Origin of the sequence: Chryseobacterium sp. 22532 (assembly GCF_052044665.1) — a bacterium.
GTDB classification, from domain to species: Bacteria; Bacteroidota; Bacteroidia; order Flavobacteriales; family Weeksellaceae; genus Chryseobacterium; species Chryseobacterium lathyri.
Genome location: NZ_JBQENJ010000003.1, coordinates 740893 through 791706, shown reverse-complemented (window position 1 = coordinate 791706; position 50814 = coordinate 740893). Strand labels below are relative to the sequence as shown.

At 37.0% G+C, this 50814-nt stretch carries 47 protein-coding genes and 1 tRNA gene (1 of these 48 only partly in view); 19 read left to right on the top strand and 29 right to left on the bottom strand.

All coding sequences use genetic code 11. The features are described from left to right. The 7 genes from ACTJIV_RS11470 to ACTJIV_RS11440 all read left to right on the top strand — a co-directional run. On the top strand, positions 1 to 1086 hold a 1086-nt coding region (locus tag ACTJIV_RS11470), incomplete at its 5' end, for a T9SS type A sorting domain-containing protein (protein ID WP_440627548.1). Between the two features lie 7 nt (positions 1087 to 1093). Then, positions 1094 to 4501 carry a hypothetical protein gene (locus ACTJIV_RS11465; protein WP_440627546.1) on the top strand — a complete coding sequence of 1136 codons (3408 nt, stop codon included), beginning with the start codon at positions 1094 to 1096 and terminating at the stop codon, positions 4499 to 4501. 6 nt (positions 4502 to 4507) lie between these two features. Next, positions 4508 to 8038 carry a DUF6443 domain-containing protein gene (locus tag ACTJIV_RS11460; RefSeq protein WP_440627544.1) on the top strand — a complete coding sequence of 1177 codons (3531 nt, stop codon included), beginning with the start codon at positions 4508 to 4510 and terminating at the stop codon, positions 8036 to 8038. Position 8039: 1 nt separating this feature from the next. Beyond that, positions 8040 to 8312 carry a hypothetical protein gene (locus ACTJIV_RS11455; RefSeq protein ID WP_440627542.1) on the top strand — a complete coding sequence of 91 codons (273 nt, stop codon included), beginning with the start codon at positions 8040 to 8042 and terminating at the stop codon, positions 8310 to 8312. 273 nt (positions 8313 to 8585) lie between these two features. Beyond that, positions 8586 to 8864: a tyrosine-type recombinase/integrase gene (locus tag ACTJIV_RS11450; protein ID WP_440627540.1), complete on the top strand. Its 279-nt coding sequence runs from the start codon at positions 8586 to 8588 to the stop codon at positions 8862 to 8864. A 230-nt stretch (positions 8865 to 9094) separates the two neighbouring features. After that, on the top strand, positions 9095 to 10627 hold the full coding sequence (locus ACTJIV_RS11445) for a M20/M25/M40 family metallo-hydrolase (RefSeq protein WP_440627538.1): 1533 nt from the start codon (positions 9095 to 9097) through the stop codon (positions 10625 to 10627). 317 nt (positions 10628 to 10944) lie between these two features. Beyond that, positions 10945 to 11643 (top strand): hypothetical protein, encoded by a 699-nt coding sequence (locus ACTJIV_RS11440; protein ID WP_440627536.1) that lies wholly within the window; start codon positions 10945 to 10947, stop codon positions 11641 to 11643. Between the two features lie 170 nt (positions 11644 to 11813). On the opposite strand, the gene ACTJIV_RS11435 is transcribed toward ACTJIV_RS11440, so the two are convergent. Beyond that, positions 11814 to 11900, bottom strand: a tRNA-Ser gene (locus ACTJIV_RS11435). A gap of 55 nt (positions 11901 to 11955) precedes the next feature. Beyond that, positions 11956 to 12972 carry an asparaginase gene (locus tag ACTJIV_RS11430; protein WP_223558439.1) on the bottom strand — a complete coding sequence of 339 codons (1017 nt, stop codon included), beginning with the start codon at positions 12970 to 12972 and terminating at the stop codon, positions 11956 to 11958. Positions 12973 to 13053: 81 nt separating this feature from the next. On the opposite strand from ACTJIV_RS11430, the gene ACTJIV_RS11425 reads away from it, so the two are divergent. Continuing rightward, on the top strand, positions 13054 to 13725 hold the full coding sequence (locus ACTJIV_RS11425; protein WP_440627534.1) for a TrmH family RNA methyltransferase: 672 nt from the start codon (positions 13054 to 13056) through the stop codon (positions 13723 to 13725). A 54-nt stretch (positions 13726 to 13779) separates the two neighbouring features. Here the strand turns inward: ACTJIV_RS11425 and ACTJIV_RS11420 are convergent, their stop codons facing one another. The 3 genes from ACTJIV_RS11420 to tsaD are packed head-to-tail and all read right to left on the bottom strand — an operon-like array spanning position 13780 to position 15955. Then, positions 13780 to 14481 carry an RsmE family RNA methyltransferase gene (locus ACTJIV_RS11420; RefSeq protein ID WP_440627532.1) on the bottom strand — a complete coding sequence of 234 codons (702 nt, stop codon included), beginning with the start codon at positions 14479 to 14481 and terminating at the stop codon, positions 13780 to 13782. 50 nt (positions 14482 to 14531) lie between these two features. Further along, the gene (locus ACTJIV_RS11415; RefSeq protein ID WP_111959241.1) at positions 14532 to 14942 is read right to left on the bottom strand and encodes a hypothetical protein; all 411 of its coding nucleotides are present in this window, start codon (positions 14940 to 14942) and stop codon (positions 14532 to 14534) included. After that, complete coding sequence (gene tsaD / locus ACTJIV_RS11410; protein WP_111959243.1) at positions 14939 to 15955, bottom strand: tRNA (adenosine(37)-N6)-threonylcarbamoyltransferase complex transferase subunit TsaD; 1017 nt, start codon at positions 15953 to 15955, stop codon at positions 14939 to 14941. The genes ACTJIV_RS11415 and tsaD overlap by 4 nt, the downstream gene beginning before the upstream one ends. A 4-nt stretch (positions 15956 to 15959) precedes the next feature. On the opposite strand from tsaD, the gene ACTJIV_RS11405 reads away from it, so the two are divergent. The 3 genes from ACTJIV_RS11405 (at position 15960) to ACTJIV_RS11395 (ending at position 21803) form a co-directional block, all read left to right on the top strand. Beyond that, complete coding sequence (locus ACTJIV_RS11405; RefSeq protein WP_440627530.1) at positions 15960 to 20750, top strand: translocation/assembly module TamB; 4791 nt, start codon at positions 15960 to 15962, stop codon at positions 20748 to 20750. Between the two features lie 134 nt (positions 20751 to 20884). Continuing rightward, complete coding sequence (locus tag ACTJIV_RS11400; RefSeq protein WP_034703315.1) at positions 20885 to 21355, top strand: Lrp/AsnC family transcriptional regulator; 471 nt, start codon at positions 20885 to 20887, stop codon at positions 21353 to 21355. A gap of 70 nt (positions 21356 to 21425) precedes the next feature. After that, positions 21426 to 21803, top strand: a complete 378-nt coding sequence (locus tag ACTJIV_RS11395; protein WP_111959246.1) for a hypothetical protein — start codon at positions 21426 to 21428, stop codon at positions 21801 to 21803. Here ACTJIV_RS11395 and gwsS read toward each other — a convergent pair. From gwsS to ACTJIV_RS11375, 4 genes are all read right to left on the bottom strand, one after another. Next, complete coding sequence (gene gwsS / locus ACTJIV_RS11390; RefSeq protein ID WP_440627527.1) at positions 21800 to 22891, bottom strand: grasp-with-spasm system SPASM domain peptide maturase; 1092 nt, start codon at positions 22889 to 22891, stop codon at positions 21800 to 21802. The two genes, ACTJIV_RS11395 and gwsS, sit on opposite strands and share 4 nt — an antisense overlap. A 172-nt stretch (positions 22892 to 23063) precedes the next feature. After that, positions 23064 to 23966, bottom strand: a complete 903-nt coding sequence (gene gwsG, locus ACTJIV_RS11385; protein ID WP_440627526.1) for a grasp-with-spasm system ATP-grasp peptide maturase — start codon at positions 23964 to 23966, stop codon at positions 23064 to 23066. Then, on the bottom strand, positions 23963 to 24859 hold the full coding sequence (locus ACTJIV_RS11380; RefSeq protein WP_440627524.1) for a hypothetical protein: 897 nt from the start codon (positions 24857 to 24859) through the stop codon (positions 23963 to 23965). Before ACTJIV_RS11380 ends, gwsG begins: the two co-directional genes overlap by 4 nt. 84 nt (positions 24860 to 24943) lie before the next feature. Continuing rightward, positions 24944 to 25153, bottom strand: coding sequence for a TIGR04139 family peptide modification target (locus ACTJIV_RS11375; RefSeq protein ID WP_440627522.1), 210 nt, complete (start codon positions 25151 to 25153; stop codon positions 24944 to 24946). Positions 25154 to 25635: 482 nt separating this feature from the next. On the opposite strand from ACTJIV_RS11375, the gene ACTJIV_RS11370 reads away from it, so the two are divergent. From ACTJIV_RS11370 to ACTJIV_RS11360, 3 genes are read left to right on the top strand one after another with little or no spacing between them, the layout of a single operon-like run. Beyond that, a complete protein-coding gene (locus tag ACTJIV_RS11370; RefSeq protein WP_440627520.1) occupies positions 25636 to 26163 on the top strand; it encodes a hypothetical protein in 528 nt (175 codons plus the stop codon). A gap of 29 nt (positions 26164 to 26192) precedes the next feature. Next, positions 26193 to 26657 (top strand): hypothetical protein, encoded by a 465-nt coding sequence (locus ACTJIV_RS11365; RefSeq protein WP_440627518.1) that lies wholly within the window; start codon positions 26193 to 26195, stop codon positions 26655 to 26657. Next, complete coding sequence (locus tag ACTJIV_RS11360) at positions 26654 to 27166, top strand: hypothetical protein (RefSeq protein WP_440627516.1); 513 nt, start codon at positions 26654 to 26656, stop codon at positions 27164 to 27166. The genes ACTJIV_RS11365 and ACTJIV_RS11360 overlap by 4 nt, the downstream gene beginning before the upstream one ends. A gap of 140 nt (positions 27167 to 27306) precedes the next feature. Here ACTJIV_RS11360 and ACTJIV_RS11355 read toward each other — a convergent pair whose 3' ends face one another. The 17 genes from ACTJIV_RS11355 to ACTJIV_RS11275 form a co-directional block, all read right to left on the bottom strand. After that, the gene (locus tag ACTJIV_RS11355) at positions 27307 to 28254 is read right to left on the bottom strand and encodes a transketolase family protein (protein WP_111959260.1); all 948 of its coding nucleotides are present in this window, start codon (positions 28252 to 28254) and stop codon (positions 27307 to 27309) included. An 86-nt stretch (positions 28255 to 28340) separates the two neighbouring features. Continuing rightward, complete coding sequence (locus ACTJIV_RS11350) at positions 28341 to 29195, bottom strand: transketolase (protein WP_262510838.1); 855 nt, start codon at positions 29193 to 29195, stop codon at positions 28341 to 28343. Positions 29196 to 29466: 271 nt separating this feature from the next. Continuing rightward, the gene (locus ACTJIV_RS11345; RefSeq protein ID WP_440627514.1) at positions 29467 to 30156 is read right to left on the bottom strand and encodes an SGNH/GDSL hydrolase family protein; all 690 of its coding nucleotides are present in this window, start codon (positions 30154 to 30156) and stop codon (positions 29467 to 29469) included. 48 nt (positions 30157 to 30204) lie between these two features. Continuing rightward, entirely contained in the window at positions 30205 to 31764 is a 1560-nt protein-coding gene (locus ACTJIV_RS11340) for a sodium:solute symporter (RefSeq protein ID WP_223558450.1), read from the bottom strand. 112 nt (positions 31765 to 31876) lie between these two features. Further along, a complete protein-coding gene (locus ACTJIV_RS11335; RefSeq protein WP_111959268.1) occupies positions 31877 to 32164 on the bottom strand; it encodes a GNAT family N-acetyltransferase in 288 nt (95 codons plus the stop codon). Position 32165: 1 nt separating this feature from the next. After that, a complete protein-coding gene (locus ACTJIV_RS11330) occupies positions 32166 to 32561 on the bottom strand; it encodes an OsmC family protein (protein WP_111959270.1) in 396 nt (131 codons plus the stop codon). After that, a complete protein-coding gene (locus tag ACTJIV_RS11325) occupies positions 32561 to 32779 on the bottom strand; it encodes a (4Fe-4S)-binding protein (protein WP_111959319.1) in 219 nt (72 codons plus the stop codon). The genes ACTJIV_RS11330 and ACTJIV_RS11325 overlap by 1 nt, the downstream gene beginning before the upstream one ends. A 2-nt stretch (positions 32780 to 32781) precedes the next feature. Then, entirely contained in the window at positions 32782 to 33360 is a 579-nt protein-coding gene (locus ACTJIV_RS11320; protein WP_336379707.1) for a TMEM175 family protein, read from the bottom strand. Beyond that, positions 33353 to 33892, bottom strand: a complete 540-nt coding sequence (locus tag ACTJIV_RS11315; RefSeq protein ID WP_223558453.1) for an NADPH-dependent FMN reductase — start codon at positions 33890 to 33892, stop codon at positions 33353 to 33355. Before ACTJIV_RS11315 ends, ACTJIV_RS11320 begins: the two co-directional genes overlap by 8 nt. A 23-nt stretch (positions 33893 to 33915) precedes the next feature. Further along, positions 33916 to 34815 carry a pirin family protein gene (locus tag ACTJIV_RS11310; RefSeq protein ID WP_223558454.1) on the bottom strand — a complete coding sequence of 300 codons (900 nt, stop codon included), beginning with the start codon at positions 34813 to 34815 and terminating at the stop codon, positions 33916 to 33918. A gap of 60 nt (positions 34816 to 34875) precedes the next feature. Beyond that, positions 34876 to 35187 carry a GNAT family N-acetyltransferase gene (locus ACTJIV_RS11305; RefSeq protein ID WP_440627510.1) on the bottom strand — a complete coding sequence of 104 codons (312 nt, stop codon included), beginning with the start codon at positions 35185 to 35187 and terminating at the stop codon, positions 34876 to 34878. A gap of 140 nt (positions 35188 to 35327) precedes the next feature. Continuing rightward, positions 35328 to 36203: a pirin family protein gene (locus ACTJIV_RS11300; protein WP_440627508.1), complete on the bottom strand. Its 876-nt coding sequence runs from the start codon at positions 36201 to 36203 to the stop codon at positions 35328 to 35330. Positions 36204 to 36299: 96 nt separating this feature from the next. Beyond that, positions 36300 to 37703, bottom strand: a complete 1404-nt coding sequence (locus ACTJIV_RS11295) for an MFS transporter (protein ID WP_223558456.1) — start codon at positions 37701 to 37703, stop codon at positions 36300 to 36302. A gap of 140 nt (positions 37704 to 37843) precedes the next feature. Continuing rightward, complete coding sequence (locus ACTJIV_RS11290; protein ID WP_111959286.1) at positions 37844 to 38656, bottom strand: hypothetical protein; 813 nt, start codon at positions 38654 to 38656, stop codon at positions 37844 to 37846. Between the two features lie 284 nt (positions 38657 to 38940). Next, on the bottom strand, positions 38941 to 40611 hold the full coding sequence (asnB, locus tag ACTJIV_RS11285; RefSeq protein ID WP_440627505.1) for an asparagine synthase B: 1671 nt from the start codon (positions 40609 to 40611) through the stop codon (positions 38941 to 38943). Between the two features lie 321 nt (positions 40612 to 40932). After that, positions 40933 to 42600, bottom strand: a complete 1668-nt coding sequence (locus tag ACTJIV_RS11280) for a GLPGLI family protein (protein ID WP_440627503.1) — start codon at positions 42598 to 42600, stop codon at positions 40933 to 40935. A gap of 195 nt (positions 42601 to 42795) precedes the next feature. Further along, a complete protein-coding gene (locus tag ACTJIV_RS11275) occupies positions 42796 to 44001 on the bottom strand; it encodes an RsmB/NOP family class I SAM-dependent RNA methyltransferase (protein WP_111955660.1) in 1206 nt (401 codons plus the stop codon). Positions 44002 to 44313: 312 nt separating this feature from the next. Here ACTJIV_RS11275 and ACTJIV_RS11270 point away from each other — a divergent pair, with 312 nt between their 5' ends. Next, positions 44314 to 44661, top strand: a complete 348-nt coding sequence (locus ACTJIV_RS11270; protein ID WP_111955662.1) for a zinc ribbon domain-containing protein YjdM — start codon at positions 44314 to 44316, stop codon at positions 44659 to 44661. Positions 44662 to 44963: 302 nt separating this feature from the next. On the opposite strand, the gene ACTJIV_RS11265 is transcribed toward ACTJIV_RS11270, so the two are convergent. Then, the gene (locus ACTJIV_RS11265; RefSeq protein WP_440627500.1) at positions 44964 to 45899 is read right to left on the bottom strand and encodes a sulfate/molybdate ABC transporter ATP-binding protein; all 936 of its coding nucleotides are present in this window, start codon (positions 45897 to 45899) and stop codon (positions 44964 to 44966) included. 75 nt (positions 45900 to 45974) lie between these two features. On the opposite strand from ACTJIV_RS11265, the gene ACTJIV_RS11260 reads away from it, so the two are divergent. Together ACTJIV_RS11260 and pheS are read left to right on the top strand one after the other, a co-directional pair. Beyond that, positions 45975 to 46634, top strand: coding sequence for a YceI family protein (locus ACTJIV_RS11260; protein ID WP_111955666.1), 660 nt, complete (start codon positions 45975 to 45977; stop codon positions 46632 to 46634). Between the two features lie 126 nt (positions 46635 to 46760). Beyond that, complete coding sequence (pheS, locus tag ACTJIV_RS11255; protein ID WP_111955668.1) at positions 46761 to 47771, top strand: phenylalanine--tRNA ligase subunit alpha; 1011 nt, start codon at positions 46761 to 46763, stop codon at positions 47769 to 47771. Positions 47772 to 48086: 315 nt separating this feature from the next. Here pheS and ACTJIV_RS11250 read toward each other — a convergent pair whose 3' ends face one another. Further along, positions 48087 to 48854 carry a DUF3108 domain-containing protein gene (locus ACTJIV_RS11250; protein ID WP_111955670.1) on the bottom strand — a complete coding sequence of 256 codons (768 nt, stop codon included), beginning with the start codon at positions 48852 to 48854 and terminating at the stop codon, positions 48087 to 48089. A gap of 154 nt (positions 48855 to 49008) precedes the next feature. Between ACTJIV_RS11250 and ACTJIV_RS11245 the strand changes: the two genes are divergently transcribed. Beyond that, the gene (locus tag ACTJIV_RS11245) at positions 49009 to 50064 is read left to right on the top strand and encodes an NAD(P)/FAD-dependent oxidoreductase (RefSeq protein WP_111955672.1); all 1056 of its coding nucleotides are present in this window, start codon (positions 49009 to 49011) and stop codon (positions 50062 to 50064) included. A gap of 12 nt (positions 50065 to 50076) precedes the next feature. Beyond that, on the top strand, positions 50077 to 50406 hold the full coding sequence (locus ACTJIV_RS11240) for a 2Fe-2S iron-sulfur cluster-binding protein (RefSeq protein ID WP_080778227.1): 330 nt from the start codon (positions 50077 to 50079) through the stop codon (positions 50404 to 50406). Between the two features lie 131 nt (positions 50407 to 50537). On the opposite strand, the gene ACTJIV_RS11235 is transcribed toward ACTJIV_RS11240, so the two are convergent. Then, a protein-coding gene (locus tag ACTJIV_RS11235; protein WP_440627497.1) for a TIGR00730 family Rossman fold protein crosses the window boundary here: on the bottom strand, positions 50538 to 50814 show its 3' end. Its footprint extends 305 nt past the window's final position; the window shows 277 of its 582 coding nt (coding positions 306-582); the start codon falls outside the window, past its right edge; the stop codon is at positions 50538 to 50540.

Below are 50814 nucleotides of genomic sequence, written 5' to 3'. Positions count from 1 at the left end.
GATGAAGAAGCAAGATCTGTTATTCAAACAACAGACTTAGGATTCTTTGTAGCTGGTAACGTTCAGAATTCAGCTAAGGGTTATGGTTCAAAAGATGTTTTGATTGTAAAACTCGATAAGGATGGAAAAGAACTCTCTCAGTCAGTTTTAGGAGGAAAAGGTTTAGATGAAGTAGAGAAAATGATTCCAACGAAAGACGGCGGAGCTTTGCTAGGAATCTATTCCAGAAGCACAACAGGTGGCTCAAAGAAAACCGAAAACTTTGGTGAAGGAGATTACTGGGTAATCAAGCTTAACAAGGATGGAAAGGTTGAATGGGAAAAGAATTTTGGTGGCAAAGCAGATGACCACATCAGAACCCTTGCCTTGACCTCAAACGGATATATTATTGGAGGAGAAAGCCGATCCGAACGATCAGGATCTAAGACAGTTGGAATAGAAGAAGGTACAGATTTATGGCTAATTTCTTTAAACGAAAGAGGTGAAGAGATCTGGCAGAAGTCTTACAATTTTGGAAACCGAGATATCCTGATGGGAACAAGCGTGCTTCATTCAGCAGATGATAAATCTTCCAAAGGAGTTCTTTTGGGAGGCTATACACAAGCAGAAGGAAGAATTGAGACTGATGATGAAACTTTCTGGATGCTGTATCTGAACCAGGATGGTAATGAGCAGTGGAGAAAACACGTAAAAGGAGAATCCAGAAAACGTGAGGAAAGATTGTCTGATATAAAACTCAACAGGGATGGCTCAATCATCCTTGCTGGCACCAGTGCAGAAGAACTTGGAAAAGAGAACTGGAAGATCGTGAAGTTGGGTGATAAACAGCTTGATCAGTTGATTGAAAAACAAGACATCAAAATTTATCCGAATCCTGTATCTGATTATGCTTATGTAGAAATAGGCTTTGACTTTAAAGAAGCTGATATTATGCTGTATGATATGGGCGGAAGACAGCTTCAGAACTTAAAGACTAAGAATAAGGTGACGAAGATTAATACCCAGAATTTGATACAGGGGGCTTATTTGATTACTATAAAAACGGATACAAATAAAACGGCTAATGCTAAATTGATAAAAAAATAAAACATTCATGAAAAAAATAATTAAAATAATTTCAATATTAATATACTCTGTTGCATATTCTCAAAAAGATGCGATTGTTAGTTTTTCGCCTAAATCTCCCGAAGTTGCCTCTTTAGGTAAATATTTAGACAAACCTATTTCATTATCTACAGGTACCGTTACTTTAGATATACCCTTATATAATCTTGAGGTAGATAAAGATTTATCCATACCAATTGGATTGAACTATAATACTGGAGGAGTACAGGTTAATGAAGTTCCTGGAATGGTTGGGTTAGGCTGGAACTTAATTGCTGCGGGTAATATCACTAGAAATATTAGAGGAAAAATAGATGTGGTAAATCAACCTTCCTATTTTCAGAGCACTGTTAATACTGCTATCAGTAAATTATCATCAGGAAATCTTATTGACATAAATAATTACATGGAACAATATGGAGAAAGTGACTTTGAGCCTGATGAATATAATATAATGCTTTTCAATAATAATTTTACATTTTATTATGATTACACTACCGATAAATTTGTAAGTGCACCAGTTAATGATTATAAGATAGAGCCTTTTATTTTTAATTCTGTAATAAGTGGATTCAAAATTATTGACCCAGCGGGAAACCAATATTTCTTTGGTAGTAATCAGGAAACGGGTAATGATTTATATTCATCCATAATATATGATTCAGGAGGAGCATTTTTTAATGAAGATTACGATTCGAGTAGTGCAGGACAAGCTCAGGTTCAATCATGGATGTTGGTAAAAATTGTTACAGCAAATAATAAAAAGGTCAGTTTATTTTATGAAAATGCTAATAATTACAGTCTTTCAAATGACGAAGTTATAAGAATTTCCCAATTTATGTATGTTCCTAAAACTACCGATTTTGATGGTCTTTCAAAATATGATATCGTTGTATGGGAAAACAATAATCCTGTAGTGGTTGGAAACTATTATCCCATTACTAAATCTCTTTTTGATACAAACAAAACAGGAAAAATATTAAATAATTTTCTTACACCTAATATTGATGATCAGCAGCTTAAAAAAATTATATGTGATGATATTTCAATAGAGTTTAAAAAAAGTCCAAATATAAGAAAGGATATTAATGCTTTTGCTTTATCTGAAATTGAAGTTATGCATAAAAATCAGGTTAAGAAAAAATTTAAATTTCAAACATCCTATTTTAATGATGAATATCCTAACGGTATGTATGATTATTCAAGAATTGAATCAGTTTTTTTCTCAAATTATTTTGAAAAATCAAGATACAGACTAAGATTAGATAAGTTGAGTGAATTAAATGCTACAGAACAAGGAAATGAAATAAAAAGCTACTCATTTGAATATTTTCCTGGTGAGCTCCCGAGTAAATTATCTTATGCTCAAGATTTTTGGGGATATTATAATGGAAAAGTTAACAATAAGAGCTTAATTCCTACACAAACAGTTACCTATACTAACGGATATGCAGGCGTTTGGGGAAATGCAGATCGTTCAATTGATTTAAATTTTAGTAAAATTGGCATGTTGAAGAGAATAAAGTATCCTACAAAGGGCTATCTCGATCTGGAGTATGAAAATCACACTTTTGAAGCAATTAATGATTATAATGAGGCTCCTATTTTAGAAGATTTACTTAAAGTAAAAATGCTGATAAACCTTGTAGGAGAACAATCAATAGATCCAAATACAAACCAGATTCTGATGAATGACCATTATGAGGTGCCTTTTGAAGTTACTGCTTCTCAATCAACTTTTAAAACGGATGTTAGTATTATAGAAACAACCAGTACAAATCCTAACCATTTAAGCTCTGAAGACGGATATTCTGTTAAATTAATAGATCAAAACAATGTAGTTATAAAACATTTCACGAATCTGTCCGCAGGAGATTATTTCATACTTCCTCAGGGAAACTACAAAATTATTGCTCAAAGAGTAAATTATAATGAACCTTTAGGGTTCAGTATAAGTCTTTCTTATTTTGATATATTAAAAAAATCTGAAAATGTCTCTGCGACACCAACTATTAAATCAACGGGAGGAATGCGGATAAAAAATATGACACATAGAAACTATGATGAAGAAGTTGTTTCTAAAACTGAGTATGAATATCTAGATTCACAGGGTTTTTCATCAGGAATTATGTGGGGATATCCAATATTAAGAATTTCAGAGTTCTATAAAGATCTGGATAAATTATATGGGGTTATTAGTTTCCCTTTAAAGTCTGTTACTGGGTCAATGGTTACTTATTCAGAAGTTACAGAAAAGAAAATTAATAATATTAATAATGAAAGTATCAAGATAAAACATTATTTCGAAAACAATTTTATGCCGGAACCAGGGGAAAGAACCTTGGAGACTATCGATAGAATTCCCAAAGTAAGCTGGAAAAAAAATAAACTTTATAAAAATGAATTTTTTACAACAAATACAAATGAAATAGTTCAAAAAGACAGTATAGAATTTGCAAGCAGAAATTCCAGAATAACACCAAATTTTGGTTTAAGAATAGAACCAAGAGATAAAAGATTGGCTTTTACACACAATGCAACAGTCTATCATGCTCAAATATATAAATATGAAATTTATCCTTTATTTACAGATTTCTCATTTGTAAATAAAGAAATTAAGACAGAGTATTTTGATGGAAATAAAAAATTGAAAACAATTACAAATAACATATATGGACATAATGCACATCATCAACTAACAAATAAAGAAATCATTTTTCCAGATAATAAAATCAACACGATTAATTACAGCTATGCTCATGAAAAAAATAATGTTAAGCTGATCAATGCAAATATGATAGGAATTCCTTTGGAGACCGAGGTTAAGAATAATAATAAAACAATTTCAAGATCCGAAACGAAGTATGATGATCCTTCCAATTTGCTTCCTAGCTCTGTTCTTTCTTACGATATTCAGACAGGAACAGTTCCATCCACAGAAGTTACTTATGACAAATACGATTCAAAAGGTAACCTTCAGCAGTACACGACAAAAGAAGGTATTACAACAACGATCATCTGGGGGTACAATAATACCCAGCCCATTGCCAGGATTGAGGGAGCAAAGCTAGCAGATATCCCACAGTCACTCATTGATAATATTGTGAATTCATCCATTAATGATGCTCAACTAAGTACCGATGCATCAGAACAGTCACTGATCTCAGCTTTGGATGTGTTCAGAAATAATGCTGTGTTATCAGGTTATCAGATCACTACTTACAGCTATGATCCATTAATTGGAGTAAGAAGCATTACTCCTCCATCAGGAATCAGAGAAATTTATGTTTATGACACAGCTAATCGATTGAAAGAAGTGAAACAGCTGGATAAAGATACAGCTGGAAATCCTGTATATAAGATCGTGAAAGAATACAAATACAACTACAAAAACTAACACACGATGAAAAAAATAATTATCCCGATCAGTGCATTATTTATAGCGGGCTTAGCTCATGCACAGCTTTCACCGACAGAAAATTATGTCTATTCAAAAACATATCTTTCAGACCCTGCCCTTTCAACTCCAAAAACCTCAGAAACTGTTCAATATTTTGATGGATTGGGCAGACCAAAACAGGTAGTGAATGTAAAAGCTTCACCATTGGGAAAAGATATGGTTACCCATATAGAATACGATGGGTTCGGAAGACAAGTGAAGGATTTTCTTCCTATTCCTCAGTCAGGAACCCAGAACGGGGCTATTGTAACCACACCATTAGCCAATGCTCCATCGGTATATGGATCAGAAAAGATCTATGCAGAAAAAATACTGGAAAACTCTCCGCTGGATCGAATCCAACAGCAGGTTCAGGTTGGAAATGACTGGAGCAATAAACCAGTAAAATTTGGCTATGATACCAACGCTGAATATGAAGTCTATAAATTTACAACCAATACTACCTGGACAAATAATGCTACGTTATCAACTTTAGTTTTTGATTTTTTCCCACCGAACCAATTGTATAAAACTACAGTCACTGATGAAGATGGCAATATTACCAAAGAATACAAAAATGGGAAGGGTCAGGTCATAATGGTAAGAAAATTTGATGGGACATATTACACTGATACCTATTATGTGTATAATGAATATGATCAGCTGGCATTTGTTATCCCACCCAAAGCAATACACCTATCCATTACAGATACCTTATTAAATGATTTATGCTATCAGTATCGTTATGATGGAAGAGGTAGGCTTGTAGAAAAGAAACTTCCTGGAAAAGGCTGGGAATATCAGATATATGACAAACAAGATCGAATAGTTGCTATACAAGATTCCAACCTTAGAGTTAATGGACAATGGCAATATACCAAATACGACCAGTTTGGAAGAGTGGCCATCACAGGAATTGGTACAGGTGATACCAGAAGTGCAGAACAGGCTATTGTTGATGGGTTAGGATCTAATAATGTAAACAGATTAAACAATGCTCTTTTTGAAAGACAGGGCATGGGAGTTTATTACGGAAATCAGGATGTTACTTATCCTAATTCTACAAAATGGGTTAAGATATTATCATTAAATTATTATGACACCTATCCCGGGTACAGTTTCAATCCATCTTTTCCTTCAACGATTCAGGGAGAGTCTGTTTTGACTGAAACTCCGTCAACCGATGCAAGAAGTACCAAAGGATTACCCGTAGTGAGCTTGGTTAAGAACATTGAAGATGATAACTGGACCAAGAATTATACTTATTATGACACCAAAGGTCGTGTAGTAGGAAGTCATTCCATTAATCATTTGGGAGGTTATACCAAAACAGAATCCAAACTGGATTTTGCAGGTGTTCCTCAGACTGTCATTACCAGACATAAAAGATTAAATACAGACACGGAAAGAGTTATCACAGAAAACTTCACCTATGACCACCAGAACAGGTTGCTTGTCCATAAGCATCAGGTAGATACTAATCCCGAAGAAATTCTGGCTCAAAACAAGTACAATGAACTCTCACAGCTTGAAAACAAAAAGGTAGGAGGAGTATCATTAGCATCCCCTCTACAGACCATTGATTATAAGTACAATATCCGTGGCTGGATGACCAACATCAATGATCCGGCAAACTTGGGAACCGATTTGTTTGGATATAAAATTAATTACAACCAGGTTGAGGGACTGGAAGTTCCTGATGCTTCTGACAGTGGACTGAAAGTAAAGGCAAAGTATAACGGAAATATAGCTGAAGTATCTTGGAAAACTCTGACTCAGGAAAATGAGCCTTTGAAAAGATATGGTTATGTGTATGATCCTATAAACAGGCTGACAGCAGGTTTTTATCAGAGCTCAGGAAATGAGACAGGAAGGGAATATTTTGAAAAGCTGGAATATGATCTTAATGGAAACATCACCCGATTAAAAAGATCAGAGGGATTACTGCCAGGCAGTACTACAGCACTGATGATAGACAATCTTAAATATGATTATGTTGGAAACCAGCTTACAAAAGTTACCGAAGAACAGATTGGAAACAGTAAGGGATATCCCTATGTAGCAACTCCCGAAGCCATAGGGTATGATCTGAACGGAAACATGCTGAATCATAAAGATAAAGGGATTTCATCAATCCAATATAATTATTTAAATTTACCCAAACAGATTACCCAGAATGCTCAGGTAACAAATTACGTCTACAGAGCAGACGGTGTAAAAGTGAAAAAGCTCTTTGGAGATATAGAAACCAATTATCTGGACGGGTTTCAGTATAAATCTACAAGACCATCGGAGGAAGGTTCAGGAGGAGGCTTGACTCCGGAACCAGATCCTAATGAAGTTGCAACAATTAAGCTCAGAATTATTCCTACATCAGAAGGCTACTATGATGTGCTAAGCAATTCGTATATCTATAATTTTACAGATCATTTAGGAAATGTGAGACTGAGTTATACTGACACTAATAAAGATGGAATTATACAGCCGAGGCAATACCGTGTACAGCAATGTGATGGACCTTGGGATCCTTGGAATCCACCCAATTGCATAGATTACTGGAAGCCAGGTGAAATTGTGGAAGTCAACAATTATTATCCTTTTGGATTAATGCACAATTATACTGCTACCACTCAGAATGCCTATCAGTACAAGTACAACGGGAAGGAGTTGCAGGAAACCGGAATGTATGATTATGGCTGGAGAAACTACATGCCAGACTTGGGAAGATGGGGTGTTATTGATCCAATGGCGGAGAATATGCCAAGACATAGCCCTTATAATTATGCTTTTAATAATCCGATAAAATATATAGACATAGATGGCTTAGCTCCAGGCGGACCAGGGGACCAAGGGGATGGAAAAACGATTGATGTAGGAGAAGTTATAATTACTGTAAGAAGAAAGGTAGATAGTTTCTTCACTAGATTAGGGAATTATTTTAGTAGACAATTTAGTCCAAAAACCAATGCTGATAAATATGGAGGCCTGAACTCTTATCGTCAATGGCAAGCCAGCCCTTTTTATAATGAAGGTGAGACAAAAATGGACAGAATATTCCGGTTGATGGGCAATAGCAAGCGAGAGGAAATGCTAGAATTTGGTGGTGGTGGTTATAATATGTTTGGTGGCTATGGAAGAGTATTAAGTACCGAAGCTAAAGTTTTAAATGAGGCACAAACTATTCTTAAAGAAGAGAAAACTCTTAGGAAAATTTTTGAGCTAGGAACTGGTCAGGAAGTTAAAATAGGTGGAAGAACAATTGTTGTTGAACCTGATGCTCCTTTTTCTGGATTTACACTTTTTCAAGAAGATGCCTTTGTTATTGGTAAAGAAGCATTTAGTTCTCCATTAGAATTAAGAAAAACTTTATTACAGGAATTATATAGATTGAATAGTAGCGCTTTAAAAGGGAAAAATGTTACGCAAGAGGTTGTAACCAGCGAAACCAAAGCAGCTTTTGACTTCGCTGATAAAAATGCACAAAAATTAAAATAATATGGATGTTTTTAAAATAAAAAGAGTTGTTGTTTTAAACTATATAAAGAAAGTAGCTATATCTGGTATAATTGTAAATGACATTGAAAAAAGTATGTCAGAGTTTACTAAATTAATAATTAATAATGCAGAAGTTCCAATAAGAGAAGTTAATGAGGTTCTTATTGATAATAATTTTTATATAGCATTTACTTTTGATCTAGATACGTTAGATACCATTTTATTACAAGATATTATGAAACTTAAAGAAGGATACGAGCTTGAAATAATTTAAATCTACTTTGTAATTAAGTAATACCAAAGCCACTCAAACGAGTGGCTTTGTTGTTTTATAAAATGCTTTGCAGCTTAGTTTGTTTAAGGAACGCATCAAGGAGAGCGAAGACATGTTGTCTGTCGTTCTCTTTTAGTTTTTGGATATCTAAAATTTTAGCGACAATATTTTTATCCAGTAGAATATCCGTAGACCCTACGAGGTAATTCAGAGACACTTCCAGGGCTTCTGCTTACAAAACAGGTTCAGCAAGATTTTAAGAGCTATATAGATGTGAAACACAAGATACAGGATAACCGAAAATTACTCAATATTACCGCTGTAAGAATCTATGAAGAATTTAAAAAATTATTGAAGAAAACAGAGCTGAATAACAAAGGATTTACATTACATTGTTTAAGGCATACTATTGCTACACAGCTATTGGAACAAGGAATGGAACTGGAAAAAGTACCCCTCGCTACCGCACGATTGCATCGTGTGGCAGATAAAACAAAACCCTCGCAAAATGCAAGGGTTTTTTGTGTGATAATGCGGCTACGTTTTTATTAAAGAAGTCTTTAAGTTTTTTGTGTTTTTCAATAAATAATTCTACAAAACAAGCTATCGACAAATTCATGCTGGAAAATAACAATGTATTTTTTGATATCAATTCCGGACTTTGGAATTGACAAAAGTAATTTATATCTAATATTAGGGAAATACTTAGGTGTTTACTGCAATTATAGCCATTTTCTTTGGTATATTTGTTAAACAATCAACTCCACACAAATCTTATCGTCATGAAAAAGTTCCTTTTAATCATTCTCGGAATCCTTGTTATTCTGGTAGCTGTACTGCTGATCAAAATGTATACTTACCCGTTCAAAAAAACGATAGCAGAAACTTCAGAAGGGTGGAAGCCTGTGAAGAACGATTCTGCCGTACTTCGGTTGTCAGGAGGGATCAAAATACCTACAGTTTCTACAGGAAGCCTTGGTGAATTCAATTATACTCCCTTTGACCAGTTTAAAGAATATCTGAAAGCATCTTATCCATTGGTTTATCAGTATACCGAAAATACCGAGATCAATACCCATGCTTTGGTTTTCAGGCTTAAAGGAAGTGACCCTTCGCTGGAACCTATACTTTTTCTCTCCCATATAGACGTCGTACCTCCCGGAGATGCCGATGTGAAAAATAAAGAGCAGAATATTTTCAGGCCTGATGACAAGCCTTTGCCTCCGGTTTCTAAAGTAGCAGAAGATTGGGATTTTGAACCTTTTTCTGGAGCTGTTGCCAATGGAAGAATTTACGGAAGGGGAGCCATCGATATGAAAGGAATGCTTTTTTCCCTGATGGAATCAATGGATGCAATGGTTAAAAGCAAAAAAATTCCCCAACGGGATATCTACCTGGCTTTCGGATTCGATGAAGAGGTGGGCGGACAGAAAGGAGCGATGCAGATTGCAGATTATTTTAAGAAAAAGGGACTTCAGTTCGATGCAGTTTATGACGAAGGAGGTCTGATCATGCGGAAAGGAAATGTAGCCGGAGTAGATTCCGATATCGCTGTGGTAGGCTGTGCAGAAAAAGGGTTTTTATCCGCAAAAATAAAAGTTAAAGGACTTGGGGGACATTCCTCCATGCCGCCTATGGAAAGCGCAATAGGAAAAGCCGCAGTTATTATGCAGCGTCTTGAAGACGATCAGATGAAGCCTGAAATAACCCCACTCATCAAAGGCTTTTTTGACAATATCGGCGGAGCAATGCCCTGGACCACCAGGCTGGCCCTTTCTAACCAGTGGCTGCTAAAACCTCTTCTTTTATCCCAGCTTACCAAAAATAATACGACCAATGCCTTAGTACGTACAACCACTGCTTTAACGATGATGAAAGGAAGCGATGGAACCAATGTTCTTTCTCCCGAAGTGGAATTTGTCGTTAATTTCAGGCTTCTTCCCGGAAATACAGTTAAAGATGTTCATGATCATATTGCAAAAGCCACAGAGGGCTTCGATGTTGAGGTAGAAGATATCGACAATACAAGAGAAGCTTCTGCCGTTTCTCCTTCTAATACAAAAGGATTTAAATTAATAGAAGCCGGAGTCAGAGAGATCTATCCGGGGGCCATTGTGACTCCGTATCTTACTATGGCCGGGACCGACGCTTATAAATACCAGATCGTAAGCAAAAATATCTACAGATTCATGCCCATCAGGATTAACAGTTCAGAACAGCAAAGCATCCACAGCACCAATGAATATATCAGTATTGAAAACTACCTGAAAATGATCCATTACTTTGAATACATGATGACAAATTACGACAAATAATTTCGGGGTACGGGATGGGAGTTAGAGAGTCGGAGAGTTTGAGTGTCTTAGAGTTTAGGGATTCGAGTTACGAGGTTTAAAGTAGGAGTTGCTATTTTGTATTTCGGCATCTTAAAAGTTAACCGTTGCTGTATAAAGATTTTAAATAATTGGTTTAGGTCTTATGATCACCCTTAGTCTTAGCCTCATCAAAAATCTCATGTCTGAAATCTGAAATCTTGATTCTTGACTCTTGCATCTTGACTCTCAAAAAAAAATAACACGTCAAGTTTTGTCGCATTACAGCAATAGCTTTGTCATATCAAAATTACAGAGCTATGGAATTGCCGTTTTACTTAACATTTAAAGAATTTGAAAGCCATTATTACGATACCCTTGAACAATGGTTTGAAAAATATCATAACGCCAGCGAAATTGATTATCTGAAGGCCCTTGCAGATCTTTACAGCCCTTATCTGTATTACAGCTTTGCGGACGATAAGCTTTTGGCTGATGCTTCCATGGAGATCAAAGATTGTTTTTTGCCTTATCATGAAAAAATCGGAATTTCTTTTTGCACCAACTGTGAAAATGAAAAACATTTCAAAGCAAAAGGGATGAACCATATATTTGAGTGGAAAACCATCACCATGATGGAATACGCCCAGCATATTCTGGACAAAATCAACAGATACCTGTTAAAAAACGATAGCGTTCTGGACAGAAATAAAACAATCCTGGATTATATCAACGACTGTGAGGTTGTTACCGCAAGGGAAGGCGCAGGATACTGTGTGAATTACAACAGGCATCAGGCTGCAGTTCCTTTTTTGAAAACTTATCTTCCTTGTTACGGACAGACAGTGGATATTGCAGTATATCGGGATTTTATTTTTTCTGTCGTGCAGATCGCAGAATATATCGATAAGAAACTGAAATCTGTACAGGCCTTTGAGTACACGGTTTACGCTAAATTAAAATCAGAAGCCAAGTTCAAAGTGCAGATGAGCCATCAGTTTCTCACGATCTGCAATTAAATTTTACACCAAACATTCATATCTAATTATATTGATGGAAGACCTTCAACAGTTTTCCAGACAAATCCCGGCAGAAATCCCGGGATTTTGTTTAATTTCGCTCACTATTTGATAGCACGAGTAAAATAAAAAAGCCTTAAACAATTAAGTTTAAGACCTTTATCTTTTTGCAGAGAGGAAGGGATTCGAACCCTCGATACAGTTACCCGTATACTACCTTTCCAGGGTAGCTCCTTCAACCACTCGGACACCTCTCTATTTGAGACTGCAAAAATAGGGTAATTTCTGGAATCTGCAAATTATTATTTAAAATTACTCAGTAATTTCTCCACAAAGGCTCTTCGTGAAGTTGTCTGCAAAGGTTCCGGAGTAATTCGGATTGTCTATCAGGTGCATCGCTTTACTGATGGCACTTTCTGCTGTCATATCTTTTCCGCTGATCGCTCCGATCCTTGAAAAAATATTACTGTTTTCATACTTTCCGAACGAAATACCTCCTGAAATACACTGACTTACCACAACGATTTCTGTTCCGTTATTTCTGATTTCCTCAAGCGTTTCCTGTGTTTTTTCGCTGCTGAAAATAGTTCCCGAACCGAAAACCTGAAGAATAAGAACCTTCATTTTAGGGATTTCTTTAAAATGGCTCAGATGCATGCCCGGAAAAATTCTCCAGAAAAGAATATCTTCAGAAATATGTTCATCTACATGAAATTCTATATCAGGATCACACCGGTAAAGATTATCCTTAATGATATTTAAATGAACGCCGGATTGTCCCAATATCGGGTAATTCGGACTCGCATAAGCATCAAAATACTCCGCAGAATATTTCAATGTTCTGTTCCCTCTTAATAATTTATACTCAAAATAAACAGCAACTTCCTGAATAACCGCTTCATCATTTTCATAAAGACTGGCATAATAAAGGCTTGTCAGAAGGTTTTCCTTCGCATCCGTTCTCAGATCTCCGATCGGAAGCTGTGAGCCCGTCATGATTACAGGTTTTCTCAGTCCTTTCAACATAAAACTTAAAGCAGAAGCTGTATAAGACATCGTATCCGTTCCGTGAAGGATCAAAAAGCCGTCATAGAGTTCATAGTTTTTGAGAATATAGTTGGCAATAACCTTCCATTCCTCAGGTCCCATATCCGAAGAGTCCAGCGGTTTGGCAAATGGATGCACAAATACTTCGCATTCCATTAATTTCATCTCAGGCATTTTTTCGAAAATATTTCCAAAATCAAATGCGCGGAGGCTTCCGGTTTCATAATCTTTTTCCATACCGATGGTTCCCCCGGTATAAATGAGCAGGACTTTTCGTTTCATGAATTACTTTTTTCTAAGAAATTGAGCCTCGTTCAGGTTCATAGCTCAAAATTACGTTAATTTGCAAAGATTTGAAAATGAATGGAAGATTTAGCGCAAACTTTTGAATATTTAAAGCAGTTTTTAACAGAGGAAAGACTCTCAAAAATAGAACATTTCTCCAAAGAAAGTTCCGATTTTGTCCTTCCTGTGATGGACGATGTCTACCAGTTCAGAAACGCAGCAGCTATTATAAGATCAGTAGAGGCAAATGCGTTTCACAAGGTGGTGGCTATGGAAGAGGAAAATGTTTTCGATCCTAACCTTACTGTAACCAAAGGTGCCGAAACCTGGGTAGAAGTAGAGAAAATGCCTAAAAATATAGCTTCATTGCAGAATATCAAAGACAGAGGATATAAAATTTTGGCCGTATCCCTTGAAAAAAATGCGGTCATGCTTCCCGATTATCAAATCACAGAACCTATCGCTCTTGTATTTGGAACTGAGAAAGAAGGCGTGTCAGAAGAAGTCTTAGACTTTGCAGATGAAACACTGGCTATTCCGATGTACGGTCTGACGAGGAGTTATAACGTTTCCGTAGCCGCAGGTATCTGTATGTACGAACTGAAACAGAAACTGATTAAATCAGGTATTGATTATAAGTTGAACGAAGAAAAACTGATGAAAATGAAGATCCGATGGGCAGTCAATTCAATGCGAAGCGGCCAGCAGATTTTCGAAAAATATCTTAAAGACCATAACCTGAAAATGTAGGGAATTTGTTAATTTATTGATAAATAGACACTCTTAATTTCTAATTCCTAACTTCTAATTTTTCATCATATTGAAATAATTCCACGCCGCTACAAATACACCGGCCGTTTCCGTTCTCAATCTTTGATTTCCAAGTGAAACTGCTTTTACATTAGTGTCGGACAGAAATTGAATTTCCTTTTCAGAAAAATCCCCTTCAGGGCCAATCAAAAAAATGATCTGTTCCAGAGCGGGAATGTGGTTAAGCTCAATCCTTTCAAGATTTTCATGACAGTGCGCTACAAAAGTATGCTGCGGATCAATGTTTTTTAAGAAATCTGTAAGCTTCATCGCATCATTAATGACAGGGAAGTGGAATCGCAAGCTTTGTTTGGAGGCAGCAACAGCCTGCTTTTTGATCTTATCAATATTAATAATTTTACGTTCAGTTTTTTCTGTAATAATAATACTGATCTCTGAAATGCCCATTTCCACAGCCTTTTCCACAAAAAACTCGATCCTGTCGATGTTTTTCGTCGGAGCAATGGCAATATGAAGTCGGGGACTAAAATCAGGAGTATTGGTTTTAATTTCAGAAACTTCTAAGCCGGCTTTTTTTCCTTCGATAACTAATTTTCCGGAAGCAATATTTCCTTTTCCGTCTGTTACGTGAATTTCTTCACCATCTTTCATACGGAGAACTTTCACAATGTGCTGTTGTTCTTCATCATTAATTATTGCTTTTCCGTTATTGATTTCGCCAAAAAAAAGTTTCATATATTGATATTTAGAATGCGCCTGAATTTTACTGATAAGTGAAGTGATGATTAAAAGGTAATTTCATTATCGCTTATAAACGCTACACCGGTTTTTATCGTGGTATAAATATCGCCTTCACAATCTCTATATGAACATGCGTAAATTTCTTCAACCCACTTATTATTCATAAAAATTAAATTCAAATATTCGTTTTTTCTTAAATTATTTTTGATGGATAAATAATCTCCTTCTTTGGGTTCGTAAGTAAAACTAAATACATTTTCTGAATTGATCTTCTCTATGATCTCTTCCTTTATATTTTGAACATATCCAATTTCTGAACTTATCATTAAATAATCTTCGTCCTCAGATTTTTCTGTCACTTCATTTTTTCCTATAACGGTTTCTAAAACCCAATAATATTTTGAGTTCTTTTTAGAATGCGTTCCCAGTATTTTTTCTTCTAATAGTATTTTCATAAATCATATTTTGCAGTTGCGGAAGTTCTCAGATCCGTAAATTCACCTCTTTCAAACTTCAATTGAGCAACCATGGCAATCATCGCAGCATTATCAGTTGTATATTCAAATTTTGGAATGTAGATATTCCAGCCTAATTTTTCATGATTGTCCTCCATTACTTTTCTCAAAGCAGAATTGGCAGAAACTCCACCGGCGATGGCCACCTCTTTTATATTCAATTCTTTGGCGGCTTTTTCAAGTTTAGTCATCAGAATTTCAATGATTGTTCTTTGAACCGAAGCACAAAGATCATTCAGATTTTCTTTAATAAAATCCGGATTTTTTTTCACCTCTTTCTGAATATAATAAAGAACGGAAGTTTTGATCCCGCTGAATGAATAGTCATAGCCTTCCATCTTAGGTTTGTTGAATGTAAAAGCATCAGGATTTCCTTCCTTAGCCAATCGATCTATAATAGGCCCGGCAGGATAATCAAGGTCGAAAATCTTTCCAATCTTGTCAAAAGCCTCTCCTGCAGCATCATCTATTGTTTTTCCGATAATTTCCATATCAAAATAATCCCTTACCAATACAATCATCGTATGACCTCCGCTTACCGTAAGACACAGAAAAGGGAATTGAGGCGGCATAGGATTTGCATCTGCAATGAAATGGGCTAAAATGTGTGCCTGGAGATGGTTAACTTCAATTAATGGAACATTTAAGCTCATTGCCAAAGACTTAGCAAATGATGTTCCTACAAGAAGTGATCCCAAAAGTCCGGGACCGCGTGTAAATCCTATAGCTGAAATAGCATTTTGTTGTATATTTGCTTTAGTAAGAGATTTTTCAACAACGGGGATTATATTTTGTTGATGCGCTCGCGATGCCAGTTCCGGGACCACACCTCCATATTCTTTATGGATGGCCTGATTCGCAGCAATGTTGGACAGAATACAGTTTCCCTTGATGATAGCTGCTGAGGTGTCGTCGCAGGACGATTCAATACCTAAAATTATAGAGTCGCTCATAATAATGGCAAAGTTAGAGAATAATAACGAGAATGAGAATAAAAAATCGGTAACTGAGAACCTAAGTGATCAGGTACAGAAGACTGTTGGGGATGTGGAAGGGGCTGTAAAGGAGACCGTTAAGGAAGCGTCTGAACTGGCATCAGATGCTATTCATCATCCTGTAGAAACGGCTGAAGAATTTGGAAAGCAGGCGGTAAAAGATGTCACCAGCTATTCCTGGTGGGCAAAGCTTCTCCTGATCCTTTTCTGGTTGGGAGTTATTCTTGTTGGAGGAATACTTACTGCCATTAACCTTCCGGTAACCAAACGATGGGCAGCCAATCAGGCGCTTCAGATCGTAAATAAAGACTTTAAAGCAGGGATGTCTACAGAGAGTGTAGAAGTAGATTATTTTGGAGACGTCACTATAAAAGGATTAAAAATAAAAGACTACAAAGGCCTGGAATTTATCAAAGCAAGAGAATTTCGCGCCAATTCAGATTGGATGTCTCTCGCTTACAATGCTATTTCAGGAAACAGTAATTCACTAAGCTTTAATTCCCTCACCCTGGTTAATGCAGATGTAAAGGTGATCACCTATAAAGGGGACAGTATTTCCAATTTTATCAGATTTACACAGCTTTTCGACAGTGGGAAGAAAAGAGATCCTAAAAAGCCTCCTTTTCAGCTCGATTCCCGTGTACAGATCATTGATTCAAAGGTGTCTATTGTAAGTCAAAACTCTCCGGGAGAACCTGGGAAATGGCTTACTGCCACAAATTTTAATTTAAAAGCACCTAATGTAAAGGTTAACGGGGCCAATATTTCGGCACTGATCAATAATATGTCCTTCGTCACTAACAGATGGGGGAAATCTCATTTTGTAGATACTTTTTCTACTGAACTTTCTTTAACACCTGAATTTCTGTCACTAAAAGACCTTACCCTGAATACTGATCATTCACTGCTCCAGGGAAATATCAAATTTAATCTTCATGACGGTTCATGGGCAGATTTTGCAGACCGTGTACGCTGGGATATGGAAATCCAGCAGGGAAGTCAGCTGAGCGGATATGATATCAGTTATTTTGTGACCAACTGGGATAATTTTAAGCCATTCAACATTGCCGGGAAAATGACCGGTCCTTTAAATAAATTTCATTTAGAGAATTTCCTGATCAGAAATCCTGACGTCAATATCGCAACCAAAACAATGAAGGTCGACAGACTGCTGAAAGGAAATTTTGCCATTGAAACGAACGATCTTTCTACTGATTTTACCTATAAGGATCTAAAAGCCATGATGCCTTCATTTATTTCTAAAAAGATGAAGAACTTTGCAGATGATTTCGGGAAGCTGAAATATAACGGAGCAGCAAGGGTAACTCCTGAGCAGGTTTACGTTTCCAGTGGAAACCTGATGACAGGAATAGGGCAGGCCAAGATCTCCAAACTTTCACTTACCGCATACAGTACGGCAATGCCTAAATATTCGGGATATCTCGAAGTAAAAGACCTGAATACCTCTGTCATCACCAAGAATAAAAGCGTTGGCCTGATCTCCGGTAAATTTGATCTTAACGGACAGAGTTTTGACGTGAATACAATGCGTCTAACCACGAAATCCCAGATCACCAGCATCGAAATTATGGATAAGCAGATCAGTAATGTGTATCTTGACGGATTGCTGGATCATAAAAAATATAATGGACTCATTACCGTGAATGATGAGCAGGCTAAAGCAACGATTAAAGGGCTTATTGATTTCAGTACCTCAAGGGTCGCGATGAATGTAAATGCAGATGTCACTTCTCTGAATATGAATTATTTTACCAATAAACCGGGAAGCCAGATCGTGAGCGGACGGGTGGAAGGTAAAATGTCCATGTCTAATATTAATGATTTGACTTTAGATGTGGATGCCAATGATCTTCACTTTGCCACAGCCACACAAAAATACATTATTCCAAACGCCAAGCTGAAAACTTTTGTGGAAGCTGGCGGACGTGTCATTGATGTGGATGCACCTGGCGCTGCAAGCGGTAAAATATCAGGAAGATATAACCTTGCCGATCTTGCGGGTATGGTAGAGAATGGAATCGGAAGAATTCTCGTAGGCCCTCCTCCGAGAAAATTATACAGAGGTCAGAATTTTAAAATGAATTTTGATGTTCAGCAGGGTGTTGTGAATTATTTCCTGCCCGATCTGAAGCTTCCGCAGGGTGCTGTGATAGAAGGAGAATACAATGGAGATTCAAATGATCTCATCCTGAATCTGGATGCAGCCTCTCTGAAGTATATTATGACGAAGAAGGAAGAAATTTCGGATGCAGACAAAGCTTTGGCCGCCGCCAATCCTGAATACAAAATTAATGATAGAAATAATATTTCCAGAGACAGTGCGATGATCGACAGCGTGATGGTGAGGATCAATACGGCAAACCTTAATGAACAGCTGTATGCAAGGGTCAGCAAACTGGTATACAATAACAATATTATTAAGGATTTTGAACTTAAAGGTAAAAATGAAAACAATACGGCTCTTCATCTAGCCACTACCTTCAAGCATGGAAGTCCTGAGGATGATTTGAATGATAACCTTAAAGCTTATGCTATTAACGTAGATCAGTCTACGAATGCTGCCGGGGATTACGTTTTCAGGTTTGAACCTACAGAAGTTAAATTTAATGAGGTGACTTGGGCAATAGATACAAGCCCCGAACTGGATCATTCCATTACTTACAGAAAAAACGCAGGAGATTTCGATATCAGGAACCTGCGTATATATTCAGATAAAAGTGCCTTGTTTATTAAAGAGGCACAGTTCAAATCCGCCAAAGACTTTTATTTAGACGCAGAGATTAACGAATTTGCTATTGAAAAACTTCTTGAAATGCAGTCCGGAGGAAATCCTATGGGAATAAAAGGCCTGGCAAACGGAAGTGTAAAGATCAAGATGGATAAAAGCACTTTGCAGCCAATTGTAGATCTTACTGTAGATAATATTGTGATGAACGGAAACCAGATGGGTGACCTTACTATTTCTGCTACAAACGGTTTCTCTCTGAATGTGTATGACGTAGATGTAAAGGTAGCTTCAGCAGGGGTTCTTGGAAATAACAACCTTCATCTGACTGGTACCGTCAATAATAACACTGCTTCTCCTACAATTGATCTCACTGCAGAAATGCGGGATTTTGACCTTGCTTTTACCCAGCAGTTTGTTCAGACTGTTTTCGGAAATATCAGGGGGAAAGCTACAGGTGATCTGAAGATCAACGGAAAGTTGAGTGATCTTGATTATAGCGGGGATATTGCTTTAAAAGGTTTCGGTTTAAAGCTCCTATTTACCGGAGTAGATTATTCATTTGATGATACAGTGATTCCGCTTTCCCGTGGACTTGCCATTCTTAACAATATTGAAGTTCATGACGGAAGATCAAATTCTAAGGGAACAATTTCAGGTGCAATCCAGTTTGAGACAATTTCGTCAATGGGGGTCAACCTCGTAATGAGGGCTGACAATCTTCTTATGCTGAATACGAGCCAGAAAGATTATGATCTGTTTTGGGGAAGGGTTTACGGTCAGGGAGATCTCTATGTAGACGGACCTGTTTCCGGATTGAGTATTTCAACTCCTAATATGAAAGCCCTGAACGGAAGTAATTTTACCTTTAATTCCAGCTCGACATCCAACGTTGAAGAATTTAAAATGCTGAGATTCCTGAAAGAAGGAAAAGACGGGCTTATCACGCTGGAAGAAAAGAAGAAGACGGGAGCTAATATGCGCATCGACTTCAGTCTTGATGTGGATAAAGGAACTACGGTGAATGTTCTTGTGGGTGATGATGTAGGTAATATCACTGTAAAAGGAACTGCAGACAGGCTGAGGTTCCAGATGGGCCGACAGGGCAACATTGCCATGAATGGTACTTATAAAGTAGATAACGGAACATTTGTTTCCAAAGCTATTCTTAATAAGACCTTCCAAATAGAAAAGAACAGCAGCATCAGATGGGATGGTGATGCGATGAAGCCGGCACTCGATATTACAGCCAATTATGTGAGAATGGTTTCCAATGCAGGTGAATATTTAAGTATGGGGAAACTGCAGCCGATCAGTGTACTGCTTCAGGCCAATATTACCCAGTCTCTCATCAATCCTAAAATTGATCTGAACGTGACTGCCCTTGATGTTTCCAGCCAGGTAAAAGAGACATTGGCAGCTAAGATGAGCCAGGAAGGTGAAAAAGTGCTTCAGTTTGGTTCCGTCCTGCTGCTGAGCACATTTAATGTTTCGAACAGTGGAGGAGTGGATTTTGATGTGGCAGGTGTAGCGGAATCTTCCGGATACAATATGCTTCTGAAACAGTTGGGATCAGTTCTTAATACAATGAGCAACGAATTCCAGATCGATTTGAATTATGTAAAAGGTGATCAAAATTCCAACACTGGTGACCGGGCCAATGCCGGGGTGAGTGTGGCCCTTTCACCAAGGGTAAATATTAAAACCGGACTGGGAATTCCGCTGACAAAAACAGAAGGTACACAGACCAATTATCTTTCTGGTGAGGGATCTATTGAATATGATATTTCTAAAAAGAATGATGGAAGTCTTGTCCTAAGAGGGTATTCCAAGCCTACCAATATTGGGATGGTAAGTACCAATGGTTCTGCAAATCAGGCCTATGGTGGGGGAGTTGTGTGGAGCAAAAGCTTTAATTCTCTCTTTAAAAAGAGGAAAAAAGATAAAAAACAGTCAGAAGCTAAAGCAGAAATAAAAACAGATTCTACAAAATCGACTAGTAAATAATCGTAATATTTTAATGATTTTTATCATCCGTGTTAATTATTGTTAATGTTTGATATAATTTTTTTAGTTAAATTATTTTTTATAAATTTGCAACAAATACATAGATTTTTTAAGAAAATTGTAATTTAACTAATATGAACTATCAACTGGACGAAATAGACAAGAAAATTCTTGATTTCTTAGTCGAAAACACAAGAATGCCTTTTACTGAAATTGCAAAACAGATGGATGTTTCTGCTGGAACAATTCACGTAAGAGTGAAAAAAATGGAGGATGCAGGTATTATTTTGGGATCATCTCTTAATATCGATTATGGCAAGCTGGATTATCACTTTACAGCTTTCATTGGAATCCTTTTGACAAAATCAAACCGCACTCAAGAGGTATTGAAAGAGCTTTCAGTACTTCCAAATGTAATCGAAGCGAGCGTTATTTCCGGAAAATATAACATTTTCTGTAAAGTAAGAGCTAAGAATACGGAAGATGCGAAAAGAATTATCTATCAGATAGACGACATTCAAGATGTGATGAGAACCGAAAGTATGATCTCTATGGAAGAGTACTTGAGCGACAAAAACAGATTGATCAACGCTATTTCTATATAATTCAAATTTTAAACGAAGATTATATTAAAGAACTTATGAATATATTCATAAGTTCTTTATTTTTGTAGCTATGGAAGAATACAGTTACTTTGACGAGGATCCAAAGAAAGGATGGGGCTTTATTTCAGCATTTGCAGCATTAATGCTGTTTACTATTATGGGGTTGGGAATTGATATCGATGAATATCTTCAGCATGAATATCTTCAGATTCCGAGATGGTATTTTTTTGTTATTTTCTCTATTGATGCTCTGATGATGCTCGGGCTTATCCTGATGTTCTTCTATAGAAAAATTGGGATTTTTATGTTTCCTGCATTACTGGTACTGCATTTTTTTATGCATAATTATTACCTGTCCACATTCTTGTATACGGATGTAACCAATCTTTTCCTGTTTACGGGCTTCGGGATGCTGGCAATTATTCCGAAATGGAAGTTTTTCCGCTAGAGGCCTGCATTTAGATTTATTTGCTGCTCATAAAAGCGTATTGCCTCTTGTTTTAAAGGATTTTTGCTCCATGTTTCCCACTTTCCTGTATAAGGGTCATAACCGCATTTCAGAGGCTTAGAAGTGTCTAATCCTTCACTATTTGTATGATTTCGCTCCGTATAGGCTCTGCAGTCTGTACAAATGTACCTGAACTCACAGTCTTTACAGATTTCTATCTTATCTTTGGTGAGATTCCAATATTTTCTGAATCCTGGCTTTATCACTGCATCCTCAAGACTGATGTCGTTGATGTTTCCAAAGCTTTCAGCCATTAAAGGGCAGTTTTTGATGTTGCCGTTTATATCTATTCCTATTTTTTTGTGGAGACAGGAATTATGATTTACGGCTTCTGTTACTTTTGAAATATTAGTGTTGAAATATTTTAGATCTACTTTTCCGCAGGAGGAAATTTTCACCTCTTCTTCAGTAAAGTATAAGTTAAATCTGAATTCATCTTTTATTTTGAAAGGCTTTTTTCCGCAACTGTAAAAAATGATATTATATATTCTCTCCGTATTCTTATGAAGAGTACCTACAAAAAGCTTATTTACACCTTCATGGAATGGAGAAAAGATTTCTATGCCAGATAAAACGGAAGTAGCAAAGATCTGATCAATTTCTATAAAATCCTCAGCTGTGAATTTTTCTGTGCTGTAAAGAACCAAATGCTTTATCCTGAGATGTTCCACTGATTGTTTTATTTTTTTCAAAGCAGCAATTTCTGAAAACTCTATGAAAATTTCTGTAAGAATACTGGGCTCATCATAATCGTAGGAAAGAGCCGGAAAGTTTTTGTCCCAATTATCCTCTGTAATAAACCCATACTCATTTTGTAACAAAATATTTAAATATTCGTTAATCATAACTTGGGATTCTTCGTCGTAACCATCGATGATATTTTCTATACAATGTTTTTTTAGTTCCTCTATAATATCATACAATTCCAATGGATAGAGTTCCGATACATTCCTTTGAAGATCTGATATTAAAATTCTGCCCGCGCCTTTCGTAACTAGTATATTTGAAAATAGATTGAAATATCTCATAATAATCGGGTTAATGGTTTTACGGGTTTCTCTCTTACATAAAAATTACTTTGATATTTTTCACTTTTCAGGACGTATATAATGTTTTTATTGTTCTTTTTACTTATGTGTTCACAATATTCCATCTGTTTAAATGATAAAGGCAGTTTATGCTTTTCACCAAAATTTTCTTTCATAAATAATCGGCAATTTTTTTAAATAGGGGATAATTACAGTGATAGGCTACATTCGCAAACTGTCCTACAGGATTTACCTCCAGGAAGTAATAGAGATCTCCGCTTTTAATAAAATCCAAAGAACCGCAATTGAGATCCAGCACCTGCATTAGCTTTTGAACCTTGTCTTCTACATCTTTTGGGAGAGAATATCTGATATTTCTATTCGGTTTTTCGTTATTGTATTTTCTGAAGTCTGTTTTTGTCTGGTCATCATTCTGAGAAAAAATAGCCATTGAATAGCATTCACCGTTCAAATAAAAAGTTCTGATCTCAAAATCTTTTTCTATTTTTTCCTGAAAAAAAGAAATGAAGAATGAGTCTTTCTCTTTTTTATCAATGATACTGGTATACAGCATTCCATCTTTATTTTCTAAAATATTATCCAGAGATGCATTTCCAGTAATTGCTTTTGTAATGGTTTTTGCGAGAATTACTTCATCGGTATTTTCAGCTAAAAAATACTCAGGAACATTTAGTCCTATATTCTGCGCATACTCTAGCACCAGGAGTTTATTGACATGGCTATTGCTTTGTTTATTAATATGCTTTTTGGATTCTAAAGTCTTAAGTATATAATCTTCCAGCCAGTGCTGGGTTTCATTCATATAGATATTAATAGAATTATTGCTGTACTGATACCGTTTGAAGAAAAGTCCTCCTCTCCTGTACCATACGCTTTGTATATCATCAAGAAAAAAGCTGTTTTTTTGGCTTTGCAGAAAGAACTGCTTTTTATCAGCTTTAATGTCAAAAAACTCATCATCATTCACAAGAATAAAGTCTTTGTTAAGTGCTACCAGCCAACGTATAACTTCTATCGTTGTTCTGTCGTTATTATCAGAAAATATCAGTATCATTTGGTTTTCAGGCTATCAGAAAAGTCTTTTGCTATTTTGTTCCGGTATTTCAGGCTTGGAAGGCCAATACTTTTTCGGTTCCGGTTTACTTTCGCTGAATCGGTTATATTCTGTGCCCACTGATAAACACCATAGGTATAAGGCGCTTTATGATGCAGGTTATTTCGGTCTACCATAGCAGCGTAATCCCGTGGAGGGCACTCACCGGACTTTACATATTCCAGGATTTTTGCTTTGAAGTACGGATGGTATTCATCATAATCTGCCATGTGAAGAATTATTACATCCATCGGCATAAAAGTATCCTTGTAGTATAAACCAATTTTTTGTTTGGAAGGAAAGCCATGGTTCTCAAAAGTCCATTTCAGTAGTTCAGCATTTTTCAGGTCATTTTCAGTACGATCGGAATTATTAAGGCGTTCTCCATACTGATCACGAGCAATTGCAACAACAAAAGAATCAATCAGCATCTTGTCATGCTTACTTTCCCATTGCGCAACTTCCTGTTCTATGTTCAGGCTGTCAATTCCATATTTTTTATAAAGCTTTATGAATTCCTTATCTTCCTTTTTATATCTCCAGTAAGGAGCAATTAAAGGAATCAGGCGATAAAGGCTTTTTTGGCCTCCGAAATTTTTGCCATACTTATCTGAAACCCTGATGTAGGTTTCATATTCCTCTATACGCTCCTGGTTGAGGGGGCGGTATTTCCTGAACAGTTTTTTGTATTTTTTTATAGCTTTTTCAGGCTGTTTGGCCATTCTGTAAATGCTGTCGATTTCGTTTACTTTGTTGTAGTAAGTGATATAATCCCTGCTTTTACAGCAGTAAAAAAGAAAGAAGATAATTAAAGAGCTTAGACCTAGGTATCGGATGTTTTGAGTATGTTTCATATGTAGGATTTTCACACAATATTTAAAACCGTTCGGACAGATAAACAAACAGGACCATAACAGTCCTGTTTGTACTAAACCTAATTAATAAGCTGTAGTAGGATTGGCTCCCTCAACAGTTAAAGTCATTGTTTTGACACCATCCTTATAATAGGCTGTGTCAGAGCAATTAGGACCACATGTAGTAGCCGAAGAAGTTCGTGCTGAATCATCTCCTCCATGAATCGACTGTAAATTTTTCAGTTTTTTGTTTTCCAATGAAGAAAAGTTCTTCATACCATTTAATTTTTTCATAATTGAATAATTTTTTTGTTAAAATCTGTGTTGCCATATAAGCCCTGACATGGGGTTTGTCATTCTTTACTCCATCCCATACTGTACACTTACAGGCGAAATATCGAATTTCAATCAACGTTGATTATTTCAAAACTATAAATAATTATATCCCTTTAATGTGAGTAATGTGTAATTTTTTTGTGAATTTATAGACATATTGTACATGTTTAAATAAATCTTAAAAAACACCGGGTCGGGTAATTTTATCCATTACAGACTGTGAAATTTGAGTTTGAACATTATAAAATTGAATCATTAAATAAATAATCTGATATCACTGCTGTACATGTTAATGACGTATTGTACATACAAAAAAATGGTTTATAAAATACATTAAATCATGACTGGAAGATTTATTTTTTCATCTATTTTTGCATACTAACAACAGCATCAAAACTTAAATGACAAAATCAATGTATGAAAACCTCAAACAACTCAATATGGAGTTAAAAAATCATCTTGAGGAAATTAGGAACGGACTCATTAAAGATCTTGTACAAATGCTTAAAGGAGAAAATGTAGATTTTCTCAGTGGAAAGACTAAAACAGATATCAAAGCCCTATATTTTGAATATGAATACGATTATTTAGATATTGTATTCTGGGCTGAAGATCAAAAAGGAGATATTATTACCCACACGATGGCTTTGTCCTGCCAAAAGAAAAAGCAGGCCTGTGAAAGTGAAGAATGGAATTCTTTTCTTCCGGAAAAAATATGGACACAAGCTTCGGATTTTCAGGAGAAATATGAGGAAGAAGATGACTTCGATGATTTCTGGGATGAATATAATGATGAAAAATACAGATTGTTTGAAAACTGGTTCTTTGAATGCTGGAAAAAAGCTGATGAACAATCAAAAGCTACAGTTGATGCCTATTTTTCAATTCATGACAGCTACTTCAGAACAGACCTGAATACTTTTAAAACTATTAATAACGATGAGATTGCAGAACGTTATAAAAAATAATTAAACATTAAAATACATTACTATTTATTATGAACACTTATCAATTCTACAAAAAAGAAGGAAACCTTTTTATCTTCAAAAACCAGCCCATATTTAGTGCGGTATTGGCTATTCTTATATTTATTGCTGCAGGGTTTGCTTATAAATATAATTTCCCTCTATTGGGCCTATTCTTAATTGTGGTTGTAGGACTGATCGTTGCTAATTTTTTTGTAAAAAAGTTTGTGATCGATCCGCAACAGCAGACCATTACCTGTAAACCCAGTGTTTTTGTTTCTACAAAGACCTATGCTTTCCAGGATTTTATAAATTTTGAAGTTTTGACGACGAAATATCTTGGGTTCATTCCTATGAATGTATTTCTAAATATTCATTTTGAGGTTAATGGAAAAGAACAGAAATTTATGATAGGGCAGGCCCTTACCCATAAAGCAATACAAAAAATGGTGAACGAAACCGAAGACATTATGGGTTTAAATGAAAACTTGCGATGAATACCAAAGACCGATATAAATTTGAAGATAATGGCAGTGAAATAAGTTTTATGCCTAATTACAGCTTCCTGCGTACTTTAAGATGGTGGTTAGGCGTTGGAATTCTTGCAATTCCGGTGATGTATTATTTCAGAAATATACTATCTGAAAACACCTTTACCATTGCTTCTGTTATATGGGGAGTCTATATGGTTTATTTCTTATGGGATCTTCTTTTTAAAGTTCCGGTAAAATATATTTTCGATAAACGGGAGAAGAGCATTTATAGAAGGCTCTTTCTCACTAAAAAAATCATGAGCTTTGATGAAATGATTTATTTTATTAATGATGAAAGTGGTGCCTACTCTTATGTTATCGGAAAAAAAAGGAATCAGTTTGTTAAAAACTACAGAATCAGCAATTATTTTTCAGGTTCTAAGGCATCCAGGGTAAAAGAAGAGGAATTTCTGGAAAATATATTATATCCTGTGCTTGATGTACTTGATATTCCTATAAATAGGGCACAATAATATGATCTAAAATGAATACTGTAGCCATTTTCTCCTCCTCTGGAAGGGGTGACAAATCAAAGATTTGACGGGATGGTTAAAAAACAACCCGGGCTGTTTCGAAGAAACAGCCCGGGTTTATTTATATGATATAGCTTATCTTAGTTCGCTAAAATTCTCTTCACAGCCTCTTTCACAGCAGCTGCATCGATCTTGTATTTCTTCATCAATTCTGCAGGAGTAGCAGATTCTCCGAAAGTATCATTTACCGCAACAAATTCCTGTCTTGTAGGTCTCTTTCTGGCAAGCATCCCCGCAACAGATTCTCCTAAACCGCCAAGATAGTTGTGCTCCTCAGCTGTAACGATCTTACCTGTTTTTTCAACAGATTTAATGATGATTTCTTCATCCAGCGGTTTAATAGTGTGAATGTTGATTACTTCACAAGAAATACCTTCTTTTTCAAGCTCATCAGCTGCTACAAGAGATTCCCAAACAAGATGTCCGGTTGCAACAATCGTTACATCAGTACCTTCCTGAAGAAGAATTCCTTTTCCGATTTCAAAAGGCATATCTTCAGGGATGAATACAGGTACGGTAGGTCTTCCGAATCGTAAATATACAGGACCATCGTGCTCTGCAATAGCGATGGTAGCGGCCTTGGTCTGGTTGTAATCACATGGGTTGATTACCGTCATGCCCGGAAGCATTTTCATCATACCTATATCTTCCAAAACCTGGTGAGTAGCACCGTCTTCCCCTAAAGTAAGACCAGCGTGCGATGCACAGATTTTTACATTTTTTCCTGAATAAGCGATGGACTGACGGATCTGATCATACACTCTTGAAGTAGAGAAGTTCGCGAAAGTTCCTGTAAAAGGAATTTTTCCTGTAATGCTCAAACCAGCAGCAATTCCCATCATATTAGCCTCTGCAATACCTATCTGAAAGAATCTTTCCGGTGCTTTTTCAATAAACTTTTCCATTTTCAAAGAACCGATAAGGTCTGCACAAAGTGCCACTACATTAGGATTTTTGTCGGCAAGTTCTGCTAATCCGGCTCCGAATCCTGAACGCGTATCCTTTTTTTCTGTATATGTATATTTCATTTTTACTAAAGTTTTTGATAGTGATAAACAATGTTTTCCTTAAAGATTTAAACCATCATTTATCATTGATTATTCATCATTTATTATTAATAATCAGCAGGAGCTTCTAGATATAATTGTTTGAATGCAGTGTTAAGCTGCTCATCATTCGGAGCTTTTCCGTGCCATGCGTGAGACCCCATCATGAAATCCACACCAGCACCCATCTCTGTATGAAGAATGATTACTACAGGCTTTTCTTTTCCTGTTTCAGTTTTAGCTTTCTCCAGGATCGCAATAACAGCTTCAAGATCGTTACCGTTTTTCTCTTCCAAAACAGTCCATCCAAATGCCTCAAGCTTAGCGTGCAAATTTCCTAAGCTTAATACATCATCCGTATCTCCGTCGATCTGGCGTCCGTTGTAGTCAATAGTTGAGATGATGTTGTCCACTTTCTTGGCAGCAGCATACATCAAAGCTTCCCAAACCTGACCTTCCTGAAGTTCGCCGTCTCCGTGAAGCGTATATACAAGAGACTTATCTCCGTCCAGTTTTTTCCCTTCTGCTACACCAAGTGCCACAGAAAGTCCCTGGCCAAGAGATCCCGAAGCAATTCTGATCCCCGGAAGACCCTCATGGGTAGTAGGATGCCCCTGAAGTCTTGAATCCAGCTTTCTGAAAGTTCTCAATTCATCTACCGGAAAGAAATTAAATCTCGCTAAAGTAGAATAGTAAACCGGCGAAATATGCCCGTTTGAAAGATAAAAATGATCCTCATTTTTCCCCTCCATCGTGAAAGGAAGATTATAGTTCATTACATTCCCATAAAGCGCTGTAAAGTATTCCGTACATCCTAAACTTCCGCCCGGATGTCCTGAATTTACAGCATGAACCATTCTTAAAATGTCTCTTCTGATCTGCGTAGTAAGAGATTTTAACTCTTCGATACTTTTACTCATTATATCTGATTTATTTGCACGCGAATTTACAATTTTTTAACGGCTTACGGAAATGCAAAAATCCGGATTGATGATCCGGATTTAGAATTATTTCGAAGAAATACTGATTTTAACAGTCTTCTTGTAGTAGATGTAGTTGGAAAATTTAAGAAAGTTCCGTTCCTGCATTAGGGTGTTCTCAAGTCTCTATTTCTTAATAGATTAAAAATAAAAACAAACTTTTTAATAAATTGAAACATGCTTACTGCTAAAATAAGGAGTAAAAATGTAATTTTTATTTTTTCCCCAATGCTTTATTGACAGCACTTTTAATCAACGGTTCCATAATGCTGTAACCTGCAGATTCAGGATGGATACCGTCTTTTGAAAGACCTTCACGCATACCGCCCTTCTCATTACGCATTGCCGTATTATAATCAACAAAAACGAGTTTGTTGTTAAGCGAGTACTGCTTTAACCTGCTGTTTAAGGCATCCACTTTCTGGGATACATCAGTGATATCTTTACGCCAGGGAAATGCAGCTGCAGGTAGCACAGATGCAATGATTACTTTAATTCCGTTGCTTCGGGCCATATCAGCCATTGCTTTAATATTGTTAAAGGTGAAGTCCTGATCATAAGCTCCTGTGTTTTGGGCAATATCATTGGTACCGGCATTAATTACCACCAGCTTTGGCTTTAAGGATACAACGTCATTTTGAAAACGGAGGAGCATCTGTGAAGAGGTTTGGCCGCTGATTCCTCTGCCTATATAATTATTATCAGCAAAAAATGCTGAATGGTTTTTTACCCAGCCTTCAGTAATGGAATTTCCCATAAAGACCACATCCACTTTTTTCTTTGCATTTAAAATTGCTGTATTGTCATCTTTGTATTTGGCAAGATTGGCAAAATCAACAGCACTTTGTGCATTTATTAACTCACATAGAAGCAAGGCAATGGCTAGAAATATTGATGATTTCATACGTGTTATTTTTTTAAGATGACTAAGACTTTAAAACTTTTTTTCTGATCAGACTACTTTTAAATATTGTTTGTTTTTTACCAGCCATAAACCAATAAAAGTAAGCAGGCCATTAAGTACAATCAGTTCTACACCAATTCTGTAATCCGTATAAGTGGTTACCGATAAATTAATTAAATAAGTGATAACAGGTGCCAAAATTGTAACCGCAAGAATGGCATACTTTCTTGAAATCTGGAATTTGGTAAAAATTCCGAAAGCAAAAAGTCCCAAAAGAGGTCCGTAAGTATAGCCGGCAATTTCCATAATCAGATAAACGATTGATTTATCATTCATGGCTTTGAAAACCATAATCAGGATGAAGAAAACTACGGTGAAAGTTAAATGAACTTTCATACGAAGGTGTTTTTTTTCCTTTTCCGTTTTAGTTTTATCTTCATTAAGGTTTAATAAATCTACACAATATGAACTGGTTACTGCCGTCAGTGCACCATCCGCCGAAGGGAATAACGCTGAAATTAGCCCGATAATAAAAATAACGGAAATCACCATTGGGAAATGTCCCTGAAGCGATAAAGCGGGGAAGAGGTCGTCTCCCATAATATTTTTTATATTTCCTGCCGCATCTTTGAATCCGAAAATGTTGGTTACCGTTTCAGATTTTGCCAATCCATATTCTGCACCATTCTGCAAGGCAAAAAGATAAAGCAAGCCTCCCAAAAACAGGAAAGCAAGATTGACAAAAAGAAGAGTTCCCGCGAATGTCAGCATATTCTTTTTTGAATTCTGAAGATTGTCTACAGAAATATTTTTCTGCATCATTTCCTGATCCAGGCCCGTCATAGCGATCGTAATGAAAATCCCTCCTAAAATGGTTTTAAGGAAAAATGTTTTGGAATTGGGATCAAAATTGATAAAATGAGTATAATTTTTCTGTTCTAAAATGGTGTATGCTTCACCAAAGGATAAATTTAGATTGGATAAAATATAAACGATACAGGCAACCAAACTGATAATCATAAAGGAAGTTTGCAAAGTATCAGTAATTACGATTGTTTTTACGCCGCCTTCAAAAGTGTATAAAAGAACCATCAGCAAGAGTACAAGAGCCGTTACCCAAAATGGAACGCCCAGGCCTTCAAGCAGGAATATCTGTAAAACGTTGACAACCAGATATAATCTTGCTGTAGCGCCAATAGCTCTGGAAATGATAAAAAATATCGAACCTATTTTATGAGCTTCTACATTAAATCTTCTTCCTAAATACGTATAAATGGAGGTTAGATTCATCTTGTAATATAGCGGAAGCAATATGGCTGCAACTATAAAATACCCTATGAAAAAGCCAATCACCATCATATAATATTCAAAGCCTCCGAAAATATATTCACTGCCTGTCATTTTCCCGACTGTTCCCGGAACTGAAATAAAGGTAACTCCACTTAAGCTGGTTCCTATCATCCCGAATGCAACGAGCCACCATTTACTTTTCTTATTACCAATAAAAAATGATTGATTATCAGAATTCCGGCTTGTGAAATAGGAAATCACCAAAAGACCAACGAAATAGATAAAAACAAATAGCAAAAGGATAGTTCCTGAATTCATGCTGAAATTTTAAATTTTAGCAAATATAGTTTTTTTCTGTTCTGGTCAAAAAGAAAAAACCTTTCAGAGTAAAACATCTGAAAGGTCTGTATCTTTAGGACAAAAATTAGTGTCAGTTGACTAAAACATCCTGCAGTTCTTCACTTTTCTGAAAACTTGCTTTGGCAAACGGGCAAAGTGGAATAATCTTTTTGTTGTTTTTCCTTGCAAAATCTACTGCTGCCAGAAGCATTTCCTTTCCTACGCCTTTTCCGTTGTAGGCTTCTTCCACCTCAGTGTGGTCAATGATAAATCTTTCTTCTCCGGCCCAGGTATAAGTCATTACGCCTGCGCGTTTTCCATCTATGAAAGCCTCAAAACTTCCGTGTTTTTCGTCGTTGTTTTGTTTTACTTCGGTCATATTATGAGAATTTTGTTAGTATTTCTATATCGTTGGTTAAAATTTTATGTACCGGGCAGGCATCGGCTATGGTATGCAGTCTTTTCAGCTGTTCATCATCCAGAATACCTTCAAAACTGATGTCTCTTTTGAATACAGCTCTTTTCGTTAAAGGAAAATTTTCAAGCTCTACTTCTACGTTGATGTTTTCCACGTCCCATTCTTTTCTTTCGATATACATTCTTAAAGTGGCAGCAGTACAGCTTGCCAGAGATGTTGCCAGGATTTCCAGTGGATTGAAACCCTTATTCTGACCGCCTTTATCTATGGGTTCATCGGTAATGATCTGGTTTTCGCCGGCCGTTACTTCAGTATAATATTTTGTTTTTCCTAAACTTGCTTTTACGGTTACAGCCATTATTGTTTTGTATTGAATTTATAACTTAATGCTCCTGAAGGGCATTGGTCTATCTGGTTTTTAAGTTCTTCAGGGGTTGCGTTTTCAGCTTTTATCCAGGGTCTGTCTTTAGGATTATAGACTTTGGGAAGCATTTTTACGCAGACAGCCGAGTGGATACACTTCTGGGGCTGCCAGATGACAGTGATGCTGCCGTTGGGATATTCGTGTGTTTCCATATTTAATTTTCTTTTAGTGATTTTTCGATTCTTCGGTCCGGAATCAGCCATATGAGAGCCACGAGATAATAAAAACCTATGGCAATATAAGGATAAAAAAATGAAACAGCGATTCCGAGGACATAAAATACGATCGAGATATATTCTTTAAACTTTGAATGTATGGCTTCTTTAAGCTTGGAATCTTCACCTTCATGCCGGACAATCAGGTTCTCTAAAATCGTATAGGCTACCGCAGACATGATGAGACAGATCCCATAAGCTGCCACCGGATTCTCTGCAAAATGAGTGGTTCCTATCCATTCCGTAGCGATCGGCATCAGCGAAAGCCAGAACAGCAGATGAAGATTGGCCCATAGAATGCTTCCATTCACTTTTTTTACAGCCTGAAACAGATGATGGTGATTGTTCCAGTAAATTCCAACATAAATAAAACTGAAAATATAAGCAAGAAACCTGGGCAGAAGAGGCTTAAGGCTGGCCCAGTTGCCTCCTTCCGGCACTTTCAGTTCAAGGACCATGATGGTAATGATAATGGCCAGAACACCATCACTGAAAGCCTCCAGTCTTCCCTTAGTCATTGCTTTTAACCTCTTTTTTAAAGTTTTCTATCTTAGTTTTAAGTTCCTTAAGCATATCGGGATTGATAACCCCGCTTTCCAGGTCAAAATTTTCATAAAACTTAGGAAGCGAGAACGTATCTTTAATATCTGCTGCAAACTGCGGAAAAAAAGTTTTTGCGGTATTCATGACATTGCCGCCTCCGTAACCTCCCGGAGAAGTGCTCATGAGAAGCATCGGTTTGTTCTGAAATACTTTGACATTAATCCTTGAAGACCAGTCGAAAACATTTTTAAAAGCCGAGCTGTAGGACCTGTTGTGTTCCGCAAGCGAACAGATGATGACGTCACATTCTTCTATCACTTTTAAAAAGTTATGGGCTTCATCTGGAAATCCCTTCTTTTCAAGATCTACAGAGAAAACCGGCATCGTGAAATCATTGAGATCTATCAGGTTGATCTCTTCATCCTGGAAATCTCTCAGAACAAATTTTACCAGTTCCCTGTTGATCGAAGTGGAAGATGTACTTCCGGCAAATGCTAATATTTTCATGGTTTATTAATCTGTAATAACCGTTATTTTCTGTTTAAAATGGCCTTAGGAAGCGGAACATATTCTGTTTCATCACCAGGAACCAGAGGAAATGCGTCATGGTTCTGATCATTCCAGTTGACTTTTGCCTGATCGATCATTTCCTTATCCGAATTCACAAAATTCCAGAATATAAAACGCTCCTCATCAAAAGGTTCACCACCAAAAAGATATACTGTGCCGTTCTCACTCATCTCAAACTCACAAAGTTTGGTGTCTTTAGCGATCATCAATTGCTTGGAACCGTAAGAATTGCCTTCTGTGGAAACTGTTCCGTCCAGGACATACATGGCAGCTTCACCATAAAGATCCTTTCCGATGCTTATTTTCTTCGCTTCTTTTGTTTTGATCTCGATAAAAAACAGTTTACTGTGAACAGGAACTGCAGATTTTCTTCCAAATGCTTCACCTGCAATCAGTTTATACTGAATTCCGTCTTCTTCCCATACCGGAATTTCATCTGCTTCAATATGATGGAAGGTAGGTTCTGACTGTTCCAGATGCTTTGGAAGACCTACCCAGATCTGGAATCCGTGAAGTCTTTTATCGCTATGTCTAAGATACTCAGGAGTTCTTTCAGAATGTACAACACCTTTTCCGGCGGTCATCCAGTTCACAGCTCCAGGCTTTATTTCAATGGCACTTCCGATGCTGTCTCTATGAAAAATAGATCCTTCCAAAAGGTAAGTTAAAGTTGATAACCCAATATGTGGATGAGGTGGAACATCAAGATTCTGGTAATCCTTCAGCTCTGAAGGTCCCATATGGTCGATGAAAACAAACGGTCCAACTGCTCTTTTTTCACGAAAAGGAAGAAGTCTTCCCACCAGGAAATTTCCTATATCTGCTGCTTTTTCTTCTATGATAAGTCCGATATTTGACATAATAAAGTAAATGTTTTTTGAATTCTGTTTAAGTTAATGAATAGATATTTAGATGTATGCTTACAGTTTGTCGTAACCTTCAAATCTTTCATCAACAATACGTTTCCACTCCGGATGCTTTTTGATATAAGCAAAGACATATGGACAGAACGGAAGAAGTTTTTTTCCGTTTTCTTCAATATAGGCTAATGTTTTTTCTACCACAGCAGTAGCTGCACCGGTTCCGGCAAGTTCAGGGTCTGTCTCCGTGTGTACTAAAGCAATCTGGTGGCCCATTTCACGGTAATCAATAAATGCAAAATGTCCGTTGATTTCTATTTCAAATCTTTTTCCCGCTTTTACAAGAGGAATATTTTCAAATTCTGGTTTCATAAATTTTTGTATTGTAAGTCGGTTGGCGGAATTGTAAAGACACAAAATAGTTTGAACTGTGCGTCTTTACATTTCACCAAACACAAGTATATAAAGTTAGTAAAAAAGGAAGAATCTAAGATTAAGATAATTTTAATTCTCTAGTCTTCCAGAAAGCCGAACTTTCCGGTGTTGAAATCTTCGAAAGCCTGCATGATTTCTTCCCTTGAATTCATCACAAAAGGCCCGTGAGGATAAATCGGTTCATTAATAGGCTCTCCGCTGATGATTAGTATTACTGCGTCTTCCTGAGCTTCAATGCTGAATGTTTCGCCTTCATTTTTAAATAAAACAAAGTGGTCTGCCGCTACTTTTTCTTCTCCGTTTACAGTAATGCTTCCTTCAATGACCAATGCTGCTGTATTGAAATGAGCAGGAAAACTGAATTCAGCTTTTCCACCGGCTTTTAACTTGGCATTCATCATATTCAAAGGGGTGAAAGTTTTCGCCGGACCTATATGTCCGGTATATTCTCCTGCAATGAGCTCGATAAAACCATTTTCGCCCAGATCAACACGTTCCATGGCTGAATTTTCTATAGCCTGGTATTTTGGAGTGCTCATTTTATCTTTGGCGGGAAGGTTAACCCATAGCTGCACCATCTGAAAAATACCGCCTTTTTTGGACCATTCTGTTTCGTGATATTCTTTATGGAGAACTCCTTTTGCTGCAGTCATCCACTGTACATCGCCTTCACCTATGATTCCGCCTCCGCCGGCACTGTCATGATGTTCTACTTTACCTTGGTATGCTATGGTCACGGTCTCAAAGCCTCTGTGCGGATGGACTCCTACACCTCTGGGTCTTTCAGAACCGTTAAAATGGAATTTTGAATTGTAATCAAGCATAATGAAAGGGTCCATTCTTTTCATGTCCAATCCCTGCACCCCCGGTATAAAATTATGAACCCTAAAACCGTCGCCTACAAAATGTGCAGGTTTTGGGGATACTACGATTTCTACTTTTTTCGTTGTCATAATATTGTGAATTTATATAACAAAAGTACGGTAGCAAAGATTCAGCTGCATTGATCTGTGTTAAGTTCGTAAAAGTAAAAAGTTGGGAGAAACTTATTAGTCTTCCTTAGATTTCATATTCTTTCCATCCGAAATGTGGAGCCTTCTGAAAACAAAGCCTGATATGATGGTCAATATACCTATGGTAAGGAAGGTGTATCGGAAAGCATTGTGCATTTCGCCCTCAATCAGATCAGAATTCTCAAATAATTTTAAAACAATCAATCCGAAAGCGATCCCGAAGCCGATAGCCAGCTGCTGATTGACTGATATCAGTGAATTGCCGCTGCTGGTCTGGAAGTTTCTGAGATCTGCAATAGAAATGGTATTCATGGAAGTGAACTGAATGGAGTTGAAAAATCCTAGTATGGCAATAATTGGGACAAACCAATACAATGATGTATGGATATTGGGAATAGCAAGAAGACAGATCAGGGTTCCGATAATGAATGTATTGACCATTAAAGTCTGCCGGTAACCATATCTGTCTAAAATTTTAATAACGGATGATTTCCCGAATATAGCGGTAAGCGCCATTGGAGCAATGATCCATCCGGAAGTTACTGCCGACTGTTTGTAGGCAATCTGTATCATCAGCGGGAGCAGAAGTGGAACGGAGCTGATCCCTAAACGGGTAGCCAGGTTTCCGACAATTCCTACCCTGAATGTTCTTACCTGGAACAGATCCAGAGGAAAAATAGGATTTCCTCCTCTTCTTGCATGTCTGTAATAATAGTAGAGGAATAAAAAGCCCAGAATAAAGACAAAAAGTACAGGACTGATATTCTGCATATCTCCGAACAATTCCAGCGAAATAGATAGCAGCAGCGATGCAGCAGCAAAAATTAAAAATCCTTTTAGATCGAAATCAACATCAGTAGATTTGTAATTCGGCATGTATTTTAAGCCTAAAATAATTCCTAATACTCCGATGGGAATATTGATCAGGAAGATCCAGTGCCATGAAAGATAATCTACCATATAGCCTCCGACCAGCGGACCAAGTACAGGGCCTATCAGTGCAGGAATAATGGCGAAGTTCATTGCTTTAAGCAATTCGTTTTTATCGAAAGTCTTGATCAGCGCCAGCTTTCCCACTGGTGTCATCAGGCTGCCTCCGACTCCCTGGATTACTCTTGAAATAACCAGATGGGTAAGATTTTGCGACATGGAGCAGAACAGGGAACCTAAGCTGAAAAGGACCAGAGAAAAAATAAATACTTTTTTGGTTCCGAACCTGTCTGCCAGAAAACCGCTTGCAGGCATAAAAACCGCCAGGGTCAGAACGTAGCTGATGATTGCATTCTGCATATTGAGCGGAGACTCGTTAAGGTCCTTTGCGATGGAGGGCAGGGAGGTGTTCAGGATCGTGGAATCCAGCATCTGCATGAAAATAGCAGTGGCCAGAATGAGTGGAAGTATTTTTTTTACGGAGTTCGGCTGCGGGTTTGTTTCTGTCATTCGGTATAGACTGGAAACCTGATGAGTTCCAGATTTGTTTTTTATTGAATCAGTTTTTGTTTTTAATCAGTCTGATCCTTAGATAAAGAATTTGATATAAAATTAAAAAAGTCCTGTGAATTTTCACAGGACTTTTTAATTTATTTTCTAGGTTTTTCTACTCCTTTCCATTCATCGCCGGCTTTTCTGTATTGGCTCAAGATGTAAGTTTTGAAATCTTTTGTTTTATACTCAATATTATCGGTGTTCTGTTCAAACGGCATAATGTAGTAGTAGTCAACATCTGTTTTGTCTGATTTGTTTCCTTTTTTAACCGATGGAACGTATTTGGAAAATTTATAGCTCGGAAGATATTGTTTTAATCTTGCATAGAAAGCTTTGTTCTCTTTTTCGTCAGGGATAATATCTACAATATTGAAATCATCTTTTTTCTTATCAATCCACAGGTAATATGTTTTTTCTTCGCCTAAGTTTCTGTTTAAAGAGTTGAAAGCAAAAAGCTCTTTTGGAACCAGCTCTTTGATTTTTTCGGGATCTACCTTAGTATAGAACTGTCCTTTAGACGGGTCAACATAAGTTTCAAGGTTGTACATTAAAACTGAGTTGTTCTCAAATTTTTTGTTCTTAAAATATTGATTCAAAGATAATTCTGCAGTGGCTCTGAGCTCTTTTCCTCTGTCATCCAGTTTTTTGGTAGGATTCTGAGGATTTACTTTTTTTACAAACTCATACAAAACAACAGGTTTTACATCTTTAAGGTGAGGATACGTTTTAAGCTGTTCTGCCTTTACCAGCCAATAAAACTGCTGATAATAGTCATCCTTATCTACATCTTTCACGCTTTTATAAGACAAAGCAAGCTTCTTTGAATTTAAGTATTTGCCATATTTTCCCTGTCCAAAAGCAAAACTGATGGATAGTAAGGCAAATAAAACAGTAAGATTTCTTCTCATTTTTTTATAATTGATATTTTCGTTGTCCAAATATAATTATTTCTTAGATATTATTTTTGATTGTCAGTTAAATTATATTGATATTATTAACGTTATTCAAAAGAAAATCCTGTATTTCTACAGGATTGATAAAATTTTGAAATTAGAAGTTAGATATTAGGGATCAGGAATTAGAGATTTAGATGTTAGACGGGAGGTTGTAGATTTTAGGAATAATTGTTGAATTAAGAGCCAACACTAAAAACGCTCAGGCTCTCAAACCCGAATCACGCATCCCGAACTCATTACTCATAACTTGTCTCATGTACTTTCACCGCTCTTCCGCTCGGGTCATTCATTTTTTTGAAAGCCTCATCCCATTCTAAAGCAATAGGAGTGGAGCAGGCCACTGAAGGAACTGATGGAACCGTTGCTGCTGCCGTTTCACTTGGGAAATGTTCTTCAAAGATGGTTCTGTAACGGTATTCCTCTTTGTTTTGAGGGGTGTTCAACGGGAATCTGAATCTTGCATTGGCCATCATCTCATCAGTAACCTCTTTCTCGGCAACCTCTTTTAATGTGTCTATCCATGAATAGCCCACGCCGTCTGAAAATTGTTCTTTCTGTCTCCAGACAATAGATTCTGGAAGAACATCTTCAAAAGCTTTTCGTAGCACCCATTTTTCGATTTTTCCTTCTTCAACACTGATCATTTTGTCTTTTGGGTTGACAGCCATGGCAATGTCCATAAATTCTTTATCCAGGAAAGGAACTCGGCCTTCAATTCCCCAGCTCATTAGGGCTTTGTTGGCTCTTAAACAGTCATATAAATGAAGCTTGCCTAGTTTTCTTACTGTCTCATCGTGGAATTCTTTCGCGCTCGGTGCTTTGTGGAAATACAGATATCCTCCAAACAGCTCATCTGAACCTTCTCCGGACAGGACCATTTTGATCCCCATGGATTTGATCGCTCTGGCCAGAAGATACATCGGAGTGGAAGCTCTGATGGTCGTCACATCATAAGTTTCCAGATGATAAATGACATCACGTACTGCATCCAATCCTTCTTGAACAGTGAAATTAACTTCATGGTGAACGGATCCGATGTGGTCTGCAGCTTTTCTTGCTGCAGCCAGGTCTGGAGAGCCTGTTAAGCCTACTGCAAAACTGTGAAGCCTCGGGTACCATGCTTCCTGAGTGTCACCACTCTCAACTCGCTGTCTTGCAAATTTTGCTGTAACTGCTGAAATAACAGATGAATCCAGACCTCCGGAAAGGAGAACCCCATAAGGAACGTCACTCATCAGCTGTCTGTGAACGGCATCTTCAAGGCCTTTTCTTATTTTTGAAATATCGGTTTCGTTGTCTTTTACGCTGTCAAAGCTCTCCCAGTCTCTTTTGTACCATTGCTGAAGCTCTGTTCCATCCGGGCTGTATACAAAATGCCCGGGAAGAAATGTCTCGATGGTTTTGCATATGCCTTCCAACGCTTTTAATTCAGAAGCGACATAATAGTTTCCGTTTTTATCCCATCCCTGGTAAAGAGGGCAGATGCCCATATGGTCACGGGCGATCAGATAGATCCCTTTTTCTATATCATAAAGGGCGAATGCAAAAATTCCGTTGAGCTTTTCAATAAAGTCTTTTCCATATTTTCTGTAGAGGGCAAGGATCACTTCACAGTCCGATTGAGTCTGAAATTCGAAATCCGGAAACTCTTCTTTTAATTCTCTATGGTTATAGATCTCTCCGTTCACTGCAAGTACTACTTTTTCGTCCTTGGTGAATAAGGGCTGTTTTCCTGAAGTAGGATCTACGATAGCAAGCCTTTCATGAGAAAATACTACTTTTTCATCCTGAAATACACCGCTCCAGTCCGGTCCGCGGTGACGGATTTTTTTTGACATTTCTAAAACCTGAGGTCTTAATATTTCGGTTTTTTGTTTGGCATCGAACAAACATACAATTCCACACATATTGTTTCTTATTTGAAGCAAAATTAGTTTTGATGTTTAAAAATAACAACAAAAAATAATTAAAAGTTAATATTTTTAACTTAATGATTTGTTTTTAAGAAAAATGTCAACTTTTTAATCTATTTATCACGTATTTAATTGATTTTTTTCGTTAGGAAAAATAGAGTTATTATCTTCTATACAAAATTAAAATGAAATAATTAATAATATATGGTAATTTATTATATGAATTTTAGCCCTTACTTTGTGGCTCGAAATAATTTTTTTTCATCATTTGTGTTTTTACCTTCTTGCAATTCTCTTTGCAAGAAGGTTTTGTTTTTATTGGGATCCAAGCAAAACTCCTGAAACATTCCAAGAGCTGAAACTTGTACCTTCCGTTGCTCCCTGAGGGATCTTTATCTGTATTGTATGCTTGCCTGCTTTCATATCTCCAAGAGGAATGAAGTTAGGATTGGTAACTGTTCCGGGACACCAGTTGGACCTGCTGAGGTCCGATGAGGAAAGCCCGTCCGGAAAATTACCTGATGCAGGGTTATAAAGCCTGTAAGAACCACAGTCTGATCTCCAGGGTACAAAAGAAAACATCATTTTCCCATCTAGGAATATAGAATTAGTTTTGGGAACAAATTCATCACCATTTTCCCAGCCCCCGTGTCCGGTAGTGATGTATCTCAGCTGAGCATTCTTTAAATCTTTTTCTAATGTAAATTCTACCAAAAGTCCTTTATCCCTGTCGAACATCGTTGAATAATCCTGACCTGCCATCTCCATGATATTTAAAGTATTAAAAAGAGGAATCGCTACATTATTCCTATAAATGTTCTGGTCACTTTTATGAATAGTGATCTCAAGACTTATTTTATGACCGCCTTTATCATAATTACCGATAAAAGTACCCACCCAGAGTTCCTTTTCAGAAAGAGAAGGCTTCAGTTCTGTAATATCCTGTCGGTACGGGCTTACGGTCTGCCAGTCTTTTCCTTTCAGTTGGATATGATTGAATTTCTGAATGCCGAAGGCTGTAAAGAATCTCATCATCTCTATGACAGGACTGTAATTTTTGGTTGTTGCTACTCCGTAATACTGCTTCCCGTTTCCGTTATCATAAACAGGAAGCGTTTTAGTCCCTTTTTCCAGTCCGTCAAAAAATGAGGTTTCTTTATCCTGTGGAATAAAAAATACGGTTCCTGTTCTGTCGTAAGCATCTCCGTTAGATTGCTGTCTCACTTCGATAAAAATATTTTCACCTTCTTTAATCGTAGGGAATTTTATTTTTTTTAGGATGATGGTTCCGTTGGCAAATCTTTTTACCTGTTCATCCGGTTTAGATTGATCTGAAAAATTGATGGTTTCATTGTCAAAAACTTTCAATGTGGTAAAACGACTTTTCCAGAAAAGATCCTTGTAACCCAGCAGATCGGTTGACTGTATTGAGCCTTTTAAAATATGATCAATATCTGTTTTTTTTACTTTTTTAATGGAGCTGGCAGTGACCTGCGAATTTTTATTTCTTTCGATTTCCAGTACAAATCCCAAATTCTGTCCTACAACAGACGGTCCGCCATTAATTTTTAAATCATTGGTATACCAAACCTCGATCGTATTGGAATTGATCTTCGTTACTGCTTTTTTACAGGTATAGCCCAAAATCTTTTTCGTTTCATTGGTTAATTCAAATGTTTGTTTTCCTATAGATTCGGCATCTGAAGAAGAAATAATTTCTCCCGGTTTCAGGAAAGCATAAGAAACAACCGTATTGGAAGGTTTCTCGATCTTGGTGATCTCAAATGGGTAATCACTTTTCTGTTCCCTTATCTTATTATTTAGAATAAAATTACTTTTTCCATCCGCCCAAACAAGAGTAGGGGACTGTTCGGTAAGAATTTTCCCATTATAAGAACTGGTATATTGGATCTCATATGTCTGTGCATATGAAAGCCAACATAGGAATAAAGCTGAGAAGCTGAATAGAATTCTTTTATCCATAAGTCTGGGTTTCCGTAAAGTTAATTTTCAATTTTCGGATTTTTGAAACAGTTACAACATTATAAGTAGGGATTAATGATGCAGATGTTACAAACCGCTTTCCAATATGGAGAAAAAATATATATTTGACTGCAATTTTCAATAAAAAAGCTGCTCCGGATAGAGCAGCTGTATATTTTATAGATGAGTCAAAGACTAAGAAACTCTTTCGATCAGTGCCATATAGAATCCATCATAACCATGGCTAGGCATTACTTTATCATCTTTAATTAACTTATAACCTGAGTTGGTTTTCAAGAATTCTTCAACCTGTAAATTATTTTCAGAAGGTAGAATAGAACAGGTAGCATATACCATTTTCCCGCCTACTTTAAGCATTTTGGAGTAATCCTGAAGAATCTGTTGTTGCTCTTTTTTAATTCTGTCAATAAAATCCTGGTCAATTTTCCATTTACTGTCCGGATTTCTTTTTAAAACACCAAGTCCAGAGCATGGAGCGTCGATCAGAAGTCGGTCCACTTTATCATGAAGACGCTTGATCACTTTGTTGTCAGAGATCATGCGGGTTTCGATATTGTGTGCTCCCGCTCTTTTTGCACGGCGTTTCAGTTCAGCCAGCTTCCATTCGAAAATATCCAAAGCTACGATCTGCCCTTTATTCCCCATCAATGCAGCTAAGTGAAGGGTTTTTCCCCCCGCACCCGCACAAGCATCCACAACTCTTTGTCCTTCTTTTACATCCAGGAAATACCCGATCTTCTGTGAAGAAGCATCCTGAACCTCAAATAGGCCTTCTTTAAAGGCTGTTGTAAGGAAAACATTCTTCTTTTCCTCAAGCTGTACAGCATCCGGATAGTTTTTTACCGTGTAAGCCACTACACCTTCATCTGAAAGATCAGAAATAAGTTCTTTTGGAGTTGTTTTAAGACTGTTTGCTCTTAATACGGTCGGAGCCTGCTCGTTCAAAGCGTGCATTTCTTTTTCCCAGCCCGGTCCTAATTCTTTTTCCAAAGTTTCAGCCAGCCATTCAGGAATAGAATGCTCGATAGCTTTTGTAGGAACGGTGTTCTTTTTAAGCTTGGTAAGGATATCTGCGATTTTAATTCCGTCAAATTCTTCAAACTTTTTATAATTGGTCTTGCTCCAAAGCAGATACGCAATCATCAGCTTATATATATTGGTTGGTTTTACACCTTCCCCCATATAATATTCAAGACGTTTTTTCCAGCGGATAATATTATAGAAGATCTCAGAAACAACGGCTCTGTCCTGACTTCCCCATTTTCTGTGGGCTTTTAAAAGTCTTTCGATTACCTTATCGGCATATTTATTTTTCTCGAAAAATGTTTCCTGTAAAGCATCGTGAATTCCGATCGCTAGGTTTCTGTGAATAAGTTCCATAAAATTGCTTCGCTGTTTGAATCTGCAAAAGTACGAATTATAGTTGAGAGTTGCAGAATTCAAGTTTTAGAGTGGGAGAGCTTGATGGTTGTGAAGTTTCGGGGTGCGGGCATGAAAGTCGGAGAGTTTTAGGGTTTGAGTCATAGGATTCCATATAGATCAAGAAATATTAAATGAATGGCAAGTATCTTGTGGGGTTCCGAGGTCACCAGTTTTAATGTCTGACATCTAAAATCTTGATTTCTGGCCTTTACTTATCTTGATCATGAATACATTCTACAAAAAATTCTACCTTTGCAAAAAATAAAAAATATGAGTGATACTGTACTTTGTCCGAAATGCGGCTCCGAATTTACCTATCCGAGTGAAAATAATATGATGACCTGTTCGCAGTGTTTTTACGAATGGAATCCTGAAGAAACGACTGCTGAAAGTTCTAACGAAGGAAAAATACTGGATTCAAACGGAAATGAGCTTCAGGATGGAGATTCTGTAGTAGTAATCAAGGATCTTCCTGTAAAAGGAGCACCAAAACCGGTAAAAGCTGGAACAAAAGTTAAAAATATCCGTCTAAGACCGGACAGCGATCATAATATTGACTGTAAAATTGACGGTTTCGGATCTATGGCTTTGAAATCAGAGTTTGTGAAGAAAGCATAACGTTTATTTGAAAAAAATAAAAAAAGGAAAAGATTGGACAGTGTAATCTTTCAAAGACTTAATTGCAGGGAAGTGCTAATGTCCGTCTCAGGGCAGAAAGAGAATTAACCAAAAATTTCCTTATGCTGTGGAAATACAAATGTAAGAAAAAGTTTCAAACTGCTTCTTACATTTGTATTTTTTTTATCCACATATTAACAATAACTGTAAGGAAATGTATAAGTTATGGAAGATTGGCAGATAAGTTTGTGAATTGTATATATAGAAAATTAGTTCAATACTAATAATAATCTTTCTGTTATTTAAACAAAAGAAATCCTGATATTTCCCTCTATCTTCTCGTCTGTATAAACAATAAGTTCTTTATTTTGAACCTTGATCTTATTCCAGTAATGGTTTCCTGCAAACCTGCTTTCCAGGAGTTCGGCTTCATTTCCATTGTCAGAGATTTTTATTTCTTTAGGATAATATGAAAACTTAGGAAGCTGGAACTCTGCTTTTTCTTCCTCACTGAATATGTTCACTTCACCAAAAAGTTTGGCGACATAAGAATTATAAGGCTGCTTGTAGGTTTCTTCCGGGCTGTCGTTCTGGATTAGCCTTCCATCCTTCAGAATGACGATCTGGTCGAGCCAAGGCATAATATCCTGAAGTTCGTGGGTAGAAATAATTAAAGAGATCTGATGTTGTTTCACATACCTGAACAGTCTTTCACGAAGCTCTATTTTTCTGGGGAAATCCAGGTTACTGAAAGGTTCATCTAAAATAAGCAATTTCGGCAATACAGAAAGTGCTCTGGCTATGGCAACCCTCTGTTGCTGGCCTCCGCTTAAATATTTAGGAAGCACATGGGCGAATTCCTGGAGTCCTACCACTTCCAGAAGTTCCATCACCGTTTCTTTTTTTTGAGCTAAATTGATATTAGAAATAAATTTCCCCACATTTTCAGCAACAGTGGCATAAGGCATCAGGTCAAAATTCTGGGCTACCAGCTTCATTTCAGCTTCTCCGGGAACAAGATTTCCCTTGGGACCCAAAAGCCGTTTTTCATTAAAAATAATCTCGCCACTTTCCCAGTCCAGCAATCCGTAAATAAGGTTAAGCAATGTAGACTTTCCACAGCCGCTTTCTCCTGCCAGTGCAATGATTCTGCCTTCCTCAAAACCCAGATTAAGGTTCTGAAACAGGGGACTATCTTTGGTGTGGGAAAAATATAAATTGTTTATTTCTAAAAGCATAATACAAATGTAAGGTTTTTATGAAAAAATAAAATTTTTTATTATATTAGCGGAAGCAATAAAAATATATCAAAAATGAAAAAAAAACTGTTTACACTAGCTATTCCTGCTTTATTTGTTGCAGCTGTGGTGGTTTCTTGTAAAAAAGACAAACCGGTTACCAGCGAAAGCAATGAAGTAACAACTACAAAAGACGGGAATCAGTATACGGTGGACACATTGAACAGTAAAGTGGAGTGGAAAGGATATAAAGTTTTCAAGTCTGAAAGTACAAGTCATTTCGGAACGATCAAGTTTGAAAGCGGTGATGTTACCATAAAAGACGGAAAGCTTGAAAGCGGGAAATTTGTGGCAGATATGGGCTCTCTGACATCTGTAGACCTTAAAGACGATGCTGACCAGTTAGGAAAACTGAACGGTCATCTTAAAAGCGGTGATTTCTTTGAAGTGGAAAAATTCCCAACGGCTTCCTTTGAAATTACCAAAGTAACGCCGGCTACGGAAGGAGATTATAATACACTTTTGGATGGGAATTTAACCATTAAAGGTATTTCAAAACCGGTTCAGTTTAAGGCCAACGTTTCTGTAAAAGACGGAGAAGTAAGTGTGGCTACTGAGCCAAAAGATATTAAAAGAGAAGAGTTTGGCGTAAAGTTCCAGGCTCCTGCTGAAAACGGGGTGATCAAGGATGAGGTAACTCTTCAGATCAACGTTAAAGCTTTAGAAAAGAAATAATTTTTTTATTTAAGTGAAATAAGTGATTGAAGTCTGCCTCCCGTAAAGGGGCAGATTTTTTTATCACAGATTCATTATTAAACTTAAAAAACGTATTTTTGCAAAACATTTTGAAAGGGTAAAACAATGATAGAAAAGATAGAAGAACTACTTACCGAAGTAAACAGCTTCAATGCTACATCTAAAGAGGAAATTGAAAACTTCCGAATTAAATATAATGGTAAAAAAGGTGTTCTGAATGATTTTTTTGAAAAATTTAAAGAAGTTCCAAACGACCAGAAAAAAGAATTCGGACAGAAGATTAATTCTTTAAAACAAGCTGTTGCAGGAAAACTGGAAGATCTTAAAGATGCTTCCCAGTCTGCTATTGTCACAGAAAAAGAAGATCTTACAAGGCCAGCTTTTCCATTGGATCTTGGGTCAAGACACCCGATCAATCTGGTGAAAAACAGAATTATTGAAATCTTCAAATCTATAGGTTTCGCAGTAGCCGATGGTCCTGAAATAGAGGACGACTGGCACAACTTCACGGCGCTTAACCTTCCCGAATACCATCCTGCAAGAGATATGCAGGATACTTTCTTCATCGAGCAGAATCCGGATATCCTTTTAAGAACGCATACCTCTTCCGTACAGATCCGTTATATGGAAGAAAACCAGCCGCCGATCAGAATTCTTTCTCCGGGAAGAGTATTCAGAAATGAGGCTATTTCTTCACGCTCACACTGTATTTTCCATCAGATTGAAGGATTGTATATTGACGAGAATGTAAGTTTCGCCGATCTTAAGCAGACAATCCAGTTCTTTACCACTGAGCTTTTCGGTAAATCCAAAATCAGAATGAGACCGTCTTATTTCCCGTTTACAGAGCCTAGTGCTGAAATTGATGTATACTGGGGATTAAACTCTGAAACTGATTACAGAATTACCAAAGGAACAGGTTGGCTGGAGATTATGGGATGCGGAATGGTAGACCCTGCGGTTCTTAAAAATGTAAATATTGACTCTGAGAAATATTCAGGATATGCTTTCGGAATGGGGATTGAAAGAATTACAATGCTTCTTTACCAGATGAGCGACATCAGAATGTTCTTCGAAAATGATATCAGAACTTTAGAACAGTTTAAATCACTATAAAAAATTAAACCTCCGGAATCTCCGGAGGTTTTTGTTTTTAATTACTGACCTAAGAAACAAAACGTAATTAAAAACGAGATTATATTGAAAAATCACAACGTGACCGTTTTAATAGAGGTTTATTAATTTTATATTAATTTTTTCTTCTCTGAAATTTCCTCACCTGAACGAAGTCGAAGCGTTATCTTTATTAGTCTTTAGTTTGCTGTTATTAGTAAGACAGCTGGAAATTAAAATGTATTACATTAAACCATAAAAAAGCCTGCAAAAATATTTTGCAGGCTTTTTTTTATAATTCAAAAGGCTGAATATCTTTTATTTATATTTTAAAGGGTATTTCACATTTTTAAGATCATCAATACTTGCTTTCAGTGAACCTACGGCCAGCTCGGCCTGCAGAAGCATTGGAATATGATTGGCGTCATTGGTAACCCACATTGTAACGCCTTCTTTTTCTTTGAAAACCCTTCCACTTTTTACAGACGGGATAATTTTCAGACAGTTAATGGTTCCGAATTTGGTTTTCAGATCTTCAGTTCCTGTCACTTTCAGCTGAAACGGAAACATTTCATCATCGATCCATACATTCATGTTGATCACTGTTCCGACCTTTAATTCACTGGTACTTTTGCTTCTCAGGTAGTAGAAGCATGAAAGCATATCCTGAACGCCTTTTACAGATTTAATCACCTTTGAACCATTGGCAGGAGTCTTTTTATCTGTTAAGATCAGCGTATTATTAGTATGGTTGAAAACGGTTTCAAAATGCTGGCGGTAGCTACCTTCACGTACATTTCTTACATAAAAGCTTGGCAGCCCGGTTTCTATATTAATGAAGCTTTCATATAAATCTTCTACTTTAAAAAAGGCTTTTACAGCGCCTGTAGTTTTTCCTGTACCTTTTACGTACAGATGGGGAACACCCATATAATTTGTCTTTTTGGCAGTAAGATTGGCAGTTCCGGCATTCAGGATTCCATAGTGTATTCTGAATGTAATAGACTCACCGTCAGAGATATTGTCGATCTGAGCATAGCTCAACAGGAACATAAATAGTGCAAAAAGATTTAAAATTTTCTTCATGGTATGAAATTTAACAAAAACATTGCCAAATTTAAGATCCTTAACTATTTACAGAGATTTGATAAATCTCAGGTTTTTATTTAGAATCAATTAAATATGCTTCGCATTAAAATTAGTAAATTTGCAGTTACATGTATAATTAAATTATCTTATTATGATAACCACTGATATATTGATCATAGGAGCCGGACCTACCGGGCTTTTTGCTGTTTTTGAAGCAGGTTTATTAAAAATGAAGTGCCATATTATTGATGCACTTCCGCAGCCAGGAGGACAGCTAGCAGAGCTTTATCCGAAAAAACCTATTTTCGATATTCCGGGATATCCTTCAGTGAATGCTGGAGAATTGGTAGATAATTTAATGGAACAGATCAAGCAGTTCCAGCCGGGATTCACTTTGGGAGAAACTGCGGTTTCTTATACAAAAGTGGATGATGAATGGTTTGAAGTGATCACCAACAAAGGAACGGTGCACAGATGTAAAGCTATTGCCATTGCCGGTGGATTGGGAACTTTTGAGCCCAGAAAGCCTACTTTTGAAAATGTAGCTGACTATGAGGAAAAAGGTCTTGAATATTTTGTTAAAGAGCCTGAGCATTTCAGAAACAAAAGAGTAGTGATTGCCGGAGGTGGAGATTCTGCTCTTGACTGGAGCGTTTTCCTTTCCAATGTAGCAAGTGAAGTGACTTTGATCCACAGAAGAAATGAGTTCAGAGGAGCTTTGGATTCCGTAGAGAAAGTTCAGGATCTTAAGAACCAGGGTAAAATTAAATTAATTACGCCTGCTGAAGTTACTGGTATCAAAGGGGACGGAAAAGTTGAAGCGATCACGGTAGAAATTGAAGGCCAGGAAGCTTTCGATATTGAAACAGATTATTTCATTCCTCTATTCGGACTGACTCCAAAATTGGGAGAGATCGGAAACTGGGGATTGAATATTGAGAAAAATGCGATCGTTGTAAACAATGCGCTTGATTATCAGACGAATATCGATGGAATCTATGCGATCGGAGATATCAATACCTATCCGGGAAAACTGAAGCTGATCCTTTGTGGTTTCCACGAAGCTACTTTAATGTGTCAGAGTGTTTACAACAGACTGAATCCGGGTAAGAAATTTGTCCTTAAATATACAACAGTAAGCGGTGTAGACGGATTTGACGGCAGCCGTAAGGAAGCAGAAAAGGCAGTTGTGAAAAAAATTGACTAATTTTGCACTATTATGTCAGATATTAATATAAAGATCACCGATCGGGAAGGGGTAACCCATGATGTTGTAGCGCCTACAGATATGTCTATGAACCTGATGGAGATCATCCGCTCTTATGAACTGGCGGAAGAAGGAACCATCGGGGTATGCGGAGGAATGGCGATGTGTGCCTCATGCCAGGTATATGTGATTAACGATCCGGGCCTTGAGCCGATGGGCGATGAAGAAGATGCGATGCTGGCGGAAGCTTACCACGTAAAAGACAACAGCAGACTGGGATGCCAGTTACATATGATGGATGAAATGGAAGGTCTTGAAGTGGAGATTGCTCCTTATCCTTAGAAAATATTAAATTTAATTAGTATAAAAAACCGCTTGGAAATTTCCAAGCGGTTTTGTTATGTGTATTATTTACTATTTTTTATTTAAATAATATTTCTCTTCGTGAATGATTATAGTATCTTTTTTAATTATTATATTTTCTCCTTCGAAATCCATTTCCCCACAGTAGGAGCCTGATAATTTTTCATCTTTTCTAAAAGCTCATCAATATTTTCACTTATCAAAAGCATATCACGGTTTACCTGTTTTAAAAATCCTTTATCCACCATCGTCTGAACCAGTTTTATCAGATCGTCATAAAATCCATCAATATTCAAAATCCCAATTGGTTTCTTATGAAGTCCCAGCTGTGCCCAGGTGATCATTTCAAAAAACTCTTCCAGTGTTCCATAGCCGCCGGGAAGAACG

Excerpts from the sequence above, each read along its gene's own strand:
- ACTJIV_RS11465 (WP_440627546.1), top strand. The coding sequence starts at position 1,094 with ATGAAAAAAATAATTAAAATAATTTCAATATTAATATACTCTGTTGCA.
- ACTJIV_RS11460 (WP_440627544.1), top strand. The coding sequence starts at position 4,508 with ATGAAAAAAATAATTATCCCGATCAGTGCATTATTTATAGCGGGCTTA.
- ACTJIV_RS11455 (WP_440627542.1), top strand. The coding sequence starts at position 8,040 with ATGGATGTTTTTAAAATAAAAAGAGTTGTTGTTTTAAACTATATAAAG.
- ACTJIV_RS11445 (WP_440627538.1), top strand. The coding sequence starts at position 9,095 with ATGAAAAAGTTCCTTTTAATCATTCTCGGAATCCTTGTTATTCTGGTA.
- ACTJIV_RS11440 (WP_440627536.1), top strand. The coding sequence starts at position 10,945 with ATGGAATTGCCGTTTTACTTAACATTTAAAGAATTTGAAAGCCATTAT.
- ACTJIV_RS11430 (WP_223558439.1), bottom strand. The coding sequence starts at position 12,972 with ATGAAACGAAAAGTCCTGCTCATTTATACCGGGGGAACCATCGGTATG.
- ACTJIV_RS11425 (WP_440627534.1), top strand. The coding sequence starts at position 13,054 with ATGGAAGATTTAGCGCAAACTTTTGAATATTTAAAGCAGTTTTTAACA.
- ACTJIV_RS11420 (WP_440627532.1), bottom strand. The coding sequence starts at position 14,481 with ATGAAACTTTTTTTTGGCGAAATCAATAACGGAAAAGCAATAATTAAT.
- ACTJIV_RS11415 (WP_111959241.1), bottom strand. The coding sequence starts at position 14,942 with ATGAAAATACTATTAGAAGAAAAAATACTGGGAACGCATTCTAAAAAG.
- tsaD (WP_111959243.1), bottom strand. The coding sequence starts at position 15,955 with ATGAGCGACTCTATAATTTTAGGTATTGAATCGTCCTGCGACGACACC.
- ACTJIV_RS11405 (WP_440627530.1), top strand. The coding sequence starts at position 15,960 with ATGGCAAAGTTAGAGAATAATAACGAGAATGAGAATAAAAAATCGGTA.
- ACTJIV_RS11400 (WP_034703315.1), top strand. The coding sequence starts at position 20,885 with ATGAACTATCAACTGGACGAAATAGACAAGAAAATTCTTGATTTCTTA.
- ACTJIV_RS11395 (WP_111959246.1), top strand. The coding sequence starts at position 21,426 with ATGGAAGAATACAGTTACTTTGACGAGGATCCAAAGAAAGGATGGGGC.
- gwsS (WP_440627527.1), bottom strand. The coding sequence starts at position 22,891 with ATGAGATATTTCAATCTATTTTCAAATATACTAGTTACGAAAGGCGCG.
- gwsG (WP_440627526.1), bottom strand. The coding sequence starts at position 23,966 with ATGATACTGATATTTTCTGATAATAACGACAGAACAACGATAGAAGTT.
- ACTJIV_RS11380 (WP_440627524.1), bottom strand. The coding sequence starts at position 24,859 with ATGAAACATACTCAAAACATCCGATACCTAGGTCTAAGCTCTTTAATT.
- ACTJIV_RS11375 (WP_440627522.1), bottom strand. The coding sequence starts at position 25,153 with ATGAAAAAATTAAATGGTATGAAGAACTTTTCTTCATTGGAAAACAAA.
- ACTJIV_RS11370 (WP_440627520.1), top strand. The coding sequence starts at position 25,636 with ATGGAGTTAAAAAATCATCTTGAGGAAATTAGGAACGGACTCATTAAA.
- ACTJIV_RS11365 (WP_440627518.1), top strand. The coding sequence starts at position 26,193 with ATGAACACTTATCAATTCTACAAAAAAGAAGGAAACCTTTTTATCTTC.
- ACTJIV_RS11360 (WP_440627516.1), top strand. The coding sequence starts at position 26,654 with ATGAATACCAAAGACCGATATAAATTTGAAGATAATGGCAGTGAAATA.
- ACTJIV_RS11355 (WP_111959260.1), bottom strand. The coding sequence starts at position 28,254 with ATGAAATATACATATACAGAAAAAAAGGATACGCGTTCAGGATTCGGA.
- ACTJIV_RS11345 (WP_440627514.1), bottom strand. The coding sequence starts at position 30,156 with ATGAAATCATCAATATTTCTAGCCATTGCCTTGCTTCTATGTGAGTTA.
- ACTJIV_RS11340 (WP_223558450.1), bottom strand. The coding sequence starts at position 31,764 with ATGAATTCAGGAACTATCCTTTTGCTATTTGTTTTTATCTATTTCGTT.
- ACTJIV_RS11335 (WP_111959268.1), bottom strand. The coding sequence starts at position 32,164 with ATGACCGAAGTAAAACAAAACAACGACGAAAAACACGGAAGTTTTGAG.
- ACTJIV_RS11330 (WP_111959270.1), bottom strand. The coding sequence starts at position 32,561 with ATGGCTGTAACCGTAAAAGCAAGTTTAGGAAAAACAAAATATTATACT.
- ACTJIV_RS11325 (WP_111959319.1), bottom strand. The coding sequence starts at position 32,779 with ATGGAAACACACGAATATCCCAACGGCAGCATCACTGTCATCTGGCAG.
- ACTJIV_RS11320 (WP_336379707.1), bottom strand. The coding sequence starts at position 33,360 with ATGACTAAGGGAAGACTGGAGGCTTTCAGTGATGGTGTTCTGGCCATT.
- ACTJIV_RS11315 (WP_223558453.1), bottom strand. The coding sequence starts at position 33,892 with ATGAAAATATTAGCATTTGCCGGAAGTACATCTTCCACTTCGATCAAC.
- ACTJIV_RS11310 (WP_223558454.1), bottom strand. The coding sequence starts at position 34,815 with ATGTCAAATATCGGACTTATCATAGAAGAAAAAGCAGCAGATATAGGA.
- ACTJIV_RS11305 (WP_440627510.1), bottom strand. The coding sequence starts at position 35,187 with ATGAAACCAGAATTTGAAAATATTCCTCTTGTAAAAGCGGGAAAAAGA.
- ACTJIV_RS11300 (WP_440627508.1), bottom strand. The coding sequence starts at position 36,203 with ATGACAACGAAAAAAGTAGAAATCGTAGTATCCCCAAAACCTGCACAT.
- ACTJIV_RS11295 (WP_223558456.1), bottom strand. The coding sequence starts at position 37,703 with ATGACAGAAACAAACCCGCAGCCGAACTCCGTAAAAAAAATACTTCCA.
- ACTJIV_RS11290 (WP_111959286.1), bottom strand. The coding sequence starts at position 38,656 with ATGAGAAGAAATCTTACTGTTTTATTTGCCTTACTATCCATCAGTTTT.
- asnB (WP_440627505.1), bottom strand. The coding sequence starts at position 40,611 with ATGTGTGGAATTGTATGTTTGTTCGATGCCAAACAAAAAACCGAAATA.
- ACTJIV_RS11280 (WP_440627503.1), bottom strand. The coding sequence starts at position 42,600 with ATGGATAAAAGAATTCTATTCAGCTTCTCAGCTTTATTCCTATGTTGG.
- ACTJIV_RS11275 (WP_111955660.1), bottom strand. The coding sequence starts at position 44,001 with ATGGAACTTATTCACAGAAACCTAGCGATCGGAATTCACGATGCTTTA.
- ACTJIV_RS11270 (WP_111955662.1), top strand. The coding sequence starts at position 44,314 with ATGAGTGATACTGTACTTTGTCCGAAATGCGGCTCCGAATTTACCTAT.
- ACTJIV_RS11265 (WP_440627500.1), bottom strand. The coding sequence starts at position 45,899 with ATGCTTTTAGAAATAAACAATTTATATTTTTCCCACACCAAAGATAGT.
- ACTJIV_RS11260 (WP_111955666.1), top strand. The coding sequence starts at position 45,975 with ATGAAAAAAAAACTGTTTACACTAGCTATTCCTGCTTTATTTGTTGCA.
- pheS (WP_111955668.1), top strand. The coding sequence starts at position 46,761 with ATGATAGAAAAGATAGAAGAACTACTTACCGAAGTAAACAGCTTCAAT.
- ACTJIV_RS11250 (WP_111955670.1), bottom strand. The coding sequence starts at position 48,854 with ATGAAGAAAATTTTAAATCTTTTTGCACTATTTATGTTCCTGTTGAGC.
- ACTJIV_RS11245 (WP_111955672.1), top strand. The coding sequence starts at position 49,009 with ATGATAACCACTGATATATTGATCATAGGAGCCGGACCTACCGGGCTT.
- ACTJIV_RS11240 (WP_080778227.1), top strand. The coding sequence starts at position 50,077 with ATGTCAGATATTAATATAAAGATCACCGATCGGGAAGGGGTAACCCAT.